General features: G+C 61.0%; 60 protein-coding genes, 1 tRNA gene and 1 pseudogene (2 of these 62 running past the window's edge). 23 read left to right on the top strand and 39 right to left on the bottom strand.

Going from position 1 to position 55,660, the window contains the following annotated elements; translation table 11 throughout:
* Positions 1–1,234: the 3' portion of an MFS transporter gene (locus BWR18_RS05320; protein WP_076627036.1), read on the top strand. It extends 233 nt beyond the left edge of the window; only the last 1,234 of its 1,467 coding nucleotides appear in the window; its start codon lies beyond the left edge, outside the window; the stop codon is at positions 1,232–1,234.
* Between the two features lie 113 nt (positions 1,235–1,347).
* Here the strand turns inward: BWR18_RS05320 and BWR18_RS05315 are convergent, their stop codons facing one another.
* Both BWR18_RS05315 and BWR18_RS05310 read right to left on the bottom strand, forming a co-directional pair.
* Positions 1,348–1,908, bottom strand: a complete 561-nt coding sequence (locus tag BWR18_RS05315; RefSeq protein ID WP_076627035.1) for a peptidylprolyl isomerase — start codon at positions 1,906–1,908, stop codon at positions 1,348–1,350.
* Positions 1,898–2,407 (bottom strand): peptidylprolyl isomerase, encoded by a 510-nt coding sequence (locus BWR18_RS05310; protein WP_076627034.1) that lies wholly within the window; start codon positions 2,405–2,407, stop codon positions 1,898–1,900. The genes BWR18_RS05315 and BWR18_RS05310 overlap by 11 nt, the downstream gene beginning before the upstream one ends.
* A gap of 128 nt (positions 2,408–2,535) precedes the next feature.
* On the opposite strand from BWR18_RS05310, the gene BWR18_RS05305 reads away from it, so the two are divergent.
* The 6 genes from BWR18_RS05305 (at position 2,536) to BWR18_RS05280 (ending at position 8,911) form a co-directional block, all read left to right on the top strand.
* Complete coding sequence (locus tag BWR18_RS05305) at positions 2,536–3,723, top strand: phosphoglycerate kinase (RefSeq protein WP_076630138.1); 1,188 nt, start codon at positions 2,536–2,538, stop codon at positions 3,721–3,723.
* 78 nt (positions 3,724–3,801) lie between these two features.
* Positions 3,802–4,575 (top strand): SDR family NAD(P)-dependent oxidoreductase, encoded by a 774-nt coding sequence (locus BWR18_RS05300; RefSeq protein ID WP_076627033.1) that lies wholly within the window; start codon positions 3,802–3,804, stop codon positions 4,573–4,575.
* Positions 4,576–4,736: 161 nt separating this feature from the next.
* Complete coding sequence (locus BWR18_RS05295; protein ID WP_076627032.1) at positions 4,737–5,036, top strand: FtsB family cell division protein; 300 nt, start codon at positions 4,737–4,739, stop codon at positions 5,034–5,036.
* A gap of 126 nt (positions 5,037–5,162) precedes the next feature.
* Positions 5,163–6,173, top strand: a complete 1,011-nt coding sequence (gene pdhA, locus BWR18_RS05290; protein WP_076627031.1) for a pyruvate dehydrogenase (acetyl-transferring) E1 component subunit alpha — start codon at positions 5,163–5,165, stop codon at positions 6,171–6,173.
* A 14-nt stretch (positions 6,174–6,187) separates the two neighbouring features.
* Positions 6,188–7,567, top strand: coding sequence for a pyruvate dehydrogenase complex E1 component subunit beta (locus tag BWR18_RS05285; RefSeq protein ID WP_076627030.1), 1,380 nt, complete (start codon positions 6,188–6,190; stop codon positions 7,565–7,567).
* A gap of 12 nt (positions 7,568–7,579) precedes the next feature.
* Entirely contained in the window at positions 7,580–8,911 is a 1,332-nt protein-coding gene (locus tag BWR18_RS05280) for a pyruvate dehydrogenase complex dihydrolipoamide acetyltransferase (RefSeq protein WP_076627029.1), read from the top strand.
* A 66-nt stretch (positions 8,912–8,977) separates the two neighbouring features.
* Here BWR18_RS05280 and cysE read toward each other — a convergent pair whose 3' ends face one another.
* The 25 genes from cysE to fabD all read right to left on the bottom strand — a co-directional run bounded on the left by cysE (position 8,978) and on the right by fabD (position 30,256).
* A complete protein-coding gene (gene cysE / locus BWR18_RS05275) occupies positions 8,978–9,787 on the bottom strand; it encodes a serine O-acetyltransferase (RefSeq protein WP_076630137.1) in 810 nt (269 codons plus the stop codon).
* 119 nt (positions 9,788–9,906) lie between these two features.
* Positions 9,907–13,860, bottom strand: coding sequence for a baseplate multidomain protein megatron (locus BWR18_RS05270; protein ID WP_076627028.1), 3,954 nt, complete (start codon positions 13,858–13,860; stop codon positions 9,907–9,909).
* Complete coding sequence (locus BWR18_RS05265) at positions 13,860–14,309, bottom strand: NlpC/P60 family protein (protein ID WP_076627027.1); 450 nt, start codon at positions 14,307–14,309, stop codon at positions 13,860–13,862. Before BWR18_RS05265 ends, BWR18_RS05270 begins: the two co-directional genes overlap by 1 nt.
* Positions 14,306–15,193 carry a DUF2163 domain-containing protein gene (locus tag BWR18_RS05260; protein ID WP_076627026.1) on the bottom strand — a complete coding sequence of 296 codons (888 nt, stop codon included), beginning with the start codon at positions 15,191–15,193 and terminating at the stop codon, positions 14,306–14,308. The genes BWR18_RS05265 and BWR18_RS05260 overlap by 4 nt, the downstream gene beginning before the upstream one ends.
* Positions 15,193–15,825 (bottom strand): DUF2460 domain-containing protein, encoded by a 633-nt coding sequence (locus BWR18_RS05255; protein ID WP_076627025.1) that lies wholly within the window; start codon positions 15,823–15,825, stop codon positions 15,193–15,195. The genes BWR18_RS05260 and BWR18_RS05255 overlap by 1 nt, the downstream gene beginning before the upstream one ends.
* A 23-nt stretch (positions 15,826–15,848) precedes the next feature.
* On the bottom strand, positions 15,849–16,514 hold the full coding sequence (locus BWR18_RS05250; protein ID WP_076627024.1) for a phage tail tape measure protein: 666 nt from the start codon (positions 16,512–16,514) through the stop codon (positions 15,849–15,851).
* A 40-nt stretch (positions 16,515–16,554) separates the two neighbouring features.
* A complete protein-coding gene (locus BWR18_RS05245) occupies positions 16,555–16,716 on the bottom strand; it encodes a rcc01693 family protein (protein WP_157598656.1) in 162 nt (53 codons plus the stop codon).
* Positions 16,713–17,030 (bottom strand): gene transfer agent family protein, encoded by a 318-nt coding sequence (locus BWR18_RS05240; protein ID WP_076627023.1) that lies wholly within the window; start codon positions 17,028–17,030, stop codon positions 16,713–16,715. Before BWR18_RS05240 ends, BWR18_RS05245 begins: the two co-directional genes overlap by 4 nt.
* The gene (locus tag BWR18_RS05235; protein WP_076627022.1) at positions 17,030–17,449 is read right to left on the bottom strand and encodes a phage major tail protein, TP901-1 family; all 420 of its coding nucleotides are present in this window, start codon (positions 17,447–17,449) and stop codon (positions 17,030–17,032) included. Before BWR18_RS05235 ends, BWR18_RS05240 begins: the two co-directional genes overlap by 1 nt.
* A 26-nt stretch (positions 17,450–17,475) precedes the next feature.
* Positions 17,476–17,886, bottom strand: coding sequence for a DUF3168 domain-containing protein (locus tag BWR18_RS05230; RefSeq protein ID WP_076627021.1), 411 nt, complete (start codon positions 17,884–17,886; stop codon positions 17,476–17,478).
* The gene (locus BWR18_RS05225) at positions 17,883–18,221 is read right to left on the bottom strand and encodes a phage head closure protein (protein WP_076627020.1); all 339 of its coding nucleotides are present in this window, start codon (positions 18,219–18,221) and stop codon (positions 17,883–17,885) included. The genes BWR18_RS05230 and BWR18_RS05225 overlap by 4 nt, the downstream gene beginning before the upstream one ends.
* A complete protein-coding gene (locus BWR18_RS05220; protein ID WP_076627019.1) occupies positions 18,218–18,814 on the bottom strand; it encodes a head-tail connector protein in 597 nt (198 codons plus the stop codon). The genes BWR18_RS05225 and BWR18_RS05220 overlap by 4 nt, the downstream gene beginning before the upstream one ends.
* A gap of 160 nt (positions 18,815–18,974) precedes the next feature.
* Positions 18,975–20,153, bottom strand: coding sequence for a phage major capsid protein (locus BWR18_RS05215; protein ID WP_076630136.1), 1,179 nt, complete (start codon positions 20,151–20,153; stop codon positions 18,975–18,977).
* A 40-nt stretch (positions 20,154–20,193) separates the two neighbouring features.
* A complete protein-coding gene (locus BWR18_RS05210) occupies positions 20,194–20,757 on the bottom strand; it encodes an HK97 family phage prohead protease (protein WP_076627018.1) in 564 nt (187 codons plus the stop codon).
* A gap of 17 nt (positions 20,758–20,774) precedes the next feature.
* On the bottom strand, positions 20,775–21,002 hold the full coding sequence (locus tag BWR18_RS05205) for a GTA head formation protein, RCAP_rcc01685 family (protein WP_076627017.1): 228 nt from the start codon (positions 21,000–21,002) through the stop codon (positions 20,775–20,777).
* Positions 20,995–22,179, bottom strand: coding sequence for a phage portal protein (locus BWR18_RS05200; protein ID WP_076630135.1), 1,185 nt, complete (start codon positions 22,177–22,179; stop codon positions 20,995–20,997). Before BWR18_RS05200 ends, BWR18_RS05205 begins: the two co-directional genes overlap by 8 nt.
* A gap of 133 nt (positions 22,180–22,312) precedes the next feature.
* A complete protein-coding gene (locus BWR18_RS05195) occupies positions 22,313–23,539 on the bottom strand; it encodes a DNA-packaging protein (protein WP_083957823.1) in 1,227 nt (408 codons plus the stop codon).
* Positions 23,540–23,594: 55 nt separating this feature from the next.
* A complete protein-coding gene (locus BWR18_RS05190) occupies positions 23,595–23,939 on the bottom strand; it encodes a hypothetical protein (protein WP_076627016.1) in 345 nt (114 codons plus the stop codon).
* Between the two features lie 343 nt (positions 23,940–24,282).
* Positions 24,283–25,449, bottom strand: a complete 1,167-nt coding sequence (mltG, locus tag BWR18_RS05185) for an endolytic transglycosylase MltG (protein ID WP_076627015.1) — start codon at positions 25,447–25,449, stop codon at positions 24,283–24,285.
* A complete protein-coding gene (gene fabF / locus BWR18_RS05180; RefSeq protein WP_076630133.1) occupies positions 25,449–26,708 on the bottom strand; it encodes a beta-ketoacyl-ACP synthase II in 1,260 nt (419 codons plus the stop codon). Before fabF ends, mltG begins: the two co-directional genes overlap by 1 nt.
* Before the next feature lie 327 nt (positions 26,709–27,035).
* Positions 27,036–27,572 (bottom strand): GNAT family N-acetyltransferase, encoded by a 537-nt coding sequence (locus BWR18_RS05175; protein ID WP_076627014.1) that lies wholly within the window; start codon positions 27,570–27,572, stop codon positions 27,036–27,038.
* A 150-nt stretch (positions 27,573–27,722) separates the two neighbouring features.
* Entirely contained in the window at positions 27,723–27,956 is a 234-nt protein-coding gene (locus BWR18_RS05170; protein ID WP_076627013.1) for an acyl carrier protein, read from the bottom strand.
* A gap of 183 nt (positions 27,957–28,139) precedes the next feature.
* Positions 28,140–28,877: a 3-oxoacyl-[acyl-carrier-protein] reductase gene (gene fabG, locus BWR18_RS05165; RefSeq protein ID WP_076627012.1), complete on the bottom strand. Its 738-nt coding sequence runs from the start codon at positions 28,875–28,877 to the stop codon at positions 28,140–28,142.
* Positions 28,878–28,893: 16 nt separating this feature from the next.
* Complete coding sequence (locus BWR18_RS05160) at positions 28,894–29,331, bottom strand: hypothetical protein (RefSeq protein ID WP_076627011.1); 438 nt, start codon at positions 29,329–29,331, stop codon at positions 28,894–28,896.
* Complete coding sequence (gene fabD, locus BWR18_RS05155; RefSeq protein ID WP_076627010.1) at positions 29,324–30,256, bottom strand: ACP S-malonyltransferase; 933 nt, start codon at positions 30,254–30,256, stop codon at positions 29,324–29,326. The genes BWR18_RS05160 and fabD overlap by 8 nt, the downstream gene beginning before the upstream one ends.
* 172 nt (positions 30,257–30,428) lie before the next feature.
* On the opposite strand from fabD, the gene BWR18_RS05150 reads away from it, so the two are divergent.
* Positions 30,429–31,655, top strand: a complete 1,227-nt coding sequence (locus BWR18_RS05150) for a cytochrome b/b6 domain-containing protein (protein WP_076627009.1) — start codon at positions 30,429–30,431, stop codon at positions 31,653–31,655.
* A 198-nt stretch (positions 31,656–31,853) separates the two neighbouring features.
* On the opposite strand, the gene BWR18_RS05145 is transcribed toward BWR18_RS05150, so the two are convergent.
* Together BWR18_RS05145 and BWR18_RS05140 are read right to left on the bottom strand one after the other, a co-directional pair.
* Positions 31,854–32,423 carry a YceI family protein gene (locus tag BWR18_RS05145; RefSeq protein WP_076627008.1) on the bottom strand — a complete coding sequence of 190 codons (570 nt, stop codon included), beginning with the start codon at positions 32,421–32,423 and terminating at the stop codon, positions 31,854–31,856.
* Positions 32,424–32,556: 133 nt separating this feature from the next.
* Positions 32,557–33,042, bottom strand: a complete 486-nt coding sequence (locus BWR18_RS05140) for a hypothetical protein (RefSeq protein ID WP_076627007.1) — start codon at positions 33,040–33,042, stop codon at positions 32,557–32,559.
* Positions 33,043–33,280: 238 nt separating this feature from the next.
* Here BWR18_RS05140 and rpsF point away from each other — a divergent pair, with 238 nt between their 5' ends.
* The 4 genes from rpsF (at position 33,281) to BWR18_RS05120 (ending at position 35,194) form a co-directional block, all read left to right on the top strand.
* Entirely contained in the window at positions 33,281–33,634 is a 354-nt protein-coding gene (gene rpsF, locus BWR18_RS05135) for a 30S ribosomal protein S6 (protein ID WP_076630132.1), read from the top strand.
* Positions 33,635–33,651: 17 nt separating this feature from the next.
* Positions 33,652–33,879: a 30S ribosomal protein S18 gene (gene rpsR / locus BWR18_RS05130; RefSeq protein WP_005608650.1), complete on the top strand. Its 228-nt coding sequence runs from the start codon at positions 33,652–33,654 to the stop codon at positions 33,877–33,879.
* 12 nt (positions 33,880–33,891) lie between these two features.
* Positions 33,892–34,527 (top strand): 50S ribosomal protein L9, encoded by a 636-nt coding sequence (gene rplI, locus BWR18_RS05125; protein WP_076627006.1) that lies wholly within the window; start codon positions 33,892–33,894, stop codon positions 34,525–34,527.
* A gap of 103 nt (positions 34,528–34,630) precedes the next feature.
* Positions 34,631–35,194 (top strand): DUF4329 domain-containing protein, encoded by a 564-nt coding sequence (locus BWR18_RS05120; protein ID WP_076627005.1) that lies wholly within the window; start codon positions 34,631–34,633, stop codon positions 35,192–35,194.
* Position 35,195: 1 nt separating this feature from the next.
* On the opposite strand, the gene BWR18_RS05115 is transcribed toward BWR18_RS05120, so the two are convergent.
* Positions 35,196–35,615: a RidA family protein gene (locus BWR18_RS05115; protein WP_076627004.1), complete on the bottom strand. Its 420-nt coding sequence runs from the start codon at positions 35,613–35,615 to the stop codon at positions 35,196–35,198.
* 171 nt (positions 35,616–35,786) lie between these two features.
* Positions 35,787–37,124, bottom strand: coding sequence for a trigger factor (tig, locus tag BWR18_RS05110; protein ID WP_076627003.1), 1,338 nt, complete (start codon positions 37,122–37,124; stop codon positions 35,787–35,789).
* Between the two features lie 267 nt (positions 37,125–37,391).
* On the opposite strand from tig, the gene BWR18_RS05105 reads away from it, so the two are divergent.
* The 4 genes from BWR18_RS05105 to BWR18_RS05090 all read left to right on the top strand — a co-directional run bounded on the left by BWR18_RS05105 (position 37,392) and on the right by BWR18_RS05090 (position 42,949).
* Positions 37,392–37,775 (top strand): response regulator, encoded by a 384-nt coding sequence (locus tag BWR18_RS05105; protein WP_076627002.1) that lies wholly within the window; start codon positions 37,392–37,394, stop codon positions 37,773–37,775.
* Positions 37,776–37,835: 60 nt separating this feature from the next.
* Positions 37,836–41,153, top strand: coding sequence for a chemotaxis protein CheB (locus BWR18_RS05100; RefSeq protein ID WP_076627001.1), 3,318 nt, complete (start codon positions 37,836–37,838; stop codon positions 41,151–41,153).
* Positions 41,154–41,446: 293 nt separating this feature from the next.
* Entirely contained in the window at positions 41,447–42,475 is a 1,029-nt protein-coding gene (locus BWR18_RS05095) for a sensor histidine kinase (RefSeq protein WP_172839356.1), read from the top strand.
* 87 nt (positions 42,476–42,562) lie between these two features.
* Positions 42,563–42,949, top strand: a complete 387-nt coding sequence (locus BWR18_RS05090) for a response regulator (RefSeq protein ID WP_076626999.1) — start codon at positions 42,563–42,565, stop codon at positions 42,947–42,949.
* Between the two features lie 716 nt (positions 42,950–43,665).
* Here the strand turns inward: BWR18_RS05090 and BWR18_RS21370 are convergent.
* The 5 genes and pseudogenes from BWR18_RS21370 to BWR18_RS05075 form a co-directional block, all read right to left on the bottom strand.
* A pseudogene (locus BWR18_RS21370) lies at positions 43,666–43,842 on the bottom strand (MBL fold metallo-hydrolase); the annotation flags it as partial.
* A gap of 227 nt (positions 43,843–44,069) precedes the next feature.
* Positions 44,070–44,285, bottom strand: coding sequence for a hypothetical protein (locus BWR18_RS22015; protein ID WP_254685001.1), 216 nt, complete (start codon positions 44,283–44,285; stop codon positions 44,070–44,072).
* Entirely contained in the window at positions 44,215–44,454 is a 240-nt protein-coding gene (locus BWR18_RS22010) for a hypothetical protein (RefSeq protein WP_254684965.1), read from the bottom strand. The genes BWR18_RS22015 and BWR18_RS22010 overlap by 71 nt, the downstream gene beginning before the upstream one ends.
* A gap of 116 nt (positions 44,455–44,570) precedes the next feature.
* Positions 44,571–44,792 carry a hypothetical protein gene (locus BWR18_RS22005; protein WP_254684934.1) on the bottom strand — a complete coding sequence of 74 codons (222 nt, stop codon included), beginning with the start codon at positions 44,790–44,792 and terminating at the stop codon, positions 44,571–44,573.
* 119 nt (positions 44,793–44,911) lie between these two features.
* Positions 44,912–44,998 (bottom strand) — tRNA-Leu (locus BWR18_RS05075).
* Between the two features lie 322 nt (positions 44,999–45,320).
* On the opposite strand from BWR18_RS05075, the gene BWR18_RS05070 reads away from it, so the two are divergent.
* On the top strand, positions 45,321–45,989 hold the full coding sequence (locus tag BWR18_RS05070; protein ID WP_076626997.1) for a DsbA family oxidoreductase: 669 nt from the start codon (positions 45,321–45,323) through the stop codon (positions 45,987–45,989).
* A gap of 4 nt (positions 45,990–45,993) precedes the next feature.
* A complete protein-coding gene (lipB, locus tag BWR18_RS05065) occupies positions 45,994–46,650 on the top strand; it encodes a lipoyl(octanoyl) transferase LipB (protein WP_076626996.1) in 657 nt (218 codons plus the stop codon).
* An 84-nt stretch (positions 46,651–46,734) separates the two neighbouring features.
* On the opposite strand, the gene BWR18_RS05060 is transcribed toward lipB, so the two are convergent.
* Positions 46,735–49,158, bottom strand: a complete 2,424-nt coding sequence (locus tag BWR18_RS05060; protein ID WP_076626995.1) for a Hint domain-containing protein — start codon at positions 49,156–49,158, stop codon at positions 46,735–46,737.
* A 377-nt stretch (positions 49,159–49,535) separates the two neighbouring features.
* On the opposite strand from BWR18_RS05060, the gene ctaD reads away from it, so the two are divergent.
* Positions 49,536–51,209 (top strand): cytochrome c oxidase subunit I, encoded by a 1,674-nt coding sequence (ctaD, locus tag BWR18_RS05055; protein WP_076626994.1) that lies wholly within the window; start codon positions 49,536–49,538, stop codon positions 51,207–51,209.
* A gap of 83 nt (positions 51,210–51,292) precedes the next feature.
* Here the strand turns inward: ctaD and BWR18_RS05050 are convergent, their stop codons facing one another.
* A complete protein-coding gene (locus tag BWR18_RS05050) occupies positions 51,293–51,652 on the bottom strand; it encodes a hypothetical protein (RefSeq protein ID WP_157598655.1) in 360 nt (119 codons plus the stop codon).
* Between the two features lie 206 nt (positions 51,653–51,858).
* Here BWR18_RS05050 and BWR18_RS05045 point away from each other — a divergent pair, with 206 nt between their 5' ends.
* From BWR18_RS05045 to BWR18_RS05035, 3 genes are all read left to right on the top strand, one after another.
* Positions 51,859–52,935: a helix-turn-helix transcriptional regulator gene (locus BWR18_RS05045; RefSeq protein ID WP_076626992.1), complete on the top strand. Its 1,077-nt coding sequence runs from the start codon at positions 51,859–51,861 to the stop codon at positions 52,933–52,935.
* A 355-nt stretch (positions 52,936–53,290) separates the two neighbouring features.
* Entirely contained in the window at positions 53,291–53,905 is a 615-nt protein-coding gene (locus tag BWR18_RS05040; RefSeq protein WP_076626991.1) for a peptidoglycan-binding domain-containing protein, read from the top strand.
* Positions 53,906–53,993: 88 nt separating this feature from the next.
* Positions 53,994–54,476 (top strand): DUF2244 domain-containing protein, encoded by a 483-nt coding sequence (locus tag BWR18_RS05035; protein ID WP_076626990.1) that lies wholly within the window; start codon positions 53,994–53,996, stop codon positions 54,474–54,476.
* Between the two features lie 216 nt (positions 54,477–54,692).
* Here BWR18_RS05035 and BWR18_RS05030 read toward each other — a convergent pair whose 3' ends face one another.
* A complete protein-coding gene (locus tag BWR18_RS05030; RefSeq protein ID WP_076626989.1) occupies positions 54,693–55,160 on the bottom strand; it encodes a GatB/YqeY domain-containing protein in 468 nt (155 codons plus the stop codon).
* Between the two features lie 205 nt (positions 55,161–55,365).
* Between BWR18_RS05030 and carA the strand changes: the two genes are divergently transcribed.
* Positions 55,366–55,660: the start of a glutamine-hydrolyzing carbamoyl-phosphate synthase small subunit gene (carA, locus tag BWR18_RS05025; protein WP_076626988.1), read on the top strand. Its footprint extends 854 nt past the window's final position; 295 of the gene's 1,149 nt are visible here — the first part of the coding sequence; the start codon lies at positions 55,366–55,368; the stop codon falls past the right edge of the window.

Genomic DNA, 55,660 nt, shown 5'->3' with positions numbered 1-55,660 from the left:
GATCCTCGTGGGCGGGGCCATGGGCGACCGCTTTGGGCTGGGCCGCGTCTTTGGCCTTGGCATCGCGCTCTTTGTCGTGGCCTCCATCTTCTGTGCGCTCGCCCCTACGCCGCTCTTCATGATCATCGCACGCGCGGTACAGGGCATCGGTGCGGCCGTCATGGTGCCGGGCTCACTGGCCCTGATCGCCCGCGCCTATCCTCGGGAAAGCAGGGGCCGCGCCATCGGCATATGGGCCGCCGCCTCGGCGCTGACCACCGCCGCAGGACCGATCATCGGCGGTCTGGCGCTGACCGTGGGCGGGCCAGAAATGTGGCGCTGGATCTTCGCCATCAACCTACCCCTTGGTGGCCTCGCCCTCTATCTCCTCTGGCGGCACCTGGCCGAGGACCCGTCAAGGGACGACGCCCGCGTCGACATCCCCGGCGCCCTCACAGCCACCTTCGCACTTCTCGCCATCGCATGGGGGCTGACCTCGCTCGACCAGGGCGGCGGGGCCACGCTGTGGTTAACCGGCGGCGCGGTCATGCTGCTGATCTTCCTCTGGACCCAAAGCCGCAGCACGCACCCGATGATGCCGCTCACACTCTTTGCCTCTCGCCCCTTCTCTGCCGCCAACGCGCTCAGCTTCGCGCTCTATTCGGCCCTGTCGATCATGTTCTTCTTCATGCCCATGACCTTCATCGCCGGATGGGGCCTGAGCGAGATCGAAGCCTCCGCCGCCTTCGCGCCCATGTCGGTCTTTATCTCGCTGCTCTCCGCTCGCGCGGGCAGGTTGGCCGATCGCATCGGCCCCGCCCCCTTGCTGATGGGCGGATCGCTCGTCGTGGCCATGGGCTACGCCACCATGGCCCTCCTCGCGCCCTACCAGAACTTCTGGGCCCACATGCTGCCCGCCATGTGCCTCGTGGGCCTTGGCATGGCCGCGGTCGTGGCACCTCTGTCGACCGCCATCATGGCCGCCGTGGACGAGGATCAATCGGGCATCGCCTCCGGCATCAACAATGCCGTCACACGCATGGCTGGCCTGATCTCGGTCGCTGCCGTCGGCGGGATCGTCGCCGCGCTCTACACCGGTGCGGGCGGCACGGCGAGCTTTGGGGTGCAAAGCGATACGGCCACGCATGGCGCCGCCATGACAGCCGCCTTTTCGGGTCTTGCTTGGATCGCCACAGCCCTCGCGCTCATCAGCGCAGGCCTTGGCTGGCTAACACGCGACGTAACCAGATCTTAACCTTGGTAAATGTACAGGTAAGGTGAATGTCGTCCGGTAAGCGGTTGTCTTTGAAATAAAAAAGGGCGCGAAATTCTCGCGCCCCTCCATTTTGTCCCCGCGGGGACAGATTTTCACTCGGTGACAGAGACCTTGGTCATCACGTCCGGTGCGCCCTCAATGGCCCCCGACCGCGGATGCCCGCGCTTGATCCGATCCAGCACCTCCAGCCCTGAGGTGACACGCCCCACGACTGTATATTGCCCGTCCAGAAACGGCCCCGGCGCGAACATGATAAAGAACTGGCTGTTGGCGCTGTTCGGGCTCTGCGACCGCGCCATCCCGACGACGCCCCGGTCAAAACTGATGTCTGAAAACTCCGCCGGAAGGTCCGGCTGGTCCGACCCGCCCGTGCCCGCGCGACGCCCGTTGTAATTGGCGCCGGTATCGCCGAACTGCACGTCGCCCGTCTGAGCCATGAAGCCGTCGATCACGCGGTGAAAGGCCACCCCGTCATACTCGCCACCTTGGGCCAGCGCAGTGATCCGCTCCACGTGCTGCGGCGCCGTGTCTTCCAGCAGATCGATGGCGATCGTGCCATTGGCCTCGCCCGCCACCTCGATCTCGAGCCCAGAAGCGAGCACTGTCCCCGCAGGGACAGCAAGCACTGCGGCTGCGATCAGGTTACGCCACATCGGCGGCGACCTTCACGCTGATCATCCGGTCGGGCTCCGCCGGCGGCTCACCGCGGGTGATCGCGTCCACATGTTCCATCCCCCCAACGACCTGACCGTAGACGGTGTACTGCCCGTTCAGGAAATCATTGTCCTTGAAGTTGATGAAAAACTGCGAGTTCGCGCTGTTGGGGTTCGCCGAACGGGCGGCGCCAAGAGAGCCGCGGGCGTGCGGGATCTTGGAGAACTCGGCTGGCAGATCGGGTTTGTCCGAGCCACCCGTTCCGGCCATGCGGATGTTGAACCCGTCTTCCATGTCGCCGTGCTGCACATCGCCCGTCTGCGCCATGAAGCCGTCGATCACGCGGTGGAAGGCCACGTTGTCATACTCGCCCGCGCGCGCCAGTTCCTTCATCCGCTCCACATGCGCGGGCGCCACGTCGGGCAGCAGCTGGATGGTGACGGTGCCGCCCTTCAGTTCCATCAGGATCGTGTTTTCGGGGTCTTTGATCTCGGCCATGGATGCCTCTTTCCTTTTGTTTGGGCACCTACCTAAGCCTGTGAACGCCCAGGGACAAGCCACCCGGTTGACCCAAGGTGCATTTGCCGCGATGGAAGGGCTGACCCCCAGACAAAGGAGTGCGCGACATGGGCTGGAAATCGCTGGATGACATGGACCTCTCGGGCAAGCGCGTGCTGACCCGTGTGGACATCAACGTGCCCATGGAAGACGGCCGCATCACCGACGCCACCCGGATCGCGCGGATTGTGCCGACCATCGCCGACATCCGCGCCAAGGGCGGCAGCCCGGTGCTGCTGGCGCATTTTGGCCGGCCCAAGGGCAAGCCCAACCCGGAGATGTCCCTGCAGCGACTGGTGCCCGCGCTGGAAGAGGCGTTTGGCTGCACCGTCACATTTGTCGAGCGTCCCAGCCGGGACTGGATTGATGCGCAGCCGGGAGACGCGGTGATCCTGGTCGAGAACACGCGCTTTACCCCCATGGAGGAAGCGAACGATCCGCAGATGGCGCAGTTTCTGGCGACCCTCGGCGACGTCTTTTGCAACGACGCGTTCTCGGCGGCGCACCGGGCGCATGCCTCGACCACGGGCGTGGCGCACCTGCTGCCCAGCTGTGCGGGGCGGTTGATGCAGGCCGAACTGGAAGCGTTGGAGGCGGCGCTGTCCACGCCGAAGCGTCCTGTGGGTGCGGTCGTTGGCGGGGCCAAGGTGTCGACCAAGCTGGACCTGCTACAGAACCTTGTGAAGAAGATAGACGTGTTGATCATCGGGGGCGGCATGGCCAACACCTTTATCGCAGCCCAGGGAGCGGACCTTGGCGCATCACTTCAGGAAGCGGACCTGCACGACACCGCGCGCGACATCATGGCGGCAGCCAAGGACGCAGGCTGCACCGTCATTCTGCCGACCGATGGGCGGGTGGCGACCGAGTTCAAGGCGGGTGCGGCGCATGAGATTGTTGCCCTTGGGCAAGACACAAAGCTGGCCGCCGACCAGATGGTGCTGGATGCGGGCGATGACGCGGCAGAAACCATCGCGCGGTGCTTTGACGACTTGGAAACCTTGATCTGGAACGGGCCGCTGGGCGCGTTCGAGATCGCACCGTTCGACACGGCGACGGTTGCGGCGGCCAAGGCGGCGGCGGAGCTGACCAAAGCGGGCAAGCTGGTTACCGTTGCGGGCGGCGGCGATACCGTGGCCGCGTTGAACCAGGCAGGGGTGGCGGATGATTTCACCTATATCTCCACCGCCGGGGGCGCTTTTCTGGAATGGATGGAGGGCAAGGAATTGCCCGGCGTCGCGGCCCTGACCCAATAAGGACCGCCCACGGTTGGCGCGGCAGGGCCCTGCCCCCATATTACCCCGTATTGACACATTGAATACGGGGATCACCACATGGCCTGGACACTCATCACCGGCGCATCCGAAGGCTTGGGCGTGGAGTTTGCGCGCATCGCAGCCAAGGAGCAGCGCAACCTGATCCTTGCTGCGCGCTCAGAGGACAAGCTGAACAAGGTCGCGGACGAGGTCCGCGCGCGCGGTGTCGAGGTTGTGGTGATCCCTGCCGATCTGTCCGACATGGACCAGGTCGAGCGGCTGTGGACGCAAGCCACCGACGGGCGCGAGATTGATGTGCTCGTGAACAATGCGGGGCTTGGCTACAACGGGCCCTTTGACGAAGGTCAGGGCTGGGCGCGCGAACTGGCGTCGATCAATGTGAACATGCTGGCGCTGACGCGGCTGATGAAGCTGGCGATCCCGCATATGAATGCACTGCCCAAAGGGCGCATCCTGAATGTGTCGTCTGTCGCGGGGTTCACGCCCGGTCCGAACATGGCGGTCTATCATGGCACCAAAGCCTATGTCCTGTCGTTGTCAGAGGCGGTGGCAGAAGAGCTGCGCGGATCGAATGTGACAGTGACCGCCCTGTGCCCCGGTGCGACAGCCACGAATTTCTTTGAAGACGCCGACATGGACGGTGTGCGGCTGCTGAAAATGGCGAAACCGATGAAAGCCGGAGAGGTCGCCGAGTTGGGTTGGCTTGAGGCGCGCATTGGCAAGCGCATCGTCGTGCCGGGCATGATGAACAAGGTTTTTGCCTTTCTGCCCCGGATCAGTCCGCGCGGGATCACAACGCGGGTTGCGGCGCAAATGATGGGCAAGCACTGACGTCTGCATGGGTTCGGGCGCATCAGGATGCGCCTTACCGCGTAAGGCGGACGTGTCGTCCGCCCAAATCAGCCAAATAAAACAAAGGGGATTCACAGCGCGAATCACCTGTGCCATAGTGATCAAAACCGCCCATAGAGGCGGATCAGAGGCAGAGTAGTATGACCCGCACCGCACGCCCCGCTTTGGGCACCTTCGTCTTTTTCTCGGTCGCATTTGCGCTTGCGACCTATTTCACCTTTGCCGCTGTGCAGGGGGATTTTGGCGTGTTCCGCCGGGCGGAGATCCAGGCCGAAGCGCGCGATCTGGCCGCGCAACTGGTAGAGGTGCAGGCGCAGGTGGCCGAGATGGAGAACCTGACCAAGCGGTTGTCGGACGGTTATCTTGATCTTGATCTGCTGGATGAGCAGGCCCGCAGCGTGCTGGGGATGTTGCGCAGCGACGAGATTGTCATCCGCTGATCTCCCACAAAACATGCCTGATATGCACGCGCTTGCCGTTGCGGCAAATTGACTGTCGCGTATGGGAACCGAATCCTGTAGGGAATAGTTTAACGCTAAACTATTCCATTTATGGGAGGTCGCCGCATGGCCGCGCGCAAAGCCGCAAGTAAACCGAACGTGTCAGCGGAGGAGCTGAAAGGCTACTACCGCGACATGCTTTTGATCCGCCGCTTCGAGGAAAAGGCGGGCCAGTTGTACGGCATGGGTCTGATTGGCGGCTTTTGCCACCTGTATATCGGGCAGGAGGCCGTTGTCGTGGGGCTGGAGGCTGCGGCCGAGGAAGGCGACAAGCGCATCACGTCCTATCGCGATCACGGCCATATGCTGGCCTGTGGCATGGACCCCAACGGCGTCATGGCCGAGCTGACGGGCCGCGAGGGCGGCTATTCCAAGGGCAAGGGCGGTTCGATGCACATGTTCTCGAAAGAGAAGCATTTTTATGGCGGCCACGGCATTGTGGCCGCTCAGGTGCCGCTGGGGGCCGGTTTGGCTTTTGCCGACAAGTACAAGGAGAACGGGCGCGTGACCTTTACCTATTTCGGGGATGGGGCCGCGAACCAGGGGCAGGTTTACGAATCCTACAACATGGCCGAGCTGTGGGACTTGCCTGTCGTATTTGTCATTGAAAACAACCAGTACGCCATGGGCACGTCGACCCAGCGGTCCACCAAGTCGCCCAGCTACTGGGAGCGGGGTGCCGCCTATGGCATTCCCGGTGAGGAAGTGGACGGCATGGATGTGCTGGCCGTGAAGGCCGCCGGTGAGAAGGCCGTGGCCCACTGCCGGTCTGGCAAGGGACCTTACATTCTTGAGATAAAGACCTATCGCTATCGCGGGCATTCGATGTCGGACCCGGCCAAGTACCGGACCCGCGAGGAGGTGCAGAAGATGCGCGATGAGCGTGATCCCATCGAGGCGGTGCGCTCGATGTTGCTGACGGGCAAGCATGCGAGCGAAGAGGATCTGAAGGCCATCGACAAGGAGATCAAGGAGGTCGTGAACGCCAGCGCCGAGTTTGCGAAGGAGAGCCCAGAGCCAGCGCTCGACGAGCTTTGGACCGACATCTACGCCGAAACGGCGCCGCAGAACGCGTAAGGGGAGCAAGACACATGGCAACCGAAATTCTGATGCCCGCCCTGTCCCCCACGATGGAGGAAGGCACGCTTGCGAAATGGCTGGTGAAGGAGGGCGATACGGTGTCGTCCGGCGACATCATGGCCGAGATCGAGACCGATAAGGCGACGATGGAGTTCGAAGCTGTTGACGAGGGGATCGTCGGCAAGATCCTGATCGACGAAGGCACCGAAGGCGTAAAGGTGAACACCCCCATCGCCGTCCTGATCGAGGAAGGCGAGAGCGTGGACGACATCGAGACGTCAAGCGCCCCTGCCCCCGCTGCGTTGAACGGCGAAGAGGGCAAGGCCGCCTCCCCCGCGACCGCCTCTACCCCCGATACACCCCCTGCCCCAAAGGTGGATGCGAGCCCTGACTGGCCGGAAGGCACCGCCATGAAGGAACAGACTGTGCGTGAAGCTTTGCGCGACGCGATGGCTGAAGAGATGCGTGCGGACGAGACCGTGTTCCTGATGGGCGAGGAAGTGGCCGAGTATCAGGGCGCTTACAAAGTGTCCCAAGGCTTGCTCGATGAGTTCGGCGCAAAGCGCGTGATCGACACACCCATCACAGAACACGGTTTTGCCGGGATCGGGGTCGGCGCCGCCTTTGGCGGATTGCGCCCTATTGTCGAGTTCATGACCTTCAACTTCGCTATGCAGGCGATCGACCAGATTATCAACTCCGCTGCCAAGACGCTGTATATGTCCGGCGGCCAGATGGGCGCGCCCATGGTCTTTCGCGGTCCGAACGGTGCCGCCGCCCGCGTGGGTGCCCAGCACTCCCAGGACTACGCCGCGTGGTACATGCAGGTGCCTGGTCTTAAGGTGGCCATGCCCTATTCCGCCTCGGACGCCAAAGGGTTGATGAAGACCGCTATCCGCGACCCCAACCCTGTGATCTTCCTGGAAAACGAGATCCTTTATGGCCGCACCTTCGACGTGCCCGACATGGATGACTTCTCGATCCCATTCGGCAAGGCACGCATCTGGCGCGAGGGCGAGGACGTGACCATCGTGTCCTTCGGGATCGGTATGCAATACGCTCTTGAGGCCGCCGACAAGCTGGCCGAAGAGGGTATCAACGCCGAAGTCATCGACCTGCGCACATTGCGCCCTATGGATACGGGCACCATCATCAACTCGGTGATGAAGACCAACCGCTGTGTGACCGTTGAAGAAGGTTGGCCGCAAGGCTCCGTCGGCAACTACATTAGCTCTGTCATTATGCAGCAAGCGTTCGACTACCTTGATGCGCCTGTCATCAACTGCACGGGTAAGGATGTCCCGATGCCCTATGCCGCTAACCTCGAAAAGCACGCGTTGATCACCACAGCTGAGGTGATCCAGGCCGTCAAACAAGTTACCTACCGCTAAGGAGCCGCAGACATGCCGATAGAAATTCTCATGCCCGCGCTGTCTCCGACGATGGAGGAAGGCACGCTTGCAAAGTGGCTGGTGAAAGAGGGGGATACGGTATCGTCCGGCGACCTTCTGGCCGAGATCGAGACGGACAAGGCGACGATGGAGTTCGAGGCCGTCGATGAGGGGACGGTGGGCAAGATCCTCGTGGCCGAGGGCAGCGAGGGCGTGAAGGTCAACACGCCCATTGCGGTACTGCTCGAAGACGGTGAAAGCGCCGACGACATTGGTGACACATCCGTTCCAAAGGAGGCGGCCGGCAACAGTGCGGCGCCGGAGGATGCATCAGACGAAACAACGTCGACAGAAGGCCATGGTCATGGAGAAACAGACGCAACCACCGCAGCGGCAGCCCAAAAGAGCGGCGACGTCAAACGCATTTTCGCCTCGCCCCTCGCCCGCCGTATCGCAGCGCAGAAAGGTTTGGACCTGAGTGCCATCAAGGGGTCTGGCCCACATGGGCGTATCGTCAAGGCTGATGTTGAAAGTGCTGAAGCCGCGCCTGTGACGGCGGCTGAGCCCACCGCAGACGCAAGCCCGGTGCAAGCAGCGCTCGCTGCGCCAAGTGGCCCATCAAGCGACGCAATTGCGAAAATGTATGCGAGCCGGGAATACGAAGAGGTCGAGCTCGATGGAATGCGCAAAACCATCGCAGCGCGTCTTACTGAAGCCAAGCAAACCGTGCCGCATTTCTACCTCCGCCGAGACATCAAGCTGGACGCCCTGCTTGAGTTCCGCGGCACTTTGAATGGCCAACTGGCGGATCGCGGTGTGAAATTGTCGGTGAACGATTTCATTATCAAGGCGTGCGCTTTGGCCCTACAGCAAGTGCCGGAAGCGAATGCCGTTTGGGCTGGCGACAAGGTGCTAAAATTGACTCCGTCTGATGTAGCGGTGGCCGTAGCTATCGAAGGAGGTCTTTTCACGCCGGTCTTGCAAGACGCACATCAAAAGTCGCTGTCGGCCTTGTCCGCCGAAATGAAGGGTCTGGCAAGCCGCGCACGGGACCGGAAGTTGGCACCGCATGAGTATCAGGGCGGCAGCTTTGCAATTTCGAACCTTGGCATGTTCGGCATTGATAATTTTGACGCTGTTATCAACCCACCGCACGGTGCAATTCTGGCCGTTGGCACTGGCGTCAAGAAACCGATCGTGGGCAAGGATGGAAAACTGGGCGTGGCGACGGTGATGTCTGTCACCTTGTCCGTCGATCACCGCGTCATCGACGGCGCGCTTGGCGCACAGTTGCTGCAGGTCATCGTAGACAACCTTGAAAACCCACTGGCAATGCTAGCCTAAGGCCCTGCGTAAAAACAGAAAAAGGCCGGAGCAAAGCTCCGGCCTTTTCGAAATCGTATCCACGATCTAGTGATCTTTGCCCAGCATGTGGTTCATGGATACCGATGGCTGATCGCATCCCGCTTCACCCACAATCCTGGCCGGGATGCCCGCAACCGTCTTGCACGGCGGAACTTCCTCCAAAACAACCGAACCCGCCGCGATGCGACTGCAATTGCCGATCTTGATGTTGCCCAGAACCTTAGCCCCGGCACCAATCAAAACACCATTACCGATCTTGGGGTGACGATCTTCTTCCTCTTTGCCGGTCCCGCCAAGCGTCACCGAATGCAACATCGACACGTTGTCACCAACAATCGCCGTCTCGCCGATGACAATCGAATGGGCGTGATCAATCATTATACCCTTCCCAATGTGCGCGGCGGGGTGAATATCGACGCCGAAAATCTCTGACACCCGCATCTGGAAGAAATAGGCAAGGTCCCGATGCCCCTCGGTCCACAAATAGTGACCAACGCGGTAGGCCTGCATGGCTTGGTAGCCCTTGAAATATAAGATCGGTTGCAGCAACCGATGGCACGCTGGATCTCGCTCATACACGGCGACCAGATCGGCGCGCGCCGCTTCAACCAAAGCAGGAGATGTCTGATATGCCTCCTCAACAATCTCACGCACAACCACCATCGACATCTCATTTGACGCCAGTTTCGCGGCAATTCTGTACGACAGCGCCTTCTCAACCGACTTGTGATGCAGGATGCATGCGTGCACAAAGCCGCCGATCAGAGGCTCGTCTGAAACAGCCTGTCGTGCTTCTTCCGTAATCTGATCCCAAACCGGGTCAATGGAAGAAACATTCGTACGTAGGTCAGCCATGGTGCGTCCTTTCAGCCTGTCCATAACCTACATAAGGACACTTCTCCAAACGCAAAGCCGTGATGCCCCACATTCCAAAACACTATTGATGGCGACGCTAGCGCTACCGAACACGCATGTCAGACGCTTGGAACGTCCCAAACCGCAGTCGTGAAGGGACCCGAACCGAAACGGGCTGAGTTCTGTGCGACTGCAACTGCAAACGCGCCAGACACTCCATCCAACTGCTGCATCGCATCAGAATAAGACCAGTTCGGCGAAGCAACGGTCGTTTCCCGCAAGATCTGTCCCGCCTGCAAAACGCGAACCGAGTAACTTTCGGTTTCCTCTGCCAATGGCACATCCGGCAATTCCCACTCGTCACCATCAAGCCGCGTCCGCCTGATCCACGTTGCGTTTACGCCTGCCGAACCACGCGACAGCGTCAAGTGAACTGGCGAATAAGGACGCAAACCATTGCCGTTAAACGCGTGCTGCACCTCCGTGTAGGAAGGATCATCGTAGCTGCGCCGCGATGGCCCGACGCGAAATGTCTGCGAAATGCGCCGCAGGGTACGCTGAAGGGTAATCTGCGAAGGAACACCATTCATCAGGACGAACCATGAACCGGTCGGCCATTCTTCGGGCATGAGGGCGTCGGTGCCTGCTTGACCGCGTAACCTGTGCGACAACAAATACTGGTTCTCGGCAATCAACTCGACATCTCTGAACTGGATGAGTTCCCAATTGTCGGGCGAACCATCTCCGATGGCAGCCAGGTTGCGACCATTCAAAAGCCCGGTATCCGGAATGGACTGCAGCGTGCCGTGAACCATCTTCACTTCAAGCGGCTCGCCGTAATCGATCAGACCACTTTTTGCACGCAACAACGGGCGGTTCAGAAAACCGACACTCGAACGCGCTGCGACGATAGAATTCAGTTGGAAATCCGAATCCGAAGATGACTGGTAGACGGCAACGCCGCCCGGCCATGGTGTTCCGGTAACCGCGACATGTGGTGCGTGCTCGACCTCATCACCAGTCAAGAGCGGCAAATCCATGAACACAGATGTCAGTGGTACCGGCGGAACGAATTCGCGCACGCCTGCCAACTCGTCAGAAATCTCAGACGGCGTATAGATTTCAGGTTCGATCCTCACGGCTTCAAGCAGTTGCATCTCGCCTTGTTCAACGCGATCCACTCGATAAAGCCCAGGGCCCTCCGATTTGTCTGCCGCGACTTCGATCACATCGCCAGCACCAACTCCAATGAGAGAAGGAGGGAGGGCGAGCTTGACTCCCTCCCGCGCAATCCGCGCTTCGGTAAGCCAGCGCTCAGCTACTTGTCGCCCTTCCGGGCGCGTCAGGGCCATCGGAATCTCACTTGTAGATACCGCGTGCGTGGCGTCATCCGCCAGCACCGCTTCTTCCGATAAAACGTCAAAATTGCCATCTGTCTGCACGAATCTCAACCGAACACGCCCTGCCAGATCAGCGTCTGACTCGCGAGATTGCTCGAGGCTTCCGTTAAGATCGGAATGCAGTGCAAGTGTGCCGGAAGGCAAAGCGACGGCGTTCTGGCCCGTCCGCGTGATGAACTTCAAAACCCCATCCCGCTCCACCGCATCAAATGCAAAGCGCAGCATCAAGGGTTGCAAGGCACCACGCGCATCCGTGACGTCGTCCACAACGTACCCGCTAACAAAACCGTAAAGCTCTGAAGTGTCATAGTGCACCAAACCGGAACGGTCACAAATTTCACCGACAACAGACGCAATTGACCGTCCGGACGTACGGCCATTGATCCAATGCCCACGGGGATAGTTGTCGCCATCAGACCAGATCCGCAAAGAATTTGGAAAAAACGGGTACGGACGCGCATCCCAAGCCCAGACAAACGCTCGCGACATATCAACCATTGGACCGGCATATTCATCGGAAACCGGGTTGTTTTCCGGCGCGCGCCAATGGGAATGCATTGCGCGCAGGTACTGTTTCTGCATCAAATCATCGCGCGCACCGTTTGAGTAGCGAGGCAAGCTGCTTTCGGATGATTTCTGGTCAAGGAACTTGTTAGGCTGGTTTGTGCCTTTGTCTATCGCAGCACAGCCCATTTCTGTGAACCAGATGGGCTTCGATTGAGGCACCCACGCCGTCGGTGTCTCTGACCGCACACCGGCGACACGTTCATGATGGGCGTTGCTCCACCAGTTTCGCAAATCCTTGAAACGATAAACCCAGGGTTCGTCATGCGCGCCATCGGTGATGGGTGTTCTGATCTGTGCAGCGGCAGCTTCATCTGAAGCGTAGTACCAATCGTACCCTTCGCCGCCCTCAATATTGCCGCGCAGATAGTCTAGGTTGTAAATGCTGCGCCAGTCAGCATCCGCATGGTCGTCGCCGTCGCGCCAGTCTGAAATTGGCATGTAATTGTCGATGCCAATAAAGTCGATGTTGTCGTCGGCCCAAAGCGGATCCAGATGAAAATAGCGGTCTCCGGTCCCGTCCTGGGGCTGGTACCCAAAATATTCTGTCCAATCAGCTGCATAGCTGATCTTGATACCCGGCCCAAGCAACAGACGGACTTGTGCGGCAAGTGATCTCAGCTTTTCCACGGCATAAAAGCGGTTGCCGGCACCCCTTATCTGGGTCAGCCCGCGCATTTCGGAACTGATGCAAAACGAGTCGATACCACCGGCGGCACGACACACAGCCGCGTAATGCAGGATAAAGCGCGACAGAGACCACTCGGTCGGTCCGGTGTAATGAATTTCATTGTCGATGTAGAAATCGCTGGCTTCTACCGTGCCAAAGAAGGCGTCGACCTCCGCTTCCGCCACTGCTGTGCCGTCAGGTGATCCTTCGACACCTGGCGCCGTGGACAGGGTAATCCGACCGCGCCAAGGCAAATGCGGCTGGCTGTCTTCCGGACGGTATGGATTCGGTAGCGCATTGCCCTCCAGCTGATCCATGAGAATGAAGGGGTAGAACATCACCTTCTTTCCAACAGAAACCATCGCCCGGATGGCTTCGACAACCGATTTATCCGAAGGTGTCCCCCCGTAAATCGGACGACCATCGACCTGTGGAATGGCATGGGCCGATGTCCGAGGCAAACCACTCACCGACCACGGCATGTTTTCGCCCTCGACATTCCATCGCTCGACTTTTGGCTGCAGCTGACACTGGCCGCAGCGCAGGTCGTTGCCAAACCAGGACACAATCAGTGATGCCGCCTCACAGTTCGGCAACTCCGTCTGCAATGCGTCCAATGACACACTGAAATCCGGCCGTCCGGCAGGGGTGTTGATGTTGGCGCTCCACCGTCCGTTGTTGGCGTCGACATAGTTTACAGGCGTTGTTGCCAGCGCATACTCACCGGTGCCGGGCATCAACGCGACGGCTTCAATCGCGCGCGTCATCTCCTCGTCGGCGTCGTCTTGTTCGGCTTGCTCGGGCCGCACCACTTCAAAAGAAAACTGCGGCACGCGGTTCCCAAACCGACCCAAGGCAAGATGTTCAATCACGACATAGGCCGTACCGCGATAGGCCGGAACCATTCCTTGACCTTCGATGGCCTCAATCAGCGGGTCTGGAAGCTGATCCATCGATCCGGTGTACACGCGCATGTTCAGATCATTCAGCGCGACCTCTTCGCCGTCGGCCCAAACCCGTCCGATCCGGGTGACTTCGCCCTCACAGACCGCAAGCGCAAGGCTGACGGAGTACGAGTATTCGCGCCGTTCCGGTTCGGGCGGCGCAGAGGGTGCACCTTTGCCACCGCCGCCGCCTCCGCCACCTGTTACAGACACGGTTTCCAGAAAGTCCGACGTCCAGATGACCTGTCCCCCCAACCTCATGCGACCATAAAGCTGAGAAATTGCCGCCCCTTCGCCGGAATTGGACAACCGAAAACGGTCAACCTTTCCATGCTCAACAACTTCAGAGCCTTGGCCCATGACGCGTTGGTCAATAAGGCGCCCCAGGGTCGCGCCGACGGCCCGCCCAATCGCCACCGACGACAGGCCAAGAACGGACCCGCCAACCGAGCCGCCAATAGCCGCACCCGCGGCAGATAGTACAACGGTCGCCATCAGCTGGCCTCCCCATCAGGAAACTGGAAACGGGCCACGACGCGGCGAGCCCAGGGGGCACTCAACGGGCTTTCGACAACGCCATGCCCGCTATACGCGTGCACAAAGCGCGGCGTATCTCCAACCTCAGATTGAATACCCAGATGCTTTGCGACAGATCCATCGCGCATTCGAAACAGGATCACGTCGCCCAGCGCGTGCGCAGCATGGTCTTTGAGTTCCAAATGGCGCAACGCCGCACCCCAAAGCAGTTCCCGCCCCTGCGGCTCGGACCAATCCATGCTGTAAGCAGGGGGCCGCTCCGGCTCTTGCCCGATGACAGCGCGCCACACACCCCGCACAAGACCAAGGCAATCCGTGCCTGCTCCGCGCACCGCCATCTGGTGGACATACGGGGTTCCGATCCAGCGGCGGGCTTCCTCAACCACCAACAAAGCGTGATGCGTCATCTCAGGCTCCCTCCGCTATTCGACCCGCCCGAGGTCGGATACGCCATCATCCAGTCATCACTGGGCAGGTCCGGGAAACCCTGGAAGTTGATCAGGTTGTTGAATTTCAAACGGCAGGTCTCAAACCGTTTGTCGCAACCGGCGGTCAAGCGGATCTGGTCCTCCGGAGTGATCTCTCCGCGTATCGCTTCCCACAGCTCGATCCGGCGGACACCGTCTTCGAACACGTCACGCTTGATCATGCCCCAAAGTCCGCCTGCGGCACCCGACACCACGTCAAGCCGTCCGCGCATGAACCACTGCGGCTCAAACCCGCCCAGATCATCCCATTCGAAGACGCGCCCATTGACGATACGATCGGCAGCGCCCTCATACCTGTATCCCGGCACGTCGAGGTCGAAGGTACATGACCGGTCACCCAGGACAGCAGTACAGGGCTTCTGGTAAATGCGCCCGAGCGGCCGGTTAAGTGCTTCCGTAAGCCCCCGGAGTTCTGCATGAAACGCGCCGCCCGCGCGGCGCAACTCCCCGATCGTTCCGCGAAACTGCAACCATCGCACATCGGGATCAGACCAGTTCACCATCCACGCAAGCACTTCGGCATTGTCGAAACGGCCAGCCTCGATCTCATCTTCACGCACCGAGGCATCCGTAAGTGCGCCCAGCGCTTCCGTATTATCGACGCTCAAGCCGGTGCTCTGCGCCAAGGCCGCTGCGGACAGACCAGTGTCCGCCCGAAACGTGATGTCATCGAATGTCAGTTCAGTGTCGTGGTCCGTAAACCCAAAGGTCTTGCCGTCTTTCCGAACAATCGCCCAGGCGCGGCACAGTGTTGTGATACCTGTCGCTGCATGGGCCAGAAACGCGTCGCTTTGCCCGCTCATTACACACGCACCTCGATGATGGGCACGTTTGGAACCGTACCGGCCTGAAAACTTGCAACCGATGTCTGGATCTGATCCGTGTCAAAACGCACGGGCACATCGAACTCGAAACCGGCGGTGATTTCTTCATTCTCCTCTGGCGGATGCTGGAAGGTGACCAACCCGGTGGCAAGGTCAACTTCGTAATCGACGCCCTCCTGCATTTCGTCCCGCCCCAGCCCTACACGCACCGAACCAGCGACCGGCTTCGCGATCGGTCGTGCGTAGGAAAATCCACCGGAACGGTACGTCTTCACCAAGGGAAAGACAGCCTGAACACCGTCACCAGTGGCAATGGTCTGGTCCAGAAAGTCCGGATCAACGCTGGCAGAACCGGATTTGAAGTCTGCCCAGTCCTTCCACCGGAACCCATACATCTGGCCCATGCGAGCTTCGAAAAACGCGATCAGCGTCTCGACATCGTCCAGCGACCGCATGCCCAGCCCGGCGTCATAGCGGCGACGCGAATGCGCCCAGGGCGTGTTGCGCTCTTCATACCCGTTGGCAAGGGTCACAACCTCTGTGCGACGCTCCGGCCCGCCAACAGAGCCAAAGCTCAGCGACGCGGGAAATCTTACCTCGTGAAAATTCATGGCGTTGGCTCCCCTTCAGTTCCTTAACGGTTGCGGTTGGCGCGACTCAGCGCGCGGTTCATCTGTGCCGCGATCTGGTTCTGCGACCGGGCAAATCCCTGCACGTCCGGCGTGGTGATGTTCATCACCACGGTCGGACCGCTTTGCGTGCCGCCACCGCGAACACCCAGTTTTCCATCGGGTCCGCGGGCCAGCGGCATGATCGCCTCGGGGCCCGCCTCACCCATCACACCCATCCCGCCACGCATGCCAAAGGGCGTGGCCGAACTGACCACACCGCCCGATGCAAAGGGCATCACGCGCCCCTGGCTGAACGGCGCCCCATCCGCAAAGGGCAGGATGCTTTCAAAAATGTTGCTCGCGCCCGTCGCCAACAAACCGCCGACATGGTCGGTGACCGGCTTCATCGCGGCATTGTACGTTGCGTTGATCATCGAATTGGCGAGGCCATCAAGCGCATCCGACAGGCTCATCCCGTCAAAGACCAGCCCGTCAAAGGCCTTGCGCAAACCGCGCGACAGCCCCTTTTCCAGCGTCGCCACATCCTTGTTCGTCGCGGCCAGGCTCTCGCGCATCCGGCGCAATTCGCCATCAAACCCCGTCACCATGGCCGAGGTCGCATCCAGCGTCTGTCGCAACCCGTCCGTGTTCTCTTCGAGGTTCTCGATCTCGTCGTTGTAATCGCTCATCCGCGGTCCCCTTCCGACTTTTCGTCCGGCCAGGCGGCCATCAGCGCGTCCAGCCCCCGCTCAGCAGCGGTGCGGCCTGACCGGGCGTGCCCAGCATCATCTGCAATTCGGCGGGGGTCAGCGCCCAGAACGCGTCAGGCGTCAGGCGCAGCCCCTGCATGCCGGCCCGCATCAGCGCGGGCCAGTCCAGTGTCTTGGTCATGCCTCCGGCACCACGAACGCGCGGGCGATCAGCTCGGCAGCGGCACGGGCCGCCCCCATCGGGCCGCCCGCGATCTCGGCATGGTCCAAGGCGACAGGATCAAAGCTGGACCCGCCCCCGACCAAACCCGCCTTCAGCACCGCCAGAACATCCGCACTGGAAAACCGGCCCTGTTCAAACCGCTCGACCAGCGCCACCAGCGACGGCTCAGCCAACGCGGCCTCAAGCCCGGCCAGCGCACCAAGCGTCAAACGCATGACCTCCGGGTGCCCGTCGATCACCAGCGGGACCTCTCCCCTCCACGGATTGGTCATCAGGCCACAAGCGCCGTGAACACAAGCGCACCGGCTGACGCCAGCGACACCTCATAGGTGGCCTCGCCATTGTGGCTGCCGGAATACTCCAGCGACGTGACCTGGAACGGGCCCTCGACAATGCCAAAATCGGGAATGATCACCTGAAAGTTCGGCGTCTCGCCGTCGAAAAAGATCTGGCGCGCCCGCTCGTCTGTGCCCTCATCCTTGAACACACCCGCGCCCGTGATGCTGGCCGACCGCACACCGGCCCCGGCCAGCAGTTCACGCCACCCGCCCTGACTTTCCAGACTCGTGACGTCCACGCTCTCGGCGTTAAAACTGACACGCGTGGCCCGCAGACCCGCGATGGTTTCGAACTGCCCGTCCGAGGTCATGTCGACCTTCAGCAGCAGGTCCTTTCCGTTCTGAGCACCCATGGGTTTTCTCCATTCAATGTGGTTGGTTAGTTGTCTTCGGTCCGCGCGCGGAACGTCAGGTCGATGCGGCGGCCCGTGCCCTTGTCGATCTTGACGGCACGGGCACGATCAAAACGCAGCGACACCAGACGCCCCCGGTCCAGCGAAAGGTCGGCGTCATGCAGCACGTCGCACACATGACCCGCGACTTCCTTGGCGGCAAAAAACCCAGGCACCTCGGTCACGACAGACACGACAAATCGGTGCTCTGCCCCGTCGCCGGTCTTGTCGTCGGCGGCACGCACGGTCTCGGGACCGATGCTGACATATATGCTGGGCACGGCACCGCTGGGCAGCGCGTCATACACGGCATCACCCACCGCATCGCTGACGGCGATGTCTGAGGCCACAGCAGCAAAGACAGCGCTCTGAAGCGCTGCGGAAACGGCGTAACTCATATCGCGATCTCCTCGTCAGCCATGCAGACCAGATACCGGCCCTCCGGATCACGCTCCGCCACACTCCGCACATGGAACAGGCGGTTGCCGTCCCGAAACCGCTGCTCGGGCACAGGCCGCTCAGGGTGGCCCACTGGGGCACCGCGCACGACAACGGCATAGGGCACCGCAGACACGGCAGCCCCCGCCGCGAGAGTCTCGCGCCCCGTCCTTGCGGTCAGCTCGGCCCACAGAACGCCCATAGGCGTCCAGCTTTCGGTATACCCCCCGGCCCCATCGGACACGCGGGCCGGGCTCTCAAGGGTCAGGCGCCGGTTCAGGCGCGGCGCCTTCACCGGACACCCCCGCCCAGACGAATGGGCTTGTACCGCTCAATCAGGCTGGTCACGCCAAAGGGCATGCACCCCTCGCTCAGGCTGGTCTCGTTCCTGAACTCGTAATAATGCGCAGCCAACAACATCACGGCCTGAGCCAGATCTGCAGGAACCTCGGACCAAACGGCACTGTATCCTGCGGAAAAGGACACGGTCAGCGCACCCGCCGCCGGAATGGTCGGCAATGACACGCCAACGGACCGCACACGCGGACGATGCATGTCACGCTCCAACCAATGGGCGTCGCCGGGCACCGGCGTTTCGACCCCGGCACGGTCCACCAGCGCCACCGAATGGACGGCAACAACAGGGGCCACCGGCAAAGCAACCGCATCCCATGCGGCCAGCGACGTCACTGACAGCACAAAGTCACGCGCGATCAGCACCTTGCCGGTCCGCGCCTCAATTGCCGTCACAGCCGCGCGCAGAAAGCTGATCAACACAGCATCCTGCACACTGTCATTGCCAAAGCCACTGCCCAGACGCAGATGCGCCTTGAATTCTTCGACCGGCAGCGCGCCATCGGGCACCGTGGTCACCTCGTTCAACATCATGGAACATCTCCAGGAAAAGTCTGCCCCTCGGCTCCAAAGGCCCGGGCGCGCGCCAGTCCGCGTTGCTCGGACGGAGGGGAGCAGCTAGACAACACGGCGCAATTCAGCGCGCGCCCGGAACCGGGGGCAGTCACCCACCCCCGGCCATCCACAACTGCCCTTAGGCGGTTGCGAATTTCAGCAGTTTGATCGCGGCAAAGTCGCTCACGTCACCGCCCACGCGCTTGGTGGCATAGAACAGGACGTGGGGTTTCGCGCTGAAGGGATCACGCAGCACACGCAGATCGGGGCGCTCGGCCACGGTGTAGCCTGCGTTGAAGTCACCAAAGGCAATGGCGTCTGCGCCGTTGCCAGCATCAGGCATGTCTTCGGCGATCAGCACCGGGTAGCCCATCAACGTTGCGGGCTGACCAGCGGCCAGACCGTCCGACCACAGGAAACGACCGTCATTGTCCTTCAGCTTGCGCACCAGACCAGCCGTCTTCGAATTCATGACAAAGGTCGCGTTGGCGCGGTACTCGGCACCCAGCGCATAGACGACGTCGATGATGGCCTCGGCAGTCACGTCACCGTCCACACCGGTGGGCACATAACCGAGGTTGCCCCAGGCCCAGACGTCATTGTCGACCGTCGTATGGGTCAGGAAACCCTTGGGCTTGTCGATGCCATCACCGTTGATGAACGCCGCCGCCTCGGCACGGGCGAACTTGTCGGCAATGCGACCCGCCAGCCAACCTTCAATGTCGAACGCGCTGTCATCCAGCAGACGCTGCGAGGCTTTCGGCAGGGCCGACAGCTCGTGCAGCGGGATGGTGATGCGGTCGATCGTGGGGGTGTCGGTCTCGGCCTGCGTGGCGGTCTCTGTCGCCCAGCCTGCGCCCACATCGGTGTGGTCGACCAGTACGTCATAGGATGTCGCCTCGACATTCACCACCGACGCGATGGAACGGATCGACGCGGTCGCGTTCAGCACCGATTTCACTGATTCCGATGTCGCCGGATCGACGAGGTAACCGCCATCCGAATTCACAGCCGTGGACAGCGACTTGCCCTCCAGCTCCAGGCCCCGCAGGCCATCATCTTCGCCCGACCGCAGATAGGCATTGAACGCCTTCTGATGGGGGGCACCCGTTTCAACCGCACCAGCCAGAGGGGTGCGCGCCGCAGTCATGTTTTTCCGATCCAGCATGGTCAGTCGCTCTTCCGTTTGTTGAAGTTTGGTTTGAATGTCGGCCTTGAAGCCTTTCAGTTCATTGACGAAACTATTCATGGCCTCGGCAATGTCCTGGGCTGGGGACAAACCTTCCCCGGCCCGAGCCTTGATCTCGGTCTTGCTCATCAGCATGTCCTTGATGGTTGGTGTGAAACGGCGCTGCGCGTCAGCGCGTTGCCAACTCCGCGCGCGCAGCCCGCAGGGCCGCCGCCATGTCGCGCAGATGGGCGTCCTGATCCGAAGACATCTCTTCGGCCTTGGCCGCCACCCGCGCACTGGGCAGCATCGGGAACGTGACCAAAGACACCTCCCAAAGCTCCAGTTCGGTCAAGAGCCGCTGGCCCTTGTCATTCTTCGTGGCCTTCACGGTGCGGTAGCCGATGGACAGCCCATCAATGGCCCCCGCCCCGATCAACTCCGCCGCCTCGCGACCCTTGGCAATGGACGGCAGCAACCGGCCCTTCACCCAAAGCCCCTTGGCATCCTCCCGCACCTCATCCCACACGCCGATGGGATGGGCCGGATCGTGCTGCCACAGCATCTTTACATTGCGACCCTCGGCAGCAATGGCCTTCAGGGACGCCGCATAGGCCCCCTTCGTCACCACATCGCCACCCTGGTCACAGGCCCCGAACAGGCTGGCATAGCCCTCGATGACCGTCCCGTCCTGCACTTCGACACCCTCGCCAAAGCGCGCAAATTTCGTCTCCAGACCGGTTTCCACCTGCATCCGCTCACTCCTCATATTCACTGGGGTATCGCCGCCATGATCGACTGAAACCCGGTCGCCAAAACAACGGCCACAACGCCGTAAACGGTCAGCCACAACCGCTTCTCCAGCCGCTCCATCAACGTCTCGAGCCGCGCCAAACGGTCCAAGATATTGGCAAAATGCACCTCGGTCAGCCGCTCATGCGCCTCCAGCTTCAGGCCCGGCCCACAGGCGAACTTTTCCCACAGCTTGGCGTCATTCATCCGCACCGTCCTCGGCCACCGCAGGCAAGCCCAGCAACCGGCGCTTCTCGGCAACGCTCAGGAAATCGGCCGCCGCCACCCGTGCCCACTGCGCATCCCGCTCAGCGGACAAGGCCGGCACCTGATCCAGATCCGGCGCCAACACCACGTCCTCGCCCGTATGCGCCCCCAACCACTCGGCCAAGGCGGCAGCGACCCGCGTCGCCAACGGCAGCACCGTCAACCGATAAAACGCACGGTTCGCCTCCTGATAATTGGCGTAAGTGGCATCCCCCTGAATGCCCAGCAGCATCGGCGGCACCCCAAAGGCCAGCGCGATCTCACGCGCTGCGGCCTCCTTAGTCTTCTGAAACTCCATGTCGGAGGGCGAAAAGCCCATCGGCTTCCAATCCAGACCACCCTCAAGCAGCATCGGCCGCCCCGCATTCCGTGCGCCCGAATGGTTGGTCTCGATCTCACTCACCAAGCGCTCGTACTGATCTCCCGACAGCTGCGACTGCCCATCAGATCCGCGATATACAATCGCCCCCGAAGGACGCGCCGCATTGTCCAGCAAAGACTTCGACCACCGCGACGCCGCCGTATGGACATCCAGCGCCATCGCCGCCGCCTGCATGGGCGAAAACCCGTAATGATCATCCTGCGGATGAAACGATTTGATATGACAGATCGGGCTCACCGCACCGCCCGCATCAAAGCGATGCTTGGCACCACCGACAGCATACTCATAGGCCACAGGCCACCCATCCGACCCCGGCACGACAGACATCCGATCCGACCGCAACACATGCAGCTCCAGCGGCGCCCCGCTCTCACCCGCTACCGCCTCGACATAGGCATTGCCCGACAACAGCAACTGCGCATAAAGCGCCTCCAGCAACTCGGCCCGTCCCTGCCCTGGATTGGGCCGCTTGATCAGGCTCAAAAGCGGATGCGTCTCAAACCGCTGCTCCACATCCTGCAACACCAGCGGCAGCGCCGCCGCCGCCTCGGCAATCAGCTTGACGGACCGAAACCCCACGGGGTTTCCGGAAAACCCGGACCGGGTCAACGACACCGCATCGCGCGGGGACCACGCCACCCGACCGCCGGTCTGCCAGGCCACAACCTTCCCCGTCGCACTCGCCTTCTGCTCTGGTACATCCGCCACAGCCCGGTTTCGAAAGAAATCAAACACGAAGGGTCTCCTTTTGATCCCAAAGGGGCCGCCCGGCCCGCCGTCCAAAGAAAAAGGCGGCCCGCACCGAGCCGCCTCATCAGGCCAAGATCACATCTTCACTTGGCACTCTAAACTCGCCCCGCAGGGCCGCTCACAAACTGCGCACCCCCGGCCTGCGATAGGCATTGGCAGGCTCGATCATCAACTCATGCAGGGCCCAAACCAGCGCATCCACCCGATCGGGCGATCCCTGCCCCTCATATCCGGCCCGCGTCATTCGGGTCATCTGATCCTCAAGCGGCCCAAGGTTCAAACCATGCGTCACCCGGTTCTGTTCATACAATGCCGCGACAGGCTCCGCCCGCGCGACCTTCCCCTTGGAGGCATGGACCGTCTTCAACGACACCATCGGATCGACCTGTCGGATCACCTCACTGACCAGCTGCCCGCCCTGGTTCACCTCGGCCACCAGCCGATCCGCGTTGTACTTGTCCATCGCCGCTATCGCCGCCCTGGCCCAACCATTGGGCCCCACCCCCTGCACCGTGCAATCCGCAATAACATGGGCGCGCCAATCCTGCGGCGGGCCGTCCATCGACACCCCTGCGACGATGATGCCACAGGCGTCAGAGGAGCGGCCGGCACTCACCGCGGGATCCAGCCCCACCACCACACGGTCCAACTTCGGCTTGCGCTTGCGGCGCACCGCATCCAGCATCGCCGTGGTCCAAAACGCCCCCTCGACGTCGCTCAGCAACACGCCTTCCAATTCCTGCCGTCCCAGACGGGTCCCGGCATAGCGGCGACGCACCTCTTTCAAAAACCCATCGGCCAGGTTGGCAGCGTTGGCCTCGGTCGTCGCATGGGTCATCACGGTCGACGATTGCGCCAGCAACTCCTTCAAAACCTCTACGTTGCGGGGCGTCGTCGTCACGCAACAGCGCGGATCGTCGCCCAGCCGCAACGCAAATTGCAGCATGTCCCAGGTCTCGGCGCCCCGCTTCCACTTGGCCAGCTCGTCCACCCAGGCACAATCAAACTGTGGCCCCCGCAGCCCTTCAGGGTCATGCGCCGTGTGAATGGTGGCAATGGCGCCATTGGGCCATTCCAGCATCTTGCGCCCGACGTGATATTTCGGTCGACGGTCCGACGGGCTACAGGCCAGCAAGCCGCTGTCACCAAACACCATCACTTCGCGGACCTGCTCGATGGTCTCGCCCACCAGCGCAACGCGCCGGGCCTGTCCCTTGTCCAGCGGCATGTCGCCCTCGACCATGGACCGTACCCATTCGGCACCCGCACGGGTCTTGCCTGCACCGCGCCCGCCCATGATCACCCAGGTCCGCCAATCCCCCTCCGGTGGCAGCTGGTGCTCCATGGCCCAGAACTCGAATAAAAAGGGGAGGGCACCCAGGGCGCCCTCCACTTCCAACTCATTCAGAAACCGTTCCTGTGCCTCCACAGGTGCGGAGGCGACCAAGCGCGCACCGAACCTGAGCGCTGGCAATGTTAAGGTCGAAGGCATATCCGTTTTGGGCAATGCCACTTCGGCTTTCTCGAAACTTGTCAAGTTTCTGCTCCGCTCCTTGAAGGGCAACGACCAGCTTGGACAAGGATGTCAGCTGACCGTTCACCTCGGTTTCCTTGAATTCCTCCCCGGCATTCGCCCTTTCTTTGAGGGCTTGAATGGTCCGCCGCAATTCTGCGAGCGACGCCTGCATCGAAGAGACAAGCTCCTCGCTGCGGGCCTCTTCAGCCTCCGGGGTAATCAATGTCATGTGATATGACCTCTCATGCGTTGGAATGTTTTCCGCACGAGAGAAACAGAAAAACGACCACCGGGTCACCCCGAGGTCGCTTGCCCACTTCTTCTAGCTTGACACAAGTTATACGTGTGACCGTTCGCAGAGTCAAGCGAAATCCGGATGAGCTATGGACGCTAACCGTACGGTACGATTAACAAAACCCTAATTGCATGGTTAAGATGTGGTTAACGGAGGCCGTAACCCGTTGAGAACGCAAAACAACCCTTGCGTGTCCCCGCGGGGACAAACGGGTAAAGGTCACCTCCGCCTCACACGAGGCCCGTAGGGTGCGCATTCACTGCGCACCGCAGGCACGTCACCCACCATCATTCTGATTGGCCCGCTCTGCCTCAATCTCACGCCACCGCGCCACGTTCCGGTTGTGCTCATCCAGCGTCTCGGCAAACGCGTGCCCGCCCGTCCCATCCGCGACAAAGAACACATAAGGCGTCTCATCGGGCTGCGCCGCCGCCATCAGGCTGGCGCGACCGGGGTTGGCAATGGGCGTCGGCGGCAGCCCCAGAATGACATAGGTGTTCCAGGGTGTCGCCGCCCGCAGCTCCGATCGGCGCAAACCGCGCCCAAGCACGCCCTGCCCACGGGTGATGCCATAGATCACCGTCGGGTCGGTCTGCAGGCGCATCCCCCGGTTCAACCGGTTCACAAAGACGGACGCCACCTGCCCCCGCTCCTCGGCCACACCGGTCTCCTTCTCGATGATCGACGCCAGGGTCAGCAACTCCTCCGGGCTTTCCAGCGGCAGGTCCGCATCGCGCGCCTCCCATGCCGCAGACACCCACAACTCCTGCTGTTCGGCCATCTGCGCCAGTACATCCGCCCGGCTGTCACCACTGCGCACTTCATAGCTGTCGGGTGCCAGAGCACCCTCGGGCGGTACATCGTCCACCTCCCCGTCCAGCACATCCATGTTGCGCAGCGCGTCCACAACCTGCCAGCTTGTCACCCCTTCTGCAAAAGCAATGCGGTAACGGGTGTCCGCCGCGGCGCGCACCTCAGTGTAAACAGCGGGCGCATCTTCCTCACCCGGCTCAAACTCCGCCCGTTCCACAAAACGGTTGGTGGCAGGGTCCAACTCCCGCACCTGCGCGCTCAGCCTGTTCACACCGATCCGGTACACCACTTCCGTCCCGCAGGTGCTGGCCCCGCCCCGGGTCACGACATCCACAATCTCTTCCATGGACGCCCCCGGTTCGACCAGAAAGCTGCCCGCCTTCAAATCGCCCGACTTGCCGGAATAGTCCGCGCCCGTGCGAAAGATCCAGCCATACTCAACGGCGCCCTGCTCTTCCAGATCACGGCTCACGCGGCTGAAATTCGACCCGCGATCCACCTGCACGCAAATGGCCTCGCTCAGCGGACCCGGCCCCTCGTACTGGCCGCGTCCCCACAGGATCAAACCGCCCAGCACAAACAGGGCCACAATCAAAAATGTCAGCGCATTCGAGGCGATGGATCGCCACATCAGCTGACCTTTCCAAAGATCACGCTGGCATTCGTGCCGCCAAAGCCAAAGCTGTTGGACAACGCATAGTCCACCTTGCGTTCCCGCTTGGCATTTGGGGCCAGATCAACCGAGGTTTCAACGGCCGGATTGTCCAGGTTGATCGTCGGCGGACAGACCTGATCGCGGATCGCCAGGATCGAAAAGATCGCCTCGATCGCGCCCGCCGCGCCCAGCAAATGCCCCGTCGCCGACTTGGTCGAGGACATGGTGACGTTGCCCGCATGATCGCCCAAGAGCCGTTCAACCGCACCCAACTCAATCGTGTCGGCCATGGTCGAGGTGCCGTGCGCGTTGATATAGTCGATATCCGAAGGCTCCAGCCCCGCATTGCGCAAGGCCGCACGCATGGACCGCTCACCCCCCTCACCGTCCTCCGACGGCGCAGTGATGTGATAGGCATCGCCCGACAGGCCATAGCCCTTCACCTCGGCATAGATCTTGGCGCCCCGCGCCACGGCATGATCGTAATCCTCAAGCACCACGATGCCCGCACCCTCGCCCATGACGAACCCATCGCGGTCCGCGTCATAGGGGCGGCTTGCGTGTTGCGGATCGTCCGCGCGCTTGGTTGACAGCGCCTTGCAAGCGTTGAACCCCGCAATCCCGATCTTGCAGATCGCAGCCTCGGCCCCACCGGCAATCATGACATCAGCGTCGCCGTGCTGGATCAGACGCGACGCGTCACCGATGGCATGCGCACCTGTCGAACAGGCCGTCACAACCGAATGGTTCGGCCCCTTGAAGCCGTATTTGATGCTCACCTGACCAGAGATCAGGTTGATCAGCGCGCCGGGCACAAAGAAGGGCGACACGCGGCGCGGCCCCTTCTCTTCCATCATCACGGCGGTGTTCGCGATGGAGTTCAGCCCGCCAATGCCGGAGCCGATCAGAACACCCGTGCGCTCCAGGCTCTCTTGATCATCGGGCATCCAACCGGAATCCTCGACCGCCTGCTGGGCCGCGGCCAGACCAAACATGATAAAGGTATCGACCTTGCGCTGTTCCTTGGGCGCCATATAGGCATCGGCATTGAACGTCCCGTCCGATCCGTCCCCGCGGGGCACTTCGCAGGCGTATGTGGTGGTCAAGCCCTCGGGATCGAACTGGGTGATCGGACCTGCGCCCGACTGTCCGTCCAGAATACGGCTCCAGCTTGCCTCGACCCCGTCCGCCAACGGCGTCACCAGCCCAAGACCCGTCACGACAACTCTGCGCATCTGCTCATGCCCCTTTACGTTTCTGGCCCGCGTCATACCCTGCGCGCCTGTCCCTGTTCAAGTCCCGACGCGGGGGTGCGCGCCGAGATGCTCTATGGTGTCGCTGACAGCTTTTATTTTGCAAAAGCTGCCCTTGCCACCGGTCGCGTTTGCCTGCGCAACCGGAGACCGTTTCTCCCAAATGCTCCACGGTGTGGCTGGCAGCTTTGCTTGCAAAGCTACCCTTGCCACTGGTCGCGGTTGCCTGCGCAACCGCGACCGCTTTCGCTTTGGTGAGCCTGCGGCGCCAAACCGACAATGTAATGCGCCGCAAGGCGCGCATTTGGATCACGCCTGGGGCGGAGACTTCCGCAGCTTCAACTGGATCGGCCCGGCCCCATCCGCCGCCGCGCGCAGATCCACATAGCCAAGCTGTTCTGCAATCCGCGCCGATGCGCCGTGATCAGGGTCCATCATACAGACCAAAGGCCCCGTCACGACACGATCAAACCAGTCATGTGCCGCCGATGCCGCCTCAAGGCCCAGACCGCGCCCCTGTGCTTCGGGCGCAAGAACCCAGCCCGCTTCGGGCACGGAATCGAAATCCTCCCCCAAGCCCCGGGCGCCGTAGAAAAAGCCGACCTGCCCGACGAGCCGCTGGGTGGCGTGTTCTTCAATGCCCCACTGACCAAAGCCCGTGACCTGCCAATGTCCTGCGATGCCCAGAAAGGACCGCCACGAGGCGTCGCGGTCGCGCGGTGCGCCGCCGATATAGACGGCAACCTCGGGCAGCGCCCAGATCTCGGCAAAGCGGTCAAATTCGCCCGGCCGCATTGCGCGCAATGTCACGCGCGCCGTGTTGATGGTCGGCACATGTCTGCCCATGAATATTGTCCTGCCCGAACATGATTTTTGATTTTTCACAATCTTGTCCCCGCGGGGACATCAAAGGCAAGTGCCCATCGTACGGACAAAGAAAAACGGCGCCCTTCCGCAAGGAAGGACGCCGCCTGATCAGGCATATGCCCGAATGACTTACGAGGCTTTGGTGATGAAGCCCACTGCGTCGCCGAAAGTCTGGATGGTTTCGGCCGCGTCATCGGGGATCTCGATCCCGAATTCTTCTTCGAACGCCATCACCAGTTCCACGGTGTCCAGGCTGTCTGCGCCCAGATCGTCGATGAAGGACGCGTTTTCGCTAACCTTTTCTTCGTCCACACCCAAGTGTTCCACAACGATCTTCTTCACGCGATCGGCGATGTCGCTCATATGACTGTCCTCATTCTGTCCGGGGCAAATTTGCGCGCCCCCAAGTGGTGTCCCCGTGCAAGCGGGGCTCTGGTCTTGCCCCCTTGGGGCGGTGAGACATTGGGCCAAGCGATGGCCCGCTGCCGGAATCTGCGCCGCCTATAGCACATCCCGGATAGATGGCAATACGCGGCGTGTTAGCGCCTACAACATGGCCATGCCGCCATTGACGTGCAAGGTCGCGCCCGTGACATAGGCCGCTTCGGGGCTGGCAAGATAGAGCGTGGCGGCGGCGATTTCATGCGCCTCGCCCATGCGCCCGGCGGGAATTTGCCCCATGATTCCAGACTTTTGGTCGTCGGTCAGCTTGTCCGTCATGGCCGTGGCGATAAAGCCCGGTGCAATCGCGTTCACGGTGATCCCGCGGCTCGCCACCTCGTAGGCGAGGCTTTTGGACATGCCGACCATCCCGGCCTTCGATGCCGCATAGTTGGCCTGGCCGGGGTTGCCCGTCGCCCCCACGACGGACGAGATATTCACGATCCGCCCCCAGCGCGCCTTCATCATGCCGCGCATCACGCCCTTGCACAGCTTGAAGGTCGAGGTGAGGTTCACGTCGATCACCGACTGCCATTCGTCGTCCGACATCCGCATGAACAGGTTGTCGCGCGTGATGCCCGCGTTGTTGACCAGGATGTCGAGGCTGCCCATCGCCTCAGTCGCCTGTTTGGGCAACGCATCGACGGCGTCGAAGTCGCTGAGGTTGCAGGGCAGCACGTGCGCCCGGTCGCCCAGTTCGGCGGCCAGCGCCTCAAGCGGGTCGGTGCGCGTCCCGCTCAGCCCGACGGTGGCGCCTGAGGCGTGCAGCGTGCGCGCAATCTCGGCCCCGATGCCGCCCGATGCGCCGGTAATGAGCGCTGATTTTCCTGTTAGATCAAACATGTGAACCTCTTTTGTCTCAAGCTGTGGCGACGTCCATATAGACGTCACAGATATTCAAGGACGACTCACTGGCCATGAACCGATAGACCTCGCGCGCCCATCCCGTGCGCGTCAGTCCCCGTGCCTCAACCTCCGCCGTCAGCGCCTGGTAGACCTGCGGCAGCGTGTCGAACGCTCCATGATGACGCATGTGCAGCGCACGTGTCTCGGCCACATCGAACATCTCGAACCCCGGCATTGGTTTGCGCAGGGCCACGCCGATGCGGATGTCCATATCCTCCCCGGTCACCCGGTAGAGCGCTGTTTGCGGCCCGGCAAAGAAGATGCCCGCCTGTGCCATCGCCGAATCCATACGTCCGAAGACGTCCGGAATCAGTTGAAAGCGTTTGGCGAACGGCACTGTGTCGATCACGCCGCCCAGCGTCTCAGCCGGGAGGGTGAACAGATCAGCCATCCAATACGGCCTTGATATCATCCGGTGTGCCCACGGCGCGGGTGGTGATGGACCGGTCGATGCGGCGGATCATGCCCGACAGCGCCTTGCCCGCGCCGATCTCCCAGATATCGCTCACGCCTTCGGACGCCATATACATCACGCTTTCGCGCCAGCGGACCGACCCGGTGACCTGATCAACGAGATGATTGCGCACGAGCGTGGCACTTTGGCAGCTATGCGCCGTGACGTTTGGAATGACCGGCACGGCGGGGGCCTCGATGTCCACGTGGCTCAGCGCTTCGGCCATGACGCCAGCGGCGGGCTCCATCAGGCTGCAATGAAAGGGGGCAGAGACGGGCAGCATGACAGCCCGCTTCGCGCCGCGTGTCTTGGCGATTTCCACGGCGCGCTCAACGGCACCCTTGTGGCCCGAAACGACCACCTGGGCAGGGTCATTGTCGTTTGCGGCCTGGCAAACCTCGCCATTTGCCGCTTCTTTCGCAACGTCGGAGGCTGTCTCAAAGTCGAGGCCCAGCAGTGCGGCCATGGCGCCGACACCCACTGGCACCGCCTTTTGCATGGCCTCGCCTCGCGTACGCAGAAGCCGTGCGGTGTCCCCGACGCTCAGCGCACCGGCCGCGCAGAGGGCAGAATACTCACCAAGCGAGTGCCCGGCCACGAAACTCGCCTTTTCAATGGTGATCCCTTCGGCCTCGAGCGCGCGCATGGCAGCAATAGATGTGGCCATCAGCGCCGGTTGGGCATTCTGGGTCAGGGTGAGCGTGTCCTGGTTGCCTTCCCAGATCAGGCTGCTCAGCTTTTCGCCAAGCGCCTCGTCCACCTCGTCAAACACGGCTTGGGCTGCGGGATAGGCCTCAGCCAGCGCCTTGCCCATGCCGACGGTCTGGGCGCCCTGCCCTGGAAATACGAATGCCACGCTCATGGCCTGCCCCCCTTTTGGTCTTTTGTTCCGTGACGGGTGTAATCGGACGGCACGGGCCACACAAGAGAGTGCCGCACGGCATATGTGCGCCAATTGCATGTTGCCGTGCCGTGCGGACGCATAACATTAGGGGCAGAGGTGTTAGACCCCTGCACACGTCCGGAGACCACACATGTCCCTTTCCAACACCACTGACCGCTATGGCGATCTGGCCAAGACCTTCCATTGGCTGACCGCCCTTTTGATCATCACGCTGATCCCGTTGGGGATCATCGCCAACAACATGGCGTATGAGATCAAGGCATCGTCAGCGCCCGCTGACGCGCTGATTGCACGCACCGCCTGGTTGTTTTCACTGCACAAGACGCTGGGCGTCGCGGTGTTCTTTGTGGCACTCGCCCGCATCGCCTGGGCACTGAGTCAACCCAAACCGGGCCTCCTGCATCCCGACCGCAAGGTCGAGAGCCTGGCGGCAGAGACCGTACATTGGCTGCTTTATGGCAGCCTGGTGGTGGTCCCGCTGTCAGGTTGGATCCATCATGCAGCAGCCAGCGGTTTTGCTCCGATCTGGTGGCCATTCAGCCAGAACCTGCCCCTTGTTCCAAAGTCCGAAGCACTGGCAGGCGCCATGGCAGGCGCGCATTGGGTGCTGACCAAAGTTCTGGCCGCGGCGCTGGTCTTGCACATCGCGGGAGCCTTGAAGCACCACATCATCGACAAGGACGCGACGCTCAAACGCATGTGGTTCGGACGCGCGGATGTGCCTGTCACGGGTCACGCGCACAGGCACGCCCTGCCGGTGACCGCGGCGCTGGCCTTGTGGGCGCTGGCCCTGTCGGGCGGTGCGGCCTTGGGTGTTTATGCGCCGCACAGCGCCGTGGTGGACGCTGCCGAACTGGAAGAGGTCCAGTCGGACTGGCAGGTACAGGAAGGTACGTTGGGTATCACCGTCACACAGCTCGGTTCGGACGTTGTGGGGCAATTCAACGACTGGACGGCGGCGATCAGCTTTGACGAAACCGTAGAGAACGGAGTTGCGGGCAGTGTCGAGGTCACCATTTCCATCGGCTCGCTCACGCTCGGCTCGGTCACGGATCAGGCGATGGGGCCGGACTTCTTCCACGCAACGGACTTTCCGACTGCAACCTATGTGGCCGACATCATCCCGGTTGTTGACGGATACGAAGCGCAGGGCACGCTGACGATCAAGGGACAATCGGTGCCCGTCACACTGCCCTTCGGTCTTTCGGTTGACGGCGACACGGCTTCGATGGCCGGGGGCCTGACCCTCGACCGGCGCGACTTCAACATCGGCGAAACCATGGCCGATGAAAGCTCGCTGATGTTCGCGGTGGCCGTGGACGTGTCGCTGACGGCCACGCGGGCGGCAACGGAGTGACACCGCGCATATCTGCGCGCGGGCCTGCCCGTTTCTTCTGACTGAAAATACCACCGCCGGAGGCATATCCCAGGAGGGTCTGAAAAGGCCCTCCTGAATAGAATCGTGTCGCGCCACCGGCGCGTCATTTCGACAGCAGCCACGAGAAAGGGCCGCGCGAACGGATCGGGCGGCCCTGATGTGAGTGGTGGTCTTGGTTTACTCGGCCCTTTCGGCCTCGATCGAGATCTGGACCTGCACCTCGTCGCTCACTGCGGGGGCAAAGGCACCGACGCCGAAATCCGAACGCAGCAGCGTCGTTGTGGCGTTGAACCCGGCCCAGTCCTTCTGGTTGATCGGGTTGGCGCCCGCCTGGTTCAGCGTGGCGTCCAGCACGACCTCCTTGGTGACGTCGTTCATGGTCAGATCGCCAGTGATCTGGGCAGTCCCCTCGCCCGTCACCTCGATGGCGGTGGAGGTAAATGTGATCAGGTCCTCGTCTGTGGCGCCAAAAAAGTCTTCGGACATGAAGTGTCCGTCGCGTTGTTCCCAGCCCGTGAACATCGACGTTGTGGGCATCGACACAGTCACGCTGGAATTGGCCGGGTCTTCCTGATCGAACATGATCTCGCCTTCAAAGCCGGAGAACATGCCCCAGGTCGTGGAGAAGCCGAGGTGGTTGTAGGAAAACAGCACCTGGCTGTGGCTTGCATCCAGCGTGTAACGGTCCGCCGCGGCGGCAAGGGAAGCCGAGGCGGCCAATGTCGTGGCGAGGAGAAAGGATTTCATGGGGTGTGCTCCGCAAGAGTTTCTGTATGAGACCAAGATGTCGCAGATTGACGCAGAGACAACTGCACATCGCTCAACAGATTGTGCGCATGGCTGAACATCGCCCATGCGCATAAAGCGCATCCCCGACGTGTTACAGCTTACCGGCGTCTTGCAGTGCACCGAACAAGTGATTGCGCACCTGCGCGTCGTGCAGTGATACGTCCACCAGCACATCACCGTTGGCTGCCTTCAGTCGGACGGTCTCACCCATCACCTCGGCCCTGCCCAGATCGCGGATGGCCGTGCGCCGCGTGATCTTGCGACGGCGTCCGCCACCCGTGACGACCCGTACTTCGCGCCGCACCGTGTCGATTTCCACTTCGGGCACGTCATTTGCTCGGCGATCCAGTAGGATCAGGAACCCCGCCAGGCTGAGAAAGAGCGACACGGCCAGCTTCATCACGACCAGGTCTGCGCCCGCATAGGTGGTGGGTTCAAGCCAGACGCCGATGGCCCCCAGTACGAGGATCGCTCCGGCGGCATGTGTCGCAAAACCCGCAATCGCCCGCATGTCGAACGGTGGCTGTGGTCCTTTGGCCCCTTTGGTGTCTGTGGCGGCGTCGAAAGTGGCAGTCATGACAGTGATCCTCCAGCGTGGTTAATGTTGTTGGTGTCGTCGAATCGTGACCAAATTGCGGCCCGTCCAAGGAAAGGCCGTGGACGTGGCACATTTCCATTCGACCCTTGCGCCGCAGGCCCAGCGGTGTATATGGGCGCATCCCTGCAAACCTGTTTTGCCGCGCAGTCTCTCGTGACCATCCGCAGGGTTTATGGATCGGTCTATGAAATGCGCCTTGATAGAAGTGGAGAAGTCCATGCCTCTTTATGAGCATGTGATGATTGCCCGTCAGGACCTGTCGAACACGCAGGCCGAGGGGCTCATCGAACATTTTGGCACCGTTCTGGCCGACAATGGCGGTCAACTCGTGGATAACGAGTACTGGGGCGTCAAGACAATGGCCTACAAGATCAACAAGAACCGTAAAGGCCACTACGCTTATATGCGCACCGATGCACCGGCTCCTGCCATTCAGGAAATGGAGCGCCTTATGCGCCTGCATGACGACGTCATGCGCGTTCTGACGATCAAGGTGGACGAGCACGCCGAAGGCCCCTCGATCCAGATGCAGAAACGTGACGAACGCGACAGCCGTCGCGAGCGCCGCTGAGCAAAGGGAGCTAAACCATGGCTGCAAAACCGTTTTTCCGCCGTCGTAAAGTGTGCCCCTTCTCGGGCGAGAACGCACCCAAGATCGACTACAAGGACACGCGCCTGCTGCAACGCTATATCTCTGAGCGTGGCAAGATCGTGCCTTCCCGTATCACCGCCGTGTCGGCCAAGAAGCAACGCGAGCTGGCCCGCGCCATCAAGCGCGCCCGTTTCCTGGCCCTTCTGCCCTACGCCGTGAAATAAGGAGCGACTGATATGCAAGTTATCCTTCTCGAACGCGTGGCCAAGCTGGGCCAGATGGGCGACGTCGTCGACGTCAAGCCCGGCTACGCCCGCAACTACCTGCTGCTGCAGAAGAAAGCGCTGGTCGCCTCCGAGGCGAACATTGCCGACTTCGAATCCCAAAAGGCACAGCTGGAAGCCCGCAACCTGGAAACCAAGAAAGAGGCCGAGGCCCTCGGTGACAAGCTGGATGGCCAGCAGTTCATCGTGATTCGCCAAGCGTCCGACGGTGGGAACCTTTACGGCTCCGTCACACCCCGCGACGCATCCGACGTGGCGACTGCCGAAGGCTTCAGTGTTGACCGCAAGCAGGTCGTGATCCCGCAACCTATCAAGGAATTGGGCCTGCACAACGTGCACATCTCCCTGCACCCTGAGGTAGACGTGGTCATCCAGTTGAACGTGGCCCGTTCGGCAGAAGAAGCCGAGCTGCAGGCCTCGGGCAAGTCGATCCAGGAGCTGGCCGCCGAAGAGGAAGCCGCAGCCGAGTTCGAAATCCAGGAGCTGTTCGACGATATCGGTGCTGCCGCATCCGACGACGAGGAGCTGGCCGAGACCGCGGGCATCGCGACCGAAGAGGCCCCTGCGGAAGACGAGCCCAAGGCCTGATCCGGCCCATCGCTGACAGATTGAAACCGCGCCTTTCGGGGCGCGGTTTTTTCTTGGCCGGACCGGTTTGACGTTTGGTCTCGTGAGACCCAAGGTGCACCGCATGTTGCAACGGGTTGTCCTTTTACTTGTTCTGCTGACAGGGTGCGACGTCATTGACCCTGTGGGCGATGTCGGTGACATCGTGATGGCCCCCCGCGCCGTTCCGCAAACAGAGGCGGAGATCGCCTTTGCCGCAGATCTCTTCAACGATCTGCAACCCGCATCCATTGACGAGCGGCGCGAGTATTGCGGGCTGATCGGGATCACGGCGTCGGGGGACTATGTCGCCACCCCAGCCCGACGTGGTGGCGCATCCAGCTGCCTGCCGCCCGAACGGGCCCGGCCCGGAGTCACGGTTCTGGCCTCATACCATACCCACAGCGCCTATGACCCTGATTTCCTGACCGAAATCCCGTCCTACGACGACATGCGCACCGATATTGAGGACGGTACGGACGGGTATATTGCCACGCCGGGCGGGCGGTTTTGGTACATTGATGCCCGCGCACGGGAAGCGCGGCTGATCTGCGGGGCGCAGTGTCTGGTGAGCGATGCCCGGTTTGAGGAAGACCCGGAGTTTCCGGTGCGCGACCGCTACACCTTGCAGGACTTGCGCCCGTATTGAATCACGTCGCGTTTTCGGCAGGTAGATGAACCACCATCTCGACCTCGATCCGCAGATCCGGCGCGGCAAGCGCCGCAACACCGATGCCGGTCACGCTGGGCCGCGCGCCCTGAAAGAACGCCGTCAGTGGCGGCATGGCAATGCCCATCGCCGCATCATCCAGCTCCCTTACGTAGATACGCATCTGCGCAATGTCCTGCGGTGTGGCAGTCAGGGCATCAAGAGCGCGGCCCAGATTTTCGACCACCTGCGCCACCTGCCCCTCAAGCGATGCCGGGACTTCACCCCCGTCCGCAGGAATGGCGACTTGGCCAGAGACAAAGGCCAACCGGCCAGGTCCGGCGATAGAGATTTGTGAATATCCAAGGTCGCTGGTGTCGGGGAGCGTATCGGGGTTGAGGCGGATGAGTGCAGAAGACATGTGCGGTCCTTTCCGATCGGTTGAGCCTGACAGATAAATACCGCGAGACGGTCGCAATAGGGCCGTGGCAGCGCAGTGCGGAATACCGCCATGTGCGAATATGCAGTCCGCGCAAAGAAAAAGGGCCACACCAATGGCGCGGCCCCTTGTTCGCAAGTCTGATAAAGCGGCTTAGCTGTCGTCTTCTTCCAGCGCTTCGACGGCCTTTTGCAGGTCGTCCTTGCTGACCTCTTTGTCCGTCACAGCCGCGTTTTCGACGATATGGTCCACGACCTTGTCTTCAAAAAGCGGCGCGCGCAGTTGCTGTTGCATCTGGGCGTTTTGCTGCACGAATTCAAAGAACTGACGTTCCTGGCCGGGATACTGCCGCGCTTGTTGCATGATAGCTTGGCTCATCTCGGCGTCAGTCACTTCAACCTCTGCTTTCTGACCCAGTTCAGCCAACAGCAGACCCAGGCGCACGCGGCGTTCAGCCAGCGCGGTGTGTTCGTCCGTGGTCTCGATCTCGGGGTGATCGTGCCCTTCGACGTCTGGGTTGTCCTCGTGCCAGAGCTGGTGCGCGATCTGCTTGGCCTCGGCCTCGACCAGCGAGGGCGGCAGGTCAAAGTTGACGATGTCGTCCAACTGGTCGAGCAGACCGCGCTTCATCACGGCGCGCGCGGCACCGGCATATTCGCTTTCCAGCTGTTCAGAAATGCGCGTTTTCAGGCCGTCCAGATCCTCCGCCCCGTATTTCTTGGCCAATTCATCGTCGATCTCGGCGGCGACGGGCTTTTTCACCTCTTTGATGGTGCAATCAAAGGTCGCTTCCTTGCCCTTGAGGTTTTCGGCCTGGTAATCCTCGGGGAAGGTGACGGTCACGGCCTTTTCCTCGCCCGCTTTTACGCCGACGAGCTGCTCCTCGAAACCGGGAATAAAGCTGTTGGAGCCCAGCACCAGCGGATAATCCTCGGCCGAACCACCCTCGAACGCTTCACCGTCGACCTTGCCCACGAAATCCATGACGACCTGATCGCCGTCCTTTGCTTTGACGCCGGCCTTGCGCGGTTTGAAGTCTTGCGCGTTTTCGGCGAGCGAGCCCAGTGTTTCCTCGACCGCGGCGTCGTCGGCTTTGACCACCAGACGCTCGAGTGTGACCTTGCTCAGGTCCAGCTCGGGGATGTCCGGCAGCGCCTCATAGGACATCTCGACCTGCACGTCGTCACCTTCTTTCCAGTCCTCGTTGGTCATCTTGACCTCAGGCTGCATGGCGGGGCGGTCGCCGCTGTCTTCGAAATGCTTGCTCATGGCGCCGTCGATGCTTTCCTGCATCGCTTCGCCCATCAGACGCTGGCCAAACTGTTTTTTCAGCAGAGCCATAGGCACCTTGCCTTTGCGAAAGCCCTTCATCTCGACGTCGGGCTGCGCTTCGGTCAGCTTTTCGTTGACCTTCTCGTCCAGCTCGGCGGCGGTCACGGTGATGGCATAGCCGCGTTTCAGCCCTTCGTTCAGCGTCTCGGTGACCTGCATGTGTGCTCCCATGGGGTAAATGCCCCCTGTCTGCGGAGGGCTGTTCGTAAATTCGCGCCCTTCTATGCAGGGTGTGGGCTGTGTGCAAGGGCCTTGGGCCACCGCCGCGTGCAAATTTGAAGGACCCGCCAAAGGTCTGTCGCCCGCGCACCGAGAAACTGTCGCACGGCGTTTCTTGCAAAAAGATGGTGGGGGGCCGCTTAATTTGTTATCGTAAAACGAGAGTTCCATTTTGGACGGTGCGGTCCGTCGGTTAGGACACCAGCAATGCAGCAGCAAAAGAAAGTACTTCTGATCGAAGACGATCAGTTCAGTCGCTTCATGATGAAGGAAGTGATTGATATGCTTGGCGTCGGTGTGGACATTGCCGAAAACGGCAAACAGGGCTGCGACACGTTGGATGATAACCCCGAGGATTACGGGCTGGTTCTGATGGACCTGCATATGCCGGAAATGTCCGGCATTGATGCGACCAACTATATCCGCACGCGCGTGCCGCCGAATGCCGTGCCGATTATCGCCGTCACTGCCGATGTCGATTATCACAACGCGCAGGTCGTCAAAAAGCTGGGCATGAACGGTTTTGCCAGCAAGCCCGTGTCACCTGGCCATCTGATGGACCTGATCGATCAGTATTGCCCCGTGCACTAACCTGAACTTACCCCAGCTACAGAGACAAGCGCATCGCCGCCAGGAATACCCGAGGACTTAATGAGCGCGGATACGCCCGAACAGCCTGCAGCCCCCTCCGATAATACCACCGATACGGGAACAATCGAACCTTTGCGTGTGATTGGCATCGCCGCCTCTGCAGGTGGGCTGGAGGCCGTTTCCCTGCTGGTGCAGAACCTACCGCAGGATGCCAATGCGGTCTATGTCATTGCACAGCACATGTCGCCGACCCACAAGAGCGTTCTGTCGACGCTGATATCGCGCGATATCAGTCTGCCCGTTTTGGAACTGGGTCCTGAAACAGAGCTGGAGCGCGGCTATATATATGTGACACCGCCGAATGCGGATGTGGTTCTGGAAAGCGGCATTCTGCGTCTGCGCAACCCGTCTGGCCACGCGGCCTCGCCCAAGCCGTCGGCGGATCGCCTGTTCAAGAGCCTGGCCAACGAACAGGGTGAAAACTGCATGGGCATCGTGCTGTCGGGCACGGGGTCGGACGGCAGCTATGGGGTGCAGGCCATCCGCGAGGTGGGCGGCATCACCATCGCGCAGGAGCCAGCCAGCGCCAAGTATGACGGCATGCCAACTTCCGCGATCGAGACAGGGTGCATCGACCTGACCCTGTCGCCGGAACAGATCGGCACACATCTGGAAAAGATCCTGGCCCAGCCCCGCAACCTGGACGGTCTGCGCAGACTGCAGGACGAACCCAAACCCCTGGGCGAACTGTTCGGCATCCTGCTCGCCCGGACCCAGGTCGATTTCGCCGATTACAAGGAAAACACCCTGAACCGCCGCATCGTGCGGCGCATGACGGCCCTGGGTATCCAGAGCTATGACGACTACGTGGACTATTGCCGCACCAACATGCCAGAGGTCGACGCGCTGCACCGCGATCTGCTGATCTCTGTCACCCGGTTTTTCCGCGACCCCGATCAGTTCGATAAGTTGCAGCGCGAAGTTGACGCCAAGTTCAGCAGTCGCGATGACAGCCCGATCCGGGTCTGGATCGTTGGCTGCGCCACCGGCGAGGAAGCCTATACGATCGCTATCATACTGGCAGAGGTTCTGGGCGGCATCGAGATGCTGGCCCGCCGTAATGTTCAGATTTTTGCCACCGACATCGACCAGAACGCGATTGAGGTGGCGCGCAAGGGCATCTATCCCATTGCAGCAGCCTCGGACATTCCCGCCAAGCTGCTCAGCCAGTATTTCAGCGTTGGCACTACAGACATTACGGTGCGGCCTGAATTGCGCGCCGTCACGCTGTTTTCCCATCACAATGTGTTTCAGGACCCACCGTTCATCAACGTGGATCTGGTCAGCATTCGCAACTTGCTGATCTACTTCAACCTTGCCCTACAGGAACGGGTTCTGAGCCGCCTGCACTACGCCATGGCAGCAGGCGCGTTGCTGTTTGTCGGCACGTCCGAGACGGTGGGCGAGATGGGGGTTTTCTTCGAGGGCCTCCAGGGGGCGGACAAGGTCTATATCAAGCGACGCGGGATATCGGGCGAATTGTCTATTGATCCATCCGTGCGGGGATACCGGGGCGGCATGCGCAGCTATCCGGCGAATGAAAAGACACATTCAAAGTCCGAGCAAGGCGAAAAACGTGACCTTTCACTTGCCCGTGCCGTTGCCCCCAACGGCATGATCTGCACCCAGAACGGCAACATCATCGAGGTGCTGGGCGATCTGAGCCCGTTCATGGAGATCCGCGCAGGCGCGTCAACGTCATTGAACGTGCGCATGTTGATTGACCCCTTGCGAACCGAAGCAACCAGCCTGATCGCGGTTGCCATCCGAAACAGCGCGCGGCGGACAGGTCGCTGGCACAGGGTGTCGTTGCCGGTTGGCAACCAGGTGCAATTGCAGGTGTTCCCGTTCATGGGGCAACGCGGTGGAGAACCGCAATGCCTTATCGGGGTGAACGCAAGATTCGAGGACGTGTCCGACAGCCTCTCGGGCGACATCGAAAACCTCGACCATCGGTCCTATGTCGAAAAGATGGAGCTCGAGATCAAGTCGACGCAGGAAGCCCTGCAACAGACCATCGAAGAGCTGCAGACCGCAAACGAGGAACTGCAATCTTCCAACGAGGAACTGCAATCCACCAACGAAGAATTCCAGGCCACCAACGAGGAGTTGGAGACCTCGAACGAGGAGTTGCAGTCCACCAACGAAGAGTTGCTGACCGTCAACGAGGAGTTGCAGATCAGTTCGGCCGAACGTCAGGCGCTCGCGTCGGAGTTGGAGGCGACGATGACGTCTGCCCCCTATTCGGTGGCACTTGCCGATCAGGCGTTGATGGTGCGGCGCATGTCGCGCATAGCCATGGACTTCTTTGGCGTGGGCGAAATCCCCCCTACGGGCATTCACCTGAGCCAGTGCAACCTGCCCTCGGGCTTTCCGGCCCTGGCCCCGATCGCGAACACCGTGCTGCGCGTGCAGGAGCAACGCCGCGTACCTGTCCTGTCGCGCGGAAGCTACTACACGATGCTGATGTCGCCCGTGCATGATGTGCACCGCAAGCTGATCGGCCTGTCCATAACGATTACCAAGGACGTGAGCGACCCGATGAACCTGATCGTCGATATGATGAGCAAGGCCAGCAACATCGCGCATTGGTCCTACAATTTGGACACACAGGAACTGGTCTGGTCCTCCGAGATGTTCACCATTCATGGCCGCTCGGACTCTGGTGACATGCTCACCTGGGATGACACGATCAACATGATCCATCCGGCGGATCGGTCCGCATATCGGTCCATGATTGATGCGCTTCTGGACGAGGGAACATCGCAAACCTATGCGGCGCGTGTCTTTGGGCCCGAAGGCCGGATTGTGAAGATCAAGGGCAGCATCACGCTTATTCGCGATTCGGAAGGTGAGCCGGTACAAATGGTGGGCGTGACCTGGGATGATGCTGCCGGCCTCGCCCGCGACATTCAGCTTTCCAGCCTGGAAGCGGTACAGGACGATCTGGGTATCGGCTTCTACTCCTTTGATATCGAAAACAATATCGGGCTGTGGAGCAAGGCGATGTACGAGCTATTGGGCTTTGTCCCCGAACGGCACCCGCCATCGGTCGAGGCGCTTCTGAAACGCGTGGTCGAAGACCAGCGCGATTCCCTGGCCGAGGATTTTCAGGCCGTGTTGGAGCGTGGCGAGCCGTTTGATCGCATCGTGATGCTGCAAAACGAAGCGGGTGAGAAGACAACGTGCACCTGTCGGGGTCGGGCGCGGTCCGCCAGTGATGGCCGCGTCAGCCATGTCTTTGGCAGCTTGCGTCTGTTGACCGATGCCGAGGTGGCGCATCAAGACAACGCAATGCAGGTTCAATCCGCCAGTTAACCGTCCGTTCACCAACTCGGGCCACTATCCTCCGGATCGGAACTGAGCAGAGCCTATCTCACATGAATATGATGTCTTCGGCACACCCCGTCAAAAACCGCTATTCGCAGGATGTAGAGCGGGCATTGAACCTGCTGCCTGATGACGCGGATGTGGATCGTGACACGCTCAGCGCGGCTTTTCTGGCGTCACCTTACGCGTGTTTTCTACTGGATCAGGACGCCCGTGTGCTGGTCTGCAACCGTCGGGCCGAACGTCTGTATTGCAGACCGACAAACGATGCATCGGATGGCTTGCGCGGCATTGGCCTGCACAAATTGACCAAGCTGACACTGGAAGAGACGATGGACGTCCTGAAAACCGGGGCCGCCAGCAGTTCGATGGAATTACCGATGATCGCCATGCAAGGGGCCAGCGTCGTGCGCCCCACCCTGTTTCGAGTCGCCCTGCTCAGGTCAAGCGCATTGGGGCAACGGCTGTATCTATTGACGCAGGACCATCTGAAAGCGGCAGCAGAAGCGCTTGGCCAGATGAACAGGCGCCGTGTCGCGGCGCGCAATGACCTGGCCCAGATCGAGGCGCGCCTCGTGAACCTTCATGCGTCGTTGATCGCAATGGAATCCTTTGCGCATCAAGCCTCGCATGATCTGAGAACCCCGCTCAGCACGATATCCGGAATGCTGCAACTGTTCGCGTCGCGCTTTGGTGATGGCTTGCCCGAAAAGGGGCACGAATATCTGAACGTGATGCGCCGCGCCGCGGAACAGATGGACAACCTGACTTGTGACTTTTTAGAACACGCGCGCTCGGCGTCTGCCGAGGTCGCCGCAGAACCGGTCAACCTGCGCGCGATGTTAGAGGACGTGAGACGAGATCTGCAGAACGGGCTGACGCCGGAAGACATGGACTTTCGGATCACTGGCCCGTCCTCGACCGTGATGGCGGAGCCGACCCTGCTGCGCATGGTGCTCGCCAACTTACTGGGCAACGCCGTCAAGTATCGGCACCCGGAGCGCCGGTTGTGTGTCGAGGTCATGCTGCGTTCTGATCCCGATGGCATCGAAACGCTGACCATTTCAGACAACGGCAGCGGATTCGATCCAAAGCGCGCGGAAGAGATCTTTTTGCCATTTCGACGCCTGCACGCATCGGTGGAAGGGACCGGTATGGGCCTATCGACCTGTGCGGAAGTGTGCCGACGTCATGGATGGGCCATATCTGCGTCATCAGATGGCGAGAGCGGCGCAAATTTCAATGTATATTTCAGTAATTTACACAGAGCTCGACAAAAGGAACAAAATAATCCAATCTTTTCCGAATGATGGACTTCTTTACAGATTGAACGGCGTGTTAAACGTTTCTTTAATCTGTGACACATAGAAATCTGTCTCAAGAAAACGGAGTTGTTCATGGCTGTAGTTCTGGTGCTTGAAGATGACCCTAGCCTGCAGTTCACGTTCAGCGAGGCGCTGGAAGGCGCGGGGCACGAAGTGCACATCGCATCCGATAATGAGCAAGCCATGAACGAATTGCGGCGGTGCAACCCCGATGTTCTCTTGCTCGACCTGATGGTGGATGGCGGGTTGTCGACGGATGTCGCGAATTATGCCGGATATTCTGCGCCGGATGCCGAAGTGATTTATGTGACGGGCAGCGGACTTTTTGCGAAGGGTGAGTTGTTCACGATGACCCGCAACGCACGCATGGTTCTGCGCAAACCCGTCGATCTGCGTGAACTGATCACCATGGTCGGCCATGTGGCACCGGAATCGGTCGCCATGACAATCACCGCCTAGAACCATCTCACTCGGCGGGTGTGACCCCCTTTATCAACTGTTTCAAGCTCAGGCTCGCGCCGATGAATATGGCGGCAAACGCGCCCGGTGCGCTGAACACCAGCGTCGAAAATGCAAAGATCCCCTGCTCCACGTTGCACCCCATTCCCAGGATCGCCCCGGCCCCATCAGGACCGCACCGCTGATCTGACGCCGCAATTCACGCGGGTCTTCTCAGGCTACCCATCGGAAATGCCCTTTGGAGTAATATCCAACGGCCGCGCCAATCATCACCCCCAAAGACTGATCCCACGCTGAACGACAACGTGTTGCCCTGCGCTGTCGTCACGTAAAACAGCGTGTCACCGATCGGGGAAACAAAGCTGTGCCTCTCCATGGGTTCCAGAACCGCAATCGTGCCCCGCTCGCCCCGGATCCAGACATTCCGTTCAAACGACGGGAGCGTCCGCGACACCACCTCGCGCACCATGCCCAATTCCTGCGGGATGTCCTGCTGGATGCGCCCCACCGTGGCCGGTTGCCTGCCCAGACACCGCGCCAGCTTCGGATCGGTGCAAAAGCAGCGCGTCGATCACGTCCGTCAATTCGCCCTCCCGATGCGCAAAGCCGCGAAACACCGGTTCGCGAAACGCCGCATCGCGGCCCATCAGGGTCTGAAACCGTGCCGCACTGATGGCTACTGCCGTCACCGCCCCTTCGGCATAGCCATAGCCCTGATATGGCCGCCTGCCATTGGTCACGACCACCCCGTCGCCCGTCAGGATGAAACTCATGTTGCTGTGCCCGCTGTTTTCATGGGCCGGCGGCGCAGTGACGCCGATGGCGGACCAGACATGCGGGACCACCTTGACCGGTTTGGAACAAAGGACCGAGCCGGGGTGCTGGTCGGCAATATCCTAGCTGGCAAACGCGGGGGCTGCGCACAGCGCGAATGCGACAGCACAGCGCATCATGCGCGCTCAGGCACGAACACGTACCCTTCCGATGTCTGATCTACGCGCCACATCCCGCCGTGTGGCAAGTGAAAGCCAACAATCCGCATCGGCTCCGACACGGTGCGATCAAACAGCACTGCACGGGTCACAGCGGCCCTATCCCCATCCTGATCCAACCAACTGATCTACGCGGGCTTGTGAAAGGCGACATGATGATTGCCGATCGCATTGCCCAGAATCAAGGCGTTGTCACGCCCGCTGGGCGGCTCGAAACTCGCATGCCCCGGCGAAGCGACCGCGCCGATGCCCGGCAAGACGACGTCTTCATTCTCAAACAGCGCCACACTGTCCTCGATCACCCGCCTCCGGCGCTTGGCGCCCACGGCAAAGGCCGCGCGCACCTCGCCAATGGTGTCGACGGTCGCAGGGTTCTGCCAATATTACCACGCGGTCCGGCCCATCAGATCGGTGGCGTTGGCAAAAAAGCGGCTCATCAAAATCGTTGAACAGTCCCCTAATGTGATCGGGATGCACATGGGTGAACACCACATGGGTGATGTCCTCCGGCATCGGACCGAGGGCGATCAGACTGTCCGTCTCCACCCCGCCTTCGGCATGAAATCGGGACCGGAGCCCAAATCCAACGACACTGTGCTATGCGCATCGCGGTAAAGCGGGAGACTGCACTACGGGGTCAATTGCGTGGGCGACAGATCATAGGCGGCGAGGATCGGCTGCAACTGATCCTTCGGCATCGGGTCAAAGACAAATCTGCCGAGCAAGGTCAGGTTGCCATCGCTGACAGTGGTCAGGGTCGTATCCCCCACCTCCGCCCGCGCAATGGCCGGAGTAAAACCCGCGCCGCCCGCCGCCACATTTCCAGGCACCAGAAATGACCGTCGGTCCATCGGTGTCCCCTCTTCCTCAAATTCTCATACCAGAGTGTTTCAAGACGCGGTGAGGGAACACACCGCACAAATGTAAAGGCGGTTTATCCAATGGACGACCAGCAAGGAGAGGATGACAATGGTGCGGCCGGCGAGACTCGAACTCGCACGAGTGTTACCTCACAGCGACCTCAACGCTGCGCGTCTACCAATTCCGCCACGGCCGCACGCCTTGACTTGGTAGCCGGGGTTTAGCGACGAACGCAGCACTTGCCAAGACCGAAAACTCAAAGAAAAACATCGGTCCGAAAGTGGCCCGATCGGCGTCGCTCGCACCTTTTTGTTTGCAGCCACACTGACAATAGCGGCAATACTGGCGCCGACCGGAACATCGCGGATGGCAGCCACACGGTGTGCGTTGACTTGGACCGGGCCGATGCAGCATTCAGCGGTCTGCAAAACGCACCCAGGTGGCGCCGAGTCGATCCTGGCGTCCGCATGACTCCGACAACGGCCGCGCGCCGAAGGCAATAAGGACAAAAGACAATCTTGCCCCCCGAGACCGAACCGAAAACCGCACCCGTCCTCGATATTGATATCGTGTCGGACGTGATGTGCCCCTGGTGCATAGTCGGATTCCGGCAGCTGGAACAGGCGCTTGGCATGACTGGCATGGGTGCACGCATCCGTTGGCATCCGTTTGAGCTGAACCCCGACATGCCGCCCGAAGGTCAGAACCTGACGGAACATATTGCCGAAAAATACGGCGCCAGCCCCGCGCAATCCGCACAGAACCGCGCGCATCTGCAAAAACTGGGTCAAAGCCTCGGAATCGACTTCGCCTTTGCCACCGACAGCCGGATCGTCAACACGTTCGAAGCGCACCAACTGCTCGACTTTGCCCTATCGCAGGGCAAGCAACACCCGCTGAAACTGGCGCTTTTCCATGCGCATTTCACCGAAACGCGCGATGTATCGGACCGCAACGTGTTGCTGGATGTGGCAGAACAGGTCGGTCTGGACCGAAATGCAGCTGAGGACGTCCTGGCGACCGGATCGCATCAAGACCGCGTGCGCGAACAACAGGCGTTCTGGAACGGGCACGGCATCACTGGCGTGCCATCAATGATCTTTGGCGGCGCATACCTGGTCACCGGCGCCCAAGGGGCGGACCATTACGCCCAAATCCTGCGCAAGGCCGCGCAGGAGGCCGCCTGACACGATGGTCGAATGGATCACCACACCGGGCCTCACCGATTACCGTACAGCCGAGGCATGGATGGAAGCGCGCGCCACCGCCATCGCCGCTGGCGCGGCAGAAGAGTGCATCTGGCTGGTCGAACATCCAGCGCTTTACACTGCCGGCACCTCGGCCAAGCCCGAGGACCTCACCGATCCCGACCGCTTCCCCGTGTTCGACACGCGGCGCGGCGGGCAATACACCTATCACGGGCCAGGCCAGCGCGTGGCCTATACCCTGCTCGACGTAGGCAGGCGCGGGCGCGATGTGCGCGCCTTTGTCAAACAGTTGGAAACCTGGGTGATCGCCACGCTGGAGACGTTCAACGTGACGGGCGAGATCCGCGAAGGCCGCGTCGGCGTCTGGGTCGCGCGCCCCGAAAAGCCACGCCAGCCCGACGGGTCCATGGCCGATGACAAGATCGCCGCCATCGGCATCCGCCTGCGCAAATGGGTCAGCTTTCACGGGCTGAGCATCAATGTCGAGCCGGACCTCACCCATTTCGACGGCATCGTCCCATGCGGGATCGCAGAACACGGGGTCACGTCACTGGTGGACCTTGGTCTGCCGGTGACGATGGAGGATGTGGACGTGGCCTTGCGTCAGACATTCGACACTGTTTTCGAACCCAAGGCGTGATCCAGAGGCCGCTACGCGACGCAATTTAGTTTTTTGTTGGGGCTCTACTCCAGACACCGAAGTGTTTTTCGCCAGAAGAAGACATCAAGTCAGCATGCCTGCAAGCGCGCGCGCTTCGTACCCTTTCATGACCGGGCGGACACAGCGGCTTGCGCAAATCAGGAGTTCCGGGAACAGGCGCGCGATTTCCATCGCCACGGCCCCTTCCTCTGCGTCGCCATATTCGGCTGCCTCGACCGCTTCGCGGGTCAGGTGGAAGCTTTCTGTGGGTGCGCCTTCGGCATAGATCACCTCATGCCGATCCATCAGGATATGGTAGTAGGTGATGCGCGGTCTGGGCGCGCGATAGATCAGATCACCGCGCACAAGGTTGACCGCACCCACCAGCACTTCGTCCGCACCAAAGAGCATCTGTGCCCGCCAATCCGCGATCAGCATCCGGTGCGCAGGTGACACAAGCAGGTCCCGCGCATTGCCAAGCGCACCTGCAGAGATATGGACCGGCGCCAATGTACCCATCGCATCCACAGAACGCCGCAACACGGCCCGCACAGGCCGGTCGCCATTGTCCCAGGTGCGCAACCGCATGCCGCGGCGCAACCCGTCGACCGGAACCGACCCCTCGGTCGTCTCGATCAGGGCACCTTTGGTGAAACAGGCCACGTTGGTGTTGTCAAAGGTCAGATCGCCCCCGGTCACACCCGTCATGGTGATCGACCCGCCCAAACCGGTATTGTCGCCGAAATCGCCGACCGACTGGTTCAGAACACCGTCATCCGCGAGGTCCGCACGCAGCTCGAAAATATTGGTGTAATAAGTGCTCAGGTCGATGAAATCGTTGTTGGTCTGATCGCCGTCGCTGATCGTGCCGGTGTTGCCCGCATTGAAATCGGTGATGACATCGTCGCCATCACCGGAATTGAACACGTAGGTGTCGTCGCCCGCCCCGCCGGTCAGCGTGTCATTCCCGGTGCCGCCCTCAAGCGTGTCGTTGACCGTGTCCACCCGCACGACCGAGAAATTGTCGATCGCAAAACTCTCGTTCGTGATGCTGGAATTCAGCGTGCTGCCAAGGCCAAGCGTCAATTCGGCTGGCGCATCCGTGATCGTGATCACGACGTTCATGATCGTGTCTTGGGAATTTGACACGCCGCCGGACGTATATCCCAACTCGCCCGTTTGCGTGTTGGTGAAGTCGATGGTGTAGGTTGCCCCGTCGGCGCTCACGAAACTCTGGCTCGCGGGCGACGATGTATCCCCCGCCTGGTGCGAAAACCGCACCTCCTCACCGTTGAGTGTGATCACAAAGTCTTCGCCGTCCCAGCTGTCGAGCAGCAGGGCGTCGAATTCCACCTGCACCTCTTCGGAATCGGCACCCAGCTCAAACGTGCGTTCAGTCGCCACAACGCCATCGGTGGCACCAAAGCGGCCGAGCGACGTGCCCAGGTTCGGATCGGATTCCGTTGTACTGTTCGACCAGCCACTGGCGCCGGATTCAAAATCATCTTCAAAAAGTGTTGTGCTGTCGGACCCGTCATCGCCCACCAGCACGTCCGCACCGCCGCCACCGACAAGGCTGTCAGCGCCCTGCTCGCCCAAAAGCGTGTCGCTGCCGCCTCCACCCTCAAGCGTGTCGTCACCCGATCCACCACTCAGGGTGTCGGAACCGCCATTGCCCGACACGTTGTCGGCGCCGCTGCCGCCATCGACGCTGTCATTGTCCGCCCCGCCCGACAGCGTATCATTGCCGCCATCACCGGTGATTGTGTCATCCCCGGCGCCGCCGTCGATCACATCGTCGCCTTCAACCCCGGCGGGCGTGCCCGTGACCGAGTATTCCGGCCCCGGCGGCACCCCGATCATCGGGGACGTCAGAAGGTTTTCGCTGCTATTGCCGGTGTCCGGCCCACTGATCGTCGCCGACAGCGTATCGCCGCCCTGGTTTTCCCAATACCGGATCTGGATCGTATACGTCTCGTTCGGATCAAGCGTTACATCGCCAAAACGGGTTGTAGTCCCCTGGTGAAAGTCGTTGTTCAGATAGTCCAGCGTGCCGCCGGTCTGGTTGTTGAACTGGACAGGATTGCCACTGGAGTCAAAAATCTGAATCGTCGACCCATCATCCGAAGACGTGGTCAGCCGATACGTCCCGCCGCTCGTTACATTCAAAGTGCTGGTATAGATCACCCCGAAGTCCTCGGGGTTGCCCGTTGTGCCGCGCACCGTGTTGGTCAGGCCACCTTCGTTGAAATCGGTGACATATCCCGATGCCGTCCGTGTGCCGCTTTCGATGTCAAAGGCCTGCCCGGCGGAAGATGAGAAGTTGAAGTCGAACGTCTCGAAATGCCACGCGCCTTCGACCGGCCCGTCGCCGGACAGAACATCCGCCCCCGCGCCGCCCGTGATGGTATCACTGCCAAAGGCGCCGGTCAGCGTGTCCGCCCCGCTGCTGCCAGAGATCGCCTGACTGTCCTCTGTGCCCGGGTTCGTGTTGTCGTTCGTTGCCATTATCCTGCACTCGATATCGGATGCGCCGGGGCGCGTTTCTGTCAGGAATGGCGGTGGAATCGGGCTTAACAAGGGATGAAAAGCGCCCTTGGACGTCCCATAATGAGGCCATTCCGCGGCATTGCGTCAATTTTTGGAAACAATACCGCAATACACGTTTTAAGGGTATCACGGAAAAACACGGCCTGCACCCCCGCAACCGAGCGTGACCAAACGTTACCGGCAGTGTGCAGCATGTTTCACACGCGACAATTCATCCCGGCCATTCGCCGCATCTTCCATTGATGCGCACGTGGCAAAACTCTAGAACCATTCAAGAATCCGCGCATGGAACGGGAACCCCGTGTGCGAAGCAACTAACAGCCAGGAGGCACCGCATGGCAGACGCAGCCATTCACGGGCAAGAGCACGAAGACGAACGGGGCTTTTTCACCCGTTGGTTCATGTCCACCAACCACAAAGATATCGGGATCCTATACCTGATCACCTCGGCCTTCGTCGGCTTCATCTCGGTCGCATTCACCGTATACATGCGCCTCGAGCTGATGGACCCGGGCGTTCAATATATGTGTATGGAAGGCGCGCGCCTGACAGCCGCAGCCGCGGGCGAATGTACCCCCAACGGCCACCTCTGGAACGTGCTGATCACGGGCCACGGCATCCTGATGATGTTCTTCGTCGTGATCCCGGCACTCTTTGGCGGGTTCGGCAACTATTTCATGCCCTTGCAGATCGGCGCGCCTGATATGGCGTTCCCCCGCATGAACAACCTGTCCTTCTGGCTTTACGTCGCGGGCACCACGCTGGCGGTCTGCTCCGTCCTCGCACCGGGCGGCAACGGCCAGTTGGGCTCCGGCGTCGGCTGGGTTCTCTATCCACCGCTGTCGACCAACGAACAGGGCATGTCGATGGATCTCGCCATCTTTGCGGTCCACGTCTCGGGTGCCTCTTCGATCCTGGGCGCGATCAACATGATCACGACCTTCCTGAACATGCGCGCGCCCGGCATGACATTGTTCAAGGTGCCTCTGTTTTCCTGGTCGATCTTTGTCACATCGTGGCTGATCCTCCTGTCTCTGCCGGTTCTGGCGGGTGCGATCACCATGCTGCTGATGGACCGCAACTTCGGCTTCACCTTCTTTGACCCAGCCGGTGGCGGTGACCCCGTGCTCTACCAGCACATCCTGTGGTTCTTTGGCCACCCGGAGGTCTACATCATCATCCTGCCGGGCTTCGGCATCATCAGTCACGTGATCGCCACGTTCAGCCGCAAGCCCATCTTCGGCTATCTGCCGATGGTCTGGGCGATCATCGCGATCGGCGCCTTGGGCTTCGTCGTTTGGGCGCACCACATGTACACGGTCGGCATGTCGCTGAACCAACAGGCCTACTTCATGCTGGCCACTATGGTGATCGCCGTGCCCACGGGGGTGAAGGTATTCAGCTGGATCGCCACCATGTGGGGCGGCTCGGTCGAGTTCAAGACACCCATGCTCTGGGCCTTCGGCTTCCTGTTCCTCTTCACCGTGGGTGGGGTCACAGGCATCGTGCTGAGCCAAGCCGCAGTGGACCGCTATTACCACGACACATACTACGTCGTGGCGCACTTCCACTACGTGATGTCGCTGGGCGCCGTCTTCGCCATCTTTGCGGGGATCTACTTCTACTTTCCCAAGATGACGGGCCGCATGTACCCCGAATGGGCAGGCAAGCTGCACTTCTGGACCATGTTCATCGGTGCCAACATCACCTTCTTCCCGCAGCACTTCCTGGGCCGCCAGGGCATGCCGCGCCGCTACATCGACTACCCTGAGCAGTTCGCATACTGGAATGCCTGGTCGTCCTGGGGCGCGTTCCTGTCCTTCGCCTCGTTCCTGTTCTTCTTCGGTGTGATCGCCTACTCGCTGCTGCGCGGCGCCAAGGTGACCGAGAACAACCCCTGGAACGAATATGCCGACACGCTGGAATGGACCCTGCCCAGCCCGCCGCCGGAACACACGTTCGAAATCCTGCCCAAGCAGGAAGACTGGGACAAGCAGCCCTCGCACTAAGCGACGGACTGACCTGAAAAACCAAAGGGCTCCGGTGGCGACCGGGGCCCTTTTTCATTTGCCGTACCGAGCCCGGAGGCGGATCACCGAACGATGAAAAGTATCTCGTCGCCAAAAACCTCGACACGTTCCCGCCCTGGGCTGGTCGCGACAAAAATAAGCTCCACGGCCGGCGTATCGCCATTGCAGGCCCCGCTGCGCCGCACGCCGGGCTTGCCGTGTTGAACCCGTCCTGTTGTCAGCGCCGCATTGATCCGTTCAGCCGACCGCTTCATGCGCGCCTGCGTCGGCAACTGACCACATTCTCCGCGATGGCCATGCACTATCATCGCCTGCCCGACGTTCAAACGCACCCGGTCCTTGAACGCGATCCGATTGGACGCGTCGGCATATGCGATGGCTCCGATCGACACGGCAAGCGCCCCTGCAAGACAGGCTGGCACGTACCTCTTTACCCCTGACATCATATCATTTCCTTCTGTTTACATCGTAACTGCAACGGCCTTGCCGTCCCCGGAACGCTAATCAAGATGCCCGGCGCTGCCCCCATCAGAATTGAGGGGGCCGTTCAGAGACGGCGCATGGTCCAGTCCGATGACACACGCACAACGTTTCGCTACACTGCGCAGAGGGGTCTGGGGGATCTGGTATGTCTTTTGAACAGGACGTTGCGCGGCTCTACAACGCGGCCTTCGATGATGCAGCACTCGCTGCTTCACTTGTTGATCTTGCCCGACACAACCATTCCAGTGTGCTGAACTTTCTGGCCTTCGACGCGCAGAGCGGAGCGCCTGTAGCCGGCATCACGAGCGGAGATCCGTCAATAGATGCCGAATTCCGCACCAACTGGGCACATCGCGACAAACGTATCGTACGGGGGCTTGCGCAACCTCGGGACCGGGTTTGGCACCAGGCCGATCTTTATACAGATGATGAACGCCGGACATGTCCGGTCTACAATGAGTGGCTCAAATCGCATGATGCCCAGGCGGGCATGGGTATTATGACACATGCCGGGCCACACCTGTTACTGTGCAGCACAGCCTTCCGACCCGAAAACCTCGGTAACTACACCAAAGCCGAAGTACGGATGTGGGAAACGCTTCACCTCCATCTGATGGCGATTGTCCGGCTGAGGCAACAATTTGTTGACCGAACATTTGCCCACCACAAGAGCACCGCCGACATGCAGCAAATGCTCTACCTGGATCGAGACGGACAAGTCATAGACAGCACGACCGCGGCACGGCGCTTCATCGCCGACACACCAGAGCTGTCCTTGCAATTCGGCCGGTTGTTTCTTGGGCGGAACCAGCTGACACGCGCCTTCGACATGCGCGTGCAGAACGTGCTGGCGGGTGATCCTGTGCTGCCGCTTGCTCTGCGCACGCTCGGCAATCGCCCCGTCGTGTCGATTGACATACTCCGTGCCGTCCCTGCGCCGTTCAACAGCCTGGGCACACGCCATGCCGAAGTAATGGTGGTGCTGAAAAATCTTCAATCCCCAATATGCGCCGATCCAAGGGAGGTCGCCGAAGTCTTCGGGCTCACACCGACCGAAGCCGAAATCGCCTGCGCGCTCGCACGCGGTGACACGCCCTCCGCAATTGCCCGACAACGCAACCGCGCGCTCAGCACCGTCCGGTGGACAATCAGGAACATTCTGGACAAGCTTGAACTGAACCGCACCTGCGACCTGCGGGCGTTGATCAACGGTTGCTCTTAAACGAAGACGCGGCCACCCCCGGTACCAGCACACAGTGCAGACCACCTTATTTCTTCTGGCTGAAAGTACCTCGGGGGCTGGGGGGCTGGCCACCCGGCCAATCGCCGATCACCCGGGCCAAAACCCGCAAAACAGCAGTATCACACGCGTTGTTATGCAATATCACGTAACAAAATTGGGCCATCCCCCGCCCACACACCTGCCAAAACGCGCAGATCACCGCCACCGCGCGCGCGAGGGGTACAAACCACCTTCCCCGGCACAGCACCCGGCCCATATGCAGATACCATAACAGCCTGCGACACCGTGCTGCCTGAACATCCCGGCGTCAGGCCATTTGAAGAAAGGAGCAGTCATGCTGTCCAAAACACTCATCTCCGCCGCCATCGCGGCCGCGCTCGCCCTTGTCCCCGCCACCCGTGCCGCGGCAGACAGCCGCGACTTCATCGCAGGGGCCATCATCGGCGGCATCGGCGGCGCGATCATCAACAACGAAGTGCGTAAGAACAAAGCGCGTCAAGCCGCGCGGCAGCGCGCCGTCGCCCCGCGCACCTATGCCACGCAGCCCCGCGCCTACCGCGCCCCGGCCAAGAAGACATACCGCCCTTCCATTCCGGCAACACCCGAAGGACGCGAGATCCAATCCTCGCTCAACTATTTTGGCTTTGACGCGGGCACGATCGACGGCAAGGTCGGGTCGCGCACCCGCGACGCCATCGCCGACTACCAGCGCTATATGGGCTACGAGGGCACCGGTACGCTGACCAGCTTCCAGCAGCACCTGCTGACGTCGGCTTATTTTCGCGCCGAAGCAGGCGGCAACCGTACCTTCCAGGACATCGCATCGCATCCCGACGGCACACGCGGGCTGCTCAAGATCTACCGCGAAGATCTGGCCACAGGCAGCACAAGCGAGCGTACCCTGCGCCCCGAACCGTCGGCTGCGACGACGGAGTTCACAGACCTGTAAATGACCCGAGTAAGCGGGGCGACGCAGCGGTGCCGCCCCGCGACATCCTGCCCTTCGACTTCGTGCATGTCCGGCGTATAACGATGGCATGCCGTATCGCTGGACATCACCGCCCGACGCGCAGGTGCAGGAACTGCACCTCTGGCCGCACAACTCTCTGCCCCAGCGGGGCATGGCGGCCTTTGTTCTGGCCACCTTCACCCTGATCCTGATCCCCGCCCTGCCGCTTCTGGGCAGCGTCGTGCTGTGGGGCCTCTTGCCGTTTGTCATGGGCGCGGTCTGGGCCATGTATTTTGCCCTGCGCCGCAACCGACGTGCGCGCCAGATCATTGAGGTGTTGACGCTCGACGCAGATGACACGCACCTCACCCGGACAGAGGCAAATGGCCGGGTCCAGGAATGGGACTGCAACCGCTACTGGACGCAAGTCACCAAATACGACGATGAGGGGCCTGTACCCCATTACGTCACTCTCAAGGGCAAGGGGCGCGAGGTCGAGATCGGAGCTTTCCTCAGCGAGGAAGAGCGGATCGCGCTCTACGATGAACTGCTGCGCGCGCTGCGCCGTTGACCAGCGTTACCAGCGCAATTTCGACCACTTGACCAAACACCCATTTTCCGTGTGAAAATGTGTAGTTTCCGCAAAACGGCGCCGAAACGACCGGTTTGGCGCTTTGCGGAGTGCGCAATTCCCCCGCCAAAAACCGCAGTTTACGCCGCGCGGGCGCGCCGCGATGCCACTGAAGAGCGGCCATTGACGGCCTTTAACACATCGCGCGCTGCCCGCTCAGGACGCGGCGCAAAGCCGATCCTTGACCATCGGGCCGACGGCGCCGAAATCCATCTGGCCGGTGTACTTGGACTTCAGCACGCCCATCACCTTGCCCATGTCACGGATGCTGTCGGCGCCCACTTCGGCAATGGCCTCATCCACCGCCTTGGCGGATGCCGCGTCGTCCAGTTTCTGCGGCAAAAACTCCTCGATGACCGTCGTCTCGGCCATCTCCCGCTCGGCCAGGTCCAGCCGCCCGCCCTCTTCATAAGTCTTGGCGCTTTCCTTGCGTTGCTTGACCATTTTGCCAAGGATCGCAAGGACTTCGCCCTCGCCCACCCCATCATCCTGACCGGCGGCACGGGCGTCGATATCCTTGTCCTTTATCGCGGCATTGATCAGCCGCAATGTCGACAACCGGTCTGCATCCTTGTCTTTCATGGCCTGCTTGAGCGCGGCCGAAATCTTGGTGCGCAAATCCATTTGATGTCCATCCCCATGGCACGTGTTGAATGCGTAAACTAGGTCATACGCCCGGTTGTGGCAAGGGCACGAAAGCCGCGTAAGATGCTGTTTTCATTACACAAAGTAAATTGATGAACAGGCTTGACCAATGCCTGCGCCCACACTAGTTTCCGCGCAATTTGCCTGCACCCACCTGTCTTTGCCCGCATCAGGAAGCCCCGCCATGACCCCTGCCAAACCGACCGCCTGCCTCGCCCTCGCCGACGGAACTCTCTTTTACGGTCAAGGGTTTGGCGCCACCGGACAGACCGAAGCTGAGCTCTGTTTCAACACCGCCATGACGGGCTATCAGGAAATCATGACCGACCCGTCCTATGCCGGGCAGGTCGTAACTTTCACCTTCCCGCATATCGGCAATGTCGGCGTGAACCCTGAAGATGACGAAACCGGTGATCCCGTGGCCTCCGGCATGGTGGTCAAGTGGATGCCGACCGACCCGTCGAACTGGCGCGCCGCAC

Origin of the sequence: Tateyamaria omphalii, from assembly GCF_001969365.1 — a bacterium.
Taxonomy (GTDB): domain Bacteria; phylum Pseudomonadota; class Alphaproteobacteria; order Rhodobacterales; family Rhodobacteraceae; genus Tateyamaria; species Tateyamaria omphalii_A.
Note: the sequence above shows the minus strand (reverse complement) of the source record. Positions and strands in the feature narration are given on the sequence as shown.

Coding starts and splice junctions, on each gene's coding strand:
- BWR18_RS05315 (WP_076627035.1), bottom strand. CDS start 1,908: ATGTGGCGTAACCTGATCGCAGCCGCAGTGCTTGCTGTCCCTGCGGGG.
- BWR18_RS05310 (WP_076627034.1), bottom strand. CDS start 2,407: ATGGCCGAGATCAAAGACCCCGAAAACACGATCCTGATGGAACTGAAG.
- BWR18_RS05305 (WP_076630138.1), top strand. CDS start 2,536: ATGGGCTGGAAATCGCTGGATGACATGGACCTCTCGGGCAAGCGCGTG.
- BWR18_RS05300 (WP_076627033.1), top strand. CDS start 3,802: ATGGCCTGGACACTCATCACCGGCGCATCCGAAGGCTTGGGCGTGGAG.
- BWR18_RS05295 (WP_076627032.1), top strand. CDS start 4,737: ATGACCCGCACCGCACGCCCCGCTTTGGGCACCTTCGTCTTTTTCTCG.
- pdhA (WP_076627031.1), top strand. CDS start 5,163: ATGGCCGCGCGCAAAGCCGCAAGTAAACCGAACGTGTCAGCGGAGGAG.
- BWR18_RS05285 (WP_076627030.1), top strand. CDS start 6,188: ATGGCAACCGAAATTCTGATGCCCGCCCTGTCCCCCACGATGGAGGAA.
- BWR18_RS05280 (WP_076627029.1), top strand. CDS start 7,580: ATGCCGATAGAAATTCTCATGCCCGCGCTGTCTCCGACGATGGAGGAA.
- cysE (WP_076630137.1), bottom strand. CDS start 9,787: ATGGCTGACCTACGTACGAATGTTTCTTCCATTGACCCGGTTTGGGAT.
- BWR18_RS05270 (WP_076627028.1), bottom strand. CDS start 13,860: ATGGCGACCGTTGTACTATCTGCCGCGGGTGCGGCTATTGGCGGCTCG.
- BWR18_RS05265 (WP_076627027.1), bottom strand. CDS start 14,309: ATGACGCATCACGCTTTGTTGGTGGTTGAGGAAGCCCGCCGCTGGATC.
- BWR18_RS05260 (WP_076627026.1), bottom strand. CDS start 15,193: ATGAGCGGGCAAAGCGACGCGTTTCTGGCCCATGCAGCGACAGGTATC.
- BWR18_RS05255 (WP_076627025.1), bottom strand. CDS start 15,825: ATGAATTTTCACGAGGTAAGATTTCCCGCGTCGCTGAGCTTTGGCTCT.
- BWR18_RS05250 (WP_076627024.1), bottom strand. CDS start 16,514: ATGAGCGATTACAACGACGAGATCGAGAACCTCGAAGAGAACACGGAC.
- BWR18_RS05245 (WP_157598656.1), bottom strand. CDS start 16,716: ATGACCAAGACACTGGACTGGCCCGCGCTGATGCGGGCCGGCATGCAG.
- BWR18_RS05240 (WP_076627023.1), bottom strand. CDS start 17,030: ATGACCAATCCGTGGAGGGGAGAGGTCCCGCTGGTGATCGACGGGCAC.
- BWR18_RS05235 (WP_076627022.1), bottom strand. CDS start 17,449: ATGGGTGCTCAGAACGGAAAGGACCTGCTGCTGAAGGTCGACATGACC.
- BWR18_RS05230 (WP_076627021.1), bottom strand. CDS start 17,886: ATGAGTTACGCCGTTTCCGCAGCGCTTCAGAGCGCTGTCTTTGCTGCT.
- BWR18_RS05220 (WP_076627019.1), bottom strand. CDS start 18,814: ATGATGTTGAACGAGGTGACCACGGTGCCCGATGGCGCGCTGCCGGTC.
- BWR18_RS05215 (WP_076630136.1), bottom strand. CDS start 20,153: ATGAGCAAGACCGAGATCAAGGCTCGGGCCGGGGAAGGTTTGTCCCCA.
- BWR18_RS05210 (WP_076627018.1), bottom strand. CDS start 20,757: ATGCAGGTGGAAACCGGTCTGGAGACGAAATTTGCGCGCTTTGGCGAG.
- BWR18_RS05205 (WP_076627017.1), bottom strand. CDS start 21,002: ATGAATGACGCCAAGCTGTGGGAAAAGTTCGCCTGTGGGCCGGGCCTG.
- BWR18_RS05195 (WP_083957823.1), bottom strand. CDS start 23,539: ATGGAGCACCAGCTGCCACCGGAGGGGGATTGGCGGACCTGGGTGATC.
- BWR18_RS05190 (WP_076627016.1), bottom strand. CDS start 23,939: ATGACATTGATTACCCCGGAGGCTGAAGAGGCCCGCAGCGAGGAGCTT.
- mltG (WP_076627015.1), bottom strand. CDS start 25,449: ATGTGGCGATCCATCGCCTCGAATGCGCTGACATTTTTGATTGTGGCC.
- fabF (WP_076630133.1), bottom strand. CDS start 26,708: ATGCGCAGAGTTGTCGTGACGGGTCTTGGGCTGGTGACGCCGTTGGCG.
- BWR18_RS05175 (WP_076627014.1), bottom strand. CDS start 27,572: ATGGGCAGACATGTGCCGACCATCAACACGGCGCGCGTGACATTGCGC.
- BWR18_RS05170 (WP_076627013.1), bottom strand. CDS start 27,956: ATGAGCGACATCGCCGATCGCGTGAAGAAGATCGTTGTGGAACACTTG.
- fabG (WP_076627012.1), bottom strand. CDS start 28,877: ATGTTTGATCTAACAGGAAAATCAGCGCTCATTACCGGCGCATCGGGC.
- BWR18_RS05160 (WP_076627011.1), bottom strand. CDS start 29,331: ATGGCTGATCTGTTCACCCTCCCGGCTGAGACGCTGGGCGGCGTGATC.
- fabD (WP_076627010.1), bottom strand. CDS start 30,256: ATGAGCGTGGCATTCGTATTTCCAGGGCAGGGCGCCCAGACCGTCGGC.
- BWR18_RS05150 (WP_076627009.1), top strand. CDS start 30,429: ATGTCCCTTTCCAACACCACTGACCGCTATGGCGATCTGGCCAAGACC.
- BWR18_RS05145 (WP_076627008.1), bottom strand. CDS start 32,423: ATGAAATCCTTTCTCCTCGCCACGACATTGGCCGCCTCGGCTTCCCTT.
- BWR18_RS05140 (WP_076627007.1), bottom strand. CDS start 33,042: ATGACTGCCACTTTCGACGCCGCCACAGACACCAAAGGGGCCAAAGGA.
- rpsF (WP_076630132.1), top strand. CDS start 33,281: ATGCCTCTTTATGAGCATGTGATGATTGCCCGTCAGGACCTGTCGAAC.
- rpsR (WP_005608650.1), top strand. CDS start 33,652: ATGGCTGCAAAACCGTTTTTCCGCCGTCGTAAAGTGTGCCCCTTCTCG.
- rplI (WP_076627006.1), top strand. CDS start 33,892: ATGCAAGTTATCCTTCTCGAACGCGTGGCCAAGCTGGGCCAGATGGGC.
- BWR18_RS05120 (WP_076627005.1), top strand. CDS start 34,631: ATGTTGCAACGGGTTGTCCTTTTACTTGTTCTGCTGACAGGGTGCGAC.
- BWR18_RS05115 (WP_076627004.1), bottom strand. CDS start 35,615: ATGTCTTCTGCACTCATCCGCCTCAACCCCGATACGCTCCCCGACACC.
- tig (WP_076627003.1), bottom strand. CDS start 37,124: ATGCAGGTCACCGAGACGCTGAACGAAGGGCTGAAACGCGGCTATGCC.
- BWR18_RS05105 (WP_076627002.1), top strand. CDS start 37,392: ATGCAGCAGCAAAAGAAAGTACTTCTGATCGAAGACGATCAGTTCAGT.
- BWR18_RS05100 (WP_076627001.1), top strand. CDS start 37,836: ATGAGCGCGGATACGCCCGAACAGCCTGCAGCCCCCTCCGATAATACC.
- BWR18_RS05090 (WP_076626999.1), top strand. CDS start 42,563: ATGGCTGTAGTTCTGGTGCTTGAAGATGACCCTAGCCTGCAGTTCACG.
- BWR18_RS22010 (WP_254684965.1), bottom strand. CDS start 44,454: ATGCCGGAGGACATCACCCATGTGGTGTTCACCCATGTGCATCCCGAT.
- BWR18_RS22005 (WP_254684934.1), bottom strand. CDS start 44,792: ATGGACCGACGGTCATTTCTGGTGCCTGGAAATGTGGCGGCGGGCGGC.
- lipB (WP_076626996.1), top strand. CDS start 45,994: ATGGTCGAATGGATCACCACACCGGGCCTCACCGATTACCGTACAGCC.
- BWR18_RS05060 (WP_076626995.1), bottom strand. CDS start 49,158: ATGGCAACGAACGACAACACGAACCCGGGCACAGAGGACAGTCAGGCG.
- ctaD (WP_076626994.1), top strand. CDS start 49,536: ATGGCAGACGCAGCCATTCACGGGCAAGAGCACGAAGACGAACGGGGC.
- BWR18_RS05045 (WP_076626992.1), top strand. CDS start 51,859: ATGTCTTTTGAACAGGACGTTGCGCGGCTCTACAACGCGGCCTTCGAT.
- BWR18_RS05040 (WP_076626991.1), top strand. CDS start 53,291: ATGCTGTCCAAAACACTCATCTCCGCCGCCATCGCGGCCGCGCTCGCC.
- BWR18_RS05035 (WP_076626990.1), top strand. CDS start 53,994: ATGCCGTATCGCTGGACATCACCGCCCGACGCGCAGGTGCAGGAACTG.
- BWR18_RS05030 (WP_076626989.1), bottom strand. CDS start 55,160: ATGGATTTGCGCACCAAGATTTCGGCCGCGCTCAAGCAGGCCATGAAA.